This is a genomic window from Terrimonas sp. (genome assembly GCF_003075435.1).
Lineage (GTDB): Bacteria > Bacteroidota > Bacteroidia > Chitinophagales > Chitinophagaceae > Agriterribacter.
In genome coordinates this window covers 172,400-230,070 of the sequence record NZ_QCZJ01000007.1, presented here as the reverse complement: position 1 = coordinate 230,070, position 57,671 = coordinate 172,400, and the positions used below count along the sequence as shown (strand labels likewise).

The following is a 57,671-nucleotide window of genomic DNA, read 5'->3' as shown; positions in this document are numbered from 1 at the left end:
CAACTGATGATTCGGTTGCCTTTCTTAATCAATATTATCCCTCTGTAGCGCAAATACACAACCGCTCAAACGAGGGTTTTGCCAAAGGATACAATACTGCTTTAAAACAGGTAGAGGCCAAATATTATGTGCTGCTCAATTCAGATGTAGAAGTTACGCCCGGCTGGATTGAGCCGGTAATTGAACTGATGGAAAAAGACAGTTCCATTGCTGCCTGTCAGCCCAAAATTCTTTCTTATAGCAATAAAACCACTTTTGAGTATGCCGGCGCAGCTGGCGGCTGGATTGATGCTTACGGCTATGCTTTTTGTCGCGGCAGGCTATTTAATGATTGTGAGGAAGACAAAGGGCAGTATGATACTGCTGAGCCTATATTCTGGGCAAGTGGCTGTGCATTATTCATAAGATCAGCTATATATCATGCGGTAAACGGCATGGACGAATTATTTTTTGCCCACCAGGAAGAAATTGATATGTGCTGGCGCATACAGCTGGCAGGATATAAAATCATGGCTTGCCCTGCATCAGTTGTTTATCATGTTGGCGGCGGCACTTTACCACAAGGTAATCCCCGTAAAATATTTCTCAATTACCGCAATAACCTGATCATGATGTATAAGAATTACCCGTTTTTTGAACGACTATGGAAAATTCCTTTCAGGTTGATCCTGGATGGTATAAGTGTGATAGAAAAATTAAGTTCAGGAGACACCAGTTACCTGCCGCCTGTGCTTAAAGCACATTGGTCATTTTATAAATGGGTATTCAGCAGAAAGCAAAAGCAATATTTTCCTTCCGGTAAAACAGGAGTGCCGCAAGGCGTATATAAAGACAGCATCGTATGGCAGTATTTTGCAAAGGGCAGGAAAAAATTTTCAGAAATAATTGATAATAAAGCATGAATGTTTGTGACGTAACTGTTATTTTTGCACAGCAAACGCAAATAATACATGCAACAAGAAATCACAGAAAGTAATAAAAAAGATTTTGCCTGGAGTTGGGTTAAATCTTCCCGCTTTTTATTTTATATGCAGGTTGTAAGCATAGTAGCTTTTTTAATTGGCGGAAGCTGGGGTTTATATAAGCATCGCTATAAAGGCAAACCCAAAGTGGTAGTTCCTGAAAACACACTCTATACGCCTAAATACAAATAGGTTAGGGAATTGTTCAGAAAAATTTTGCTGTTTAAAATCAATCCTTAATTTTGCAACCCCTTCTGAGATGATCTGACGAAGGATTAGCAAACAGTTCTTTAAAAATACTTTATGCGGAAGTAGCTCATTTGGTAGAGCACGACCTTGCCAAGGTCGGGGTGGCCGGTTCGAGCCCGGTCTTCCGCTCTAAAAAAGTCCTCTTGCCCGGTAAGGCGGAGGATTTTTTTTGAAGCCCCGGTGGTGGAATTGGTAGACACGCAGGACTTAAAATCCTGTGACCCGCAACGGTCGTAACGGTTCAACTCCGTTCCGGGGCACTTGATAATCAATCAGGGTAGAAGAGGCTCACTTCTGTGAGCCTTTTGTATTTTTATGAAATTTGCCAGCAATTTACTTGTCTGTATAATCTCAATTGATTTTTTTGGAAATATCCTGGGGAAAGTCAAAGAACTTATCTACCTAAAATCAGAACGTTTTCCGGCTTTCTTCTCAAATTTTTATCAACGGAAAAGCTTGCCATTTTTATAAATAGCGCAGGCAGATAAATACATGAATATTTTTTATTTCCCGATTTCTGAAAACCGTCTACTGAATTTATACGGCGCGATCTTTTTCGTTTGATATACTCAATCACTTCCGGGCGAATAAAATAAAACCTGCCTCTTTGCTTATGAAAGGATAAGTATAACATCGTGAATTGCAGTTTTAACAGGTATAAAGAACCATGAAAACGGTGATCTTGCATGGTCCGGTCTTTTCAATATTTTGCCCTTTTGTTTCATCTTTCTAATTGTATTACAATCGTGTAGCGTTTATGAGGCATGCTAACACTACCTTTTTGCACTATGGGTACAACTGTTTGAACCATTCATTTTGTAATTGACATGATCACATTAAACAAATTAAGCAAGATGCGTTTGCCGGGGTATTATTTCAAGCCGGGGTCATGCATTCATTATATATACACCCTTTCGAAACACACGAGGCGCGCCTGTATACTATTATCAATGAAACGCCTTAATAATTGTGTTAGCACGGGTAGCCCCATACGGGGCAAATAAATAGCTTACATGTTACTACTACTACAAAAAGGTAGCCGCTATGCGGCATGTTGCAGTGTTTCAGGTTACAGGTCCGGATGCAGGTTTTACCGGTTCTCTGTGAAACTTTCCTGTCCTTTGTGGCTCCGTGGTCCAAATTGTATGTTCCATGTTTTGCAGGCGCCACTGCTGGGTTAATTATATATAAATGCAGTAAAAGTAGCCAGCATTGCTCCCTGCAGAAACCGTCATTTACAAAACACAGGCACTCTTACGTCATTTTGATCCCGCTACAGGTTGTATTGAATTAAATGTATGTTGCGTCGGGAGAGAAATCTGTTGGGCAGCGGTACAAGTGCTGAGCATTGCTACTAAAACCGGGCGGATCTCTCCCGCGCAAAAGAGCTACTCAATTATATTGTTCGTGCTGGCTTGGTCGAGATAACGGTAACAAACTGATGATTTTGTGATCCTTGTGATAATTCAGGGTTACAAACAAAACGATTCATCCTCCCGTCAAAGCTCATAGGTATATCCCTTGTTTTGCGGGCGCACCCGCTGGACCAATTTGAAATGCGCCCATTTCTTGTGCACATCATTATAATGAAGAATACCGGATCGTAAACCTATCAGCGTTAATTGTTGCTCATTTGATACGCTGGTAAAATGATCTCTATTTTTGTGCCCATGCCTATTTTACTTGCGATAGCTAATGTGCCGGCATTTCTCTCCAGCAATTCTTTACTCAGCAATAAGCCTATCCCGGTACCTTTTTCATTAAACGTACCCGGCGTAGTGAATGTTTTTCCCTTTAGCAGCATGGTTATTTTTGATTTGTCCATGCCAACTCCATAATCAATTACCGATATATGGATTGAATTATTCTTTTTTTCCGCAAAGATGGATACAGGATACCCGGGATTGGAAAATTTGATAGCATTTGCCAGGATATTACGCAATACAATTTCAATCATATTCCCGTCGGCAGTTGTAAAGAGATCTCTCTCTGCTTCTATACGTATTTTTATTTTTTTTTCGTCAGCCATTTTGCTTTTAAATGAAATAACTACATTAAGCAGGTGGTTAAGGTCTACTATAGTAAAAACAGGCTGGGTGAAATGCAGAAGTGTTTTACCCCAATTCAATACACTTTCCAGTAGTTTAATGGTATTAACAGAATTCTCTTTCAAAAGCGGTAAAGTTTCCTCAAAAAAAACATGCCCGTTTTCAGATCTTTCGACAATTTCGAGACAACGATGGAGACAATAAATATTATCCTTGAAATCATGCGACAAGGCAGAGAACATAACGATCCTGGACCTGTTTAACTCTGACAGCCTTTTCAACCTCGCTTCAAGTATTTCATTTTTTTGTTCAAGCTCTTTTTTTTGAACTTCGATTACTGATTTTTGCTTTTTCAGTGTTCGGATATTACGCTTTGCCTGCTGCCTGTACTTCAAAAACCGGAACCGGAAAATGTAAACGACAGAATATACTACCAGAGATATACCGGTAATGATCAGCAGGGATTCGAGGTAGTTAATGTCTGTGTTGCGTACGTACCAAAAATTGCCAGCGATAAGGCGGAATATGAAATAGGAGAAAAAACCAATAATAACTGAAACAACAAGAAAAAAAAGATTACCCCGGCTAAAAGCCCCTTTTTTTTGTACGGCGGAAGTATGCGTCCCCTTGTGCTTATCCAGGTTTGCTATCAATCTTGCCAAAATACCAATCATAATAACATTTTCTGTATTCAAATTTTGGCGAGCGTTATTCGTGGCGCAAAGGTATTACACAAGCTACCTTCGCATTTCGGCTGTTTGGGCAAATATTTCGGCTGATCAGCCAAAAATCGATGAAATAAATAACAGGGTAGGTCAATATTTTTCCTGGTGCTGCTGACTACTATTACCGAACCGGCGAACTTTCGTGGGTTGAATATTAAATCTTCTCTTGAAATTTCTTGTAAAATTTGTCATATCCTTAAACCCAAGTTCCTGAACTGTCTCGCTGACTGTATGCCCGTCTTGCAAAAATTGAAGGGCTTTTTCCATACGTGCCCTTTGATAATAATTATAAATGCTTGTGCCATGTATCGCCTTAAAAGTATATTTCAGCTTACTCAGGCTCATTTTAGCAAGGGTGGCAAGTTCTTCTTGTTTTGGAGGTAACTGATCAAGCTTGCTGGTAATAATGTTTTCAATTTCCCGTATCTGGTAAAAGTCGCTATTGGTGAGTATTTTGTTTTCGGACAATTGATAGTCTGATGAATGCATGCTTGCAAAAAAAACCTCTGTAATGAAAAGAGACCGGTTAAAAATTTTTAACTGACGGTATGGATCGTTTTCAGGAATACCAAGTATTTCCATTACCAGTTCCAGCATTTTTGCACTGACCGGGATGATCTTATTATGTTGTATGCTGTTTGTAACACAACAGGCTAATAATTTGTCTTCAGCCGTGCTTCCTATTATGGCTCCGATATTATGTTTGCTGAATCTGAGGTTTAAACTTTTGGCGATCATCCCTTTTTTCACTTTATAGGTAAGCGTGTACCGGGAACTATTCATAAATGCATATGCCTGCCGGGGTCTGTTTTCAATCACTTCATCATTTATCAGTACCTGTGATTGCTCCTTTTCCTGGATAATTTCAAACCGAAGGTTATAATATTCGCTATCTGTTTTCTGGCGGACGAAATAATAATCATCCCTGATCGAAAAATCACAAAGCAATGCCTGTATCCCCATAGGCAGGTTTACCAGTTCAAAATACCCTTGTCCAAACATTTCCGGAAAAACAAATTTGTTACCATCGGTGTTTGTCTCAAAGAACAAAGCCATTCTTTGCAACAGCACCTCATACGGCTCACCTGGATATGACAAAACAAGCATTTAGGGATGGTTCATTGATTCTTCAATCGAATATAATGCTTCTTTTCGACAAAAGCTTACTTGCCAACAGTATCCTTCCAGACGATTCAACAGGTCAATCGTATTATTTCCGCTAATGCCACTATTGATAGCAGGTAAGCTTTCTTTTCCGGCAAGTGTCTTCCTGTTATCTCCGGCTGTTTTGCCTGTGCCTGCAAACGGTTAGTAATAAAAAGCCCGGTCATACCGGGAATAGTTTGATTAAGAAAATTTCTTCTTGAACGCATTGCTATCAGTTTGTTCATTTTAATACCGGTACAAATAGTACAGCATCCGCCGCAACCGCACCGCTGGCGCCCTCATTGGAAATTTCAATAAATGCCTTCCGGCCTGCTGGTAATTTAAATGCTCAGAGATTTCCCACTCGCCTGAGGTTTGCCCGACTATTTTATATCCCTGCTTTGAATAATTTCTGATGTCTGCTTTCTTCCATTATACACTTTAATATACAATGCATCAGCTTCGTTTTGGATCCTGGGATAATAAAAATATACCTGGTACCTTCCTTTCTTTTTTATTTCAGGCTCAAAGCGGACGCCTGATGGTTGTTTGCTATTATTCAACAATAGAGTAGGCTCGTAACCACGTGTAGTTTCTTTTTTCCAATCCCCGGTAATGATTTTAATATCGGTATCATCTACAAGTATTTCTGCTGCGCTTCCGTTTGCCAGGGGATCATTCTTCAGTTTTTCCTGTAGTATCTTCACGTTTATTGTTTGAACAGAGCATAGCTGCCGACTGCGCCAAAACCATAAATACAGGTTCCATCCGGATGGAGCCATAAGCAATATGACTGGCTGATAAGCAAACCGGGACAAGCAGGTTGGTACATTCTTTTCTGTCCGGTGTAATGGCCCGGTAGGCAATGGTATAAGGTTGTATGCCTTTAATCTGCACATCTCCTTCATTCTTAACCGTATCATTCTATACAATCCGCTGTGTGTTATGAGCATCCATGTTATATGCAGCCAGCCATGCCGATACCATCTTTTACAATTTTCTTTGGCCTGGCAATTAACCTGTGTCATAACGTACTCTCCGATCATGCGTCTTGCTTCCCGAACATAAAGCTGGGGTGTCCAATGCGCTGTGTTGAGGTATTCATCTTTACCGGAACTGGTTTATTCTCTGTCTAAAGTCGTACTGTTATCATTTAGGTGAGTCTTGTAAATGCTTCTCTGTAAAATTCATATTCGTTAAGGTGTAGACAATCATGATTTGAATCATTAATCTTTTTCTTTAAAGGGAAAATTATTTCAAAAGATCATAGGCAGTTTTAAATACAGATTTAGTGGTGTCGGCCGCATCGGCATCCAGGTACCACCCATACATACCTTTGTAAGCACTGTTTTTAATATAAGCGGCTTTCTGCTCAATCAACGGCTGACCATTGTAGTAAATACCTTTCGCGGCATCCACAAATTCCTTTGTATTAGCAGCAGGATCAATTTCAAGAATTTGCCTGTAAGGAGTATAGTCATAAGAACCCCAGGAGAGATTATTCCCATCAGCATCAAGCTCCAGGTAACGTAAGCCGAATACCGGGAACCCTACTACTACTTTTTCAGCTCCGAGCTTGTTGGCCCAGATAGCTGCCGAATAGACCATATGGTCATAAGAGGATGCCTGACCTACCGGTGCGCCCGGGCCTACATGAATGCCGTCTTCATAAGCATGTACATTTACCCAGTCGAGCTTTGAGAGGTCGGCCGGGTACTCCCAGTGCTGCCATCCTGTTGTTACGGCCAGTGTAATGAGCGATCCCTCCGGCAGCGCTTCCCTGAGCTCATTGACAAATGGTTCCAATGCTGCAAGATTAGCGGAATAGTTGGGAGAACCATTAAAATCAGTCATCATGATATCCACACCATCCATTTTCGTTGCTGTTATATAATCACTTATCCGGGCTACAAGTGAGGCACGTGCTGAAGGATTCCGGATAGCAGCGCCCATATCATCACTTTCATAATATGCCCAGCCATCTACAGGCGTAAGCCTGCCGTAAATACCAAGCAATACAGGAATGCCCTGCGTATGTCCACGCGCTATAAGTTCATCGCTGAGCTGGTTGATATTCCCCTTTGTTATATCAAGAGAACCGTCTGAAGAAACCCTGCCTATCTGCGCAGCGAGATGAGTAATATAGTTCCATTTAACGCTGGCAGCCGTTCCATTTTCACTAAGATAACCCATTACTACTTTGTCATAAGGTTTAGGGGTATAGGAAGATGGCTTTACGATCACCTGCGATCTGCGCACAGATCTCAGTCCATTGTATTCTGCCTCCAGCACAATATTAAATATACCGCCTGCCTGAGGTACAAAATTAAAGGAGGTATCTGTTCCTGAAACGCCATCATTTACAAACCAGGTAATATTAACTTTACCGGCAGGAGAGAACTGGAGATTATTGTATTTGGCCGTATCTCCCTCATTGATCACCACTGCTGACGGGAACTGATCACCCAAATAAAAAATACGCGGATAATCTCCTTCGCCAAACTCGGGATCCGGTGCCAGGTCCTTCCGGCAACCCATGATGCTTATTGCTGACAGGATGAGCCAGAGTGAACAATGAAGTATTTTGTAATAAGGCCTGATAGATATCATAATGATTTTTTTAGTAGTTAGTTTATGAAATATTACTCAGCATCCCACCACATGCGGTCATTCCATGAATCTGTACCGGATGGATATCGCTTCATCGCTTCCTGTACATTGGATAAATTGAGCGCTTTTTCCAGTTGAGGATATTCCAGTCGCCTGGGCATGGTTTCTGAGTCGGAATAGCCATCAGGGCGAAAGCCTGAAGGAAGCCTTGGGAAACCTGTACGGCGGAGGCTTGCATACGCTTCCGGGCCATTCAGGAAGAAATTGATCCATAGTTGTGTGCCAATTTGTTCCAGTTCCTTGTCGGGTTGCAAGGGGTTATCAGCAACAAACTGGTTGATTGCTTCCTCGGTAATTACCGGCGCGTTTTTATACAAAGTGAGCTGCCGGCAGGCGGCCCTCAGTCCTTTGGTGTAATGTTCTGCAACGGTACCTCCCAGGTCAAGGTTAAAACGTTTGGTAGCTTCCGCCAGCAGGAACTCGGTTTCAGCATAAGTAAGGTGAAGGAACGGAGCGTCATTTTCCATCATATAGGCGGCAAGCTGCACCTTCTGTTCGTTGTTTCCAACCTGTATCGTTCCTGCTACCGGGTGAATGATCGTGATGGTGTTCATCCAGTCTTCCCAGATAAAGGAAGTAGGTCCCACGCCGACAGTCCCTACCTGTGCCCTCACCTCGTTTGTAATATCAATGCGGTTTTCAAAAGTGGCACCCGGGGCATTATCCCAATAATTTTTACCAAATACAAAAAGCCTGGGATCATTGGTAAGCTTAAGCTGGTTGATAAGCGAACTGTGTAACCGGTAACCGTTATTTACCGGTGATCCTGTTTGCCGGATAGCAGACGACAGGGCGTTGCCCGTATAGTTGGCATAGGTGTTAAAGTTATCGTCATGGAGTGTTACACAAATATCATCGTTGGAAAGCATCAACCCATCAGCGTAAGCTTTGATAATTTGTTCCCTGGCAAACGCTTCATTACGCTTACTCACCCTCATGGCTAACCGAAGCCTGAGCGAAGAACCAAACTTTTTCCATTTGTTTATATCGCCGCCGTAAAAAATATCGTTGGTTAAAGGATCTGTACCACCGGCAAACTGGCTGATGGCTGTATCAAGCTGGAGAAAAAAATCATGGTAGATATCTTCCTGCCTGTCGTAAACCGGGTGAGTGATGCCTCCGGCAGCAGCTTCCGTATAAGGGATATCCCCATACAGGTCAGTAAGCCGTGCAAATACATACACCTTCATTATTCTCGCGATCGCATTGAGATTTTTGCTGTCGGTACCGGCAGTTCTCAGCACCGCATCATTGATGTTTTTTACATCTGCCGTGTAGCTGTTCTGCCAAAGGGTGGACATATAGGCTTGTTGTTTCTGGTAAAACTGCCCGTATTGATTTGCCCATCCTCCTCCAAAATGCTGGGCAAGCGGCATACAAAGTATTAACCCTGTTACCTCCTGCACACTCATATCACCACTGAACTTTTGCTGGCAATAAGCCACTTCTATCGCCGGGTCAAGATTTGACGATTTTGTGGGATCAATATTCATATCGCCAAACTTATTGCAGGACGACAGTATCAAAACAGCAGCTATATATTTCAAAAAATTTTTCATACAGTAGTTTTTGGCTGTTAAAAACGAATGTTGACATTAGCGCCCCAGCTTCTTCTGCCCGGGAGAGATCCATATTCAAAACCCTGCCCGTTCCCGTTGTTGTAATTGGAATCGGGGTCAACATTAGGAACGCTTTTATAAATGATGAAAGGGTTCCGGCTGACGATCGATACACTGATGAACTGCGCTCTTATCCTCCGGGATGCACGTTGCGGTAATGTATAGGTAAGAGAGAGCTCGCGCATTTTTATATAGCTGGCATCGTAAATAAAAGGTACTGCAACACCCCTGTCATCGCCGTAAAACGAGGCGAAATATACATTGGGGTCCATGGGACGGGTGTTTTGTTCATATACTGGTTTACCATCTGCATCAACGCCGTTTTGAAAAACGCCTTTTGGCACATAGCCACGGGTATTCCCGGAGGCAAGCCATTCGGCCGCGGTCATACCGGCAGCCTGGCGTTCTTCTTCTGATGCCACCCATTCCTTACGCCCTTCAAGAGTAGACTTATCCTGCCCGCGGATCACCGCAAAAAGATTGGTCATGCTGAACAGGTCTGCTCCCTGTTTAAAATCAATTACAGCGTTAAGACTTATGCTCCTGTACCGGAATGTATTGATTACCCCTCCTGTCCAGTCCCAGGTACCCTTGCCAAGCACCTTTCGCTCATCGGTAGCCATGGGTGTAAGGTTCTCCTTATTCAATATTTTCTGCCCGTCCGGCGCATATAAATAATCATAGCCGATGATGCTGCCGTAAGGCATGCCCGGCTGTGCAATGACAGATAATCCAAGCCATCTTGCATCTGAAAGTGTGAGATAGGTAACGCCCGGCGCCAGCGACTCCACTACATTCCTGTTATGCGCTCCGTTCAGGATCAGATCCCACGAAAAATTTTTTCCTACAACCGGCTTGGTGCTGAGCATCATTTCAACGCCTTTGTTCGTCAGTGTTCCTGCATTGAGGATCTGGTTAGCGTAGCCTGCCGACATAGGCAGGTCGGTAAAGTTGATCTGGTCGCGGGATCTTTGCGTATAATACGTGAATTCAAATCCTATCCTGTTATTCAGGAAACCTATGTCCAGCCCTGTTTCAAAGCTCCTGGTACGGGTGGGGCGAATAGGATTGGGGAGGGTACGCGAAGCAATGCCCCCGATGGCGCCCCGGGAAGGCTGAAACTGTTCCAGCGCATAGATCAGCTTTAGCTGGTAAGGCTCCGTATCATTACCTACTTCAGCGGCAGATGCACGGATCTTGGCATAATTAAGCACCTTGCCTTTAATATTAAATGCATCTGAAAGCACCATGCTCATACCCAGCGAGGGATACCAGTAAGTATTGTTCTCCACAGGCAATGTGGAGCTGGCGTCGCGCCGGAGCGTGGCGTCCAGGAACAGGTAATTGTTCCAGGAAGCTCCCACCGAGCCATAAAATGAATTGATCTGCTTTTTATATGCGGAAGCCTGTACGGTTTGCTTTTTAAAGCTGTTAAAAGAGCGTGAATCTTCCAGCAGCATATCCTCACCGCGCATATAGGTGCTGGGGTTGCTGATATACAAAATGCTTCCTCCCACGCTTCCGTTCAGGTAGAAGTGCTTGTTAAACTGTTTGCGCGCAGTTACCAGGAAATCGCCGCTGTTGGTGCTGTACCTGGCTGTCCGCCCTTCCAATACGCCGGCTTCAGCGCCGGGCGTGGTGCGGGGGCTGAACTTCTGGTATTCCAGGTAGGTAACATCTGTATTTACGCGCCCCATAATATTTAACCAGGAGAGCGGATTGTAGTTAATCTGTAATGCCCCCATGAGGCGGTCTTTGGATGTCGTGTTTTTCATACGGTTAATGACCCAATAAGGGTTCAGCCGGTACTGACCGCCACCCCACTCAATATATCTTCCAAACTCATCCTGGTAATGTGTTTCAAAGGTCTTCTGATCCATATTGTTCGCCAATCCTACAAAGTTAAATCCAATGTTAGCAGCGTCATCCGCCAAAGCCGGCCGGTTGTTCACATCTTCCGTCATATAGTTGGCTCTGACATCAATGCTTAATGTAGAAGTGATCTCGGAGGAACCTCTGAGCATGAAATTTTGCCTGTTGAGGTATGTGCCGGGAACAATGTCGTTATAGCGGAGATTATTATAGGAAAAGCGGAAATTACTTTTTTCAGTACCGCCTGTTACAGCGATATTATTGTTGAAAGAAGACCCTGTACGAAAAAAATGCTCAATGTTATTTTTCACCAGGCCATAACTTGTTTGCCCGCCGTAAAAGGCCGGGATCATAAGACCCGGATCGAGCCTGGCGCCGAAGTTGTTGAAGAGTGTATTGCGTGCCATCGTCAAATCCCGGGGAATAGTTCCGCCTGTGCCCTGCCCGTATTCATACTGGAAACCGTCATAACGGGTAAGCAGTGTTTCGATGGTAGAAGTGCTGTTGATCTCCACTCCCAATGCTTTTTTATTTGCGCCTTTTTTGGTCGTGATCAGTATCACCCCGTGTCCCGCCCTGCTGCCATACAATGCTGAAGCGGCAGGCCCTTTCAAAACAGAAATTGTTTCAATATCATCAGGATTGATACCCGAAATAGCATCTCCCAGGTCCTGTCCGCTCGCATATTTGTCATTACCCGTCATGCCATAGTTGGAATTATCTATAGGCACGCCATCCACAACGTACAGGGGTTGGTTATTTCCGGTAATATCGGTACTGCCGCGTATTACCACCTTGGAAGACCCCATAGGACCACCGGCGGTATTGCTGACAATTAAGCCGGCAACACGCCCGGCAAGGCTGTTTACAACATTCACTTCCTTGGCCTTATTGATCTCGTTGCCTTTTACTTCTCCTATCGCGTAGCTCAAAGCTTTCTTTTCACGCTTTACTCCTAGCGATGTTACTACTACTTCACTAAGCGTTTGTGTATTATCTCCCAGCGTAACGGTCATCTGTTCGGTCAGGGAGTTCACAAAAAAAGTTTTTGATTCAAAACTTACGTGCGAAAAAACAAGCTCATCTTTGAGATTAGCCTGTATTGAAAAAATACCGTTGCCATCAGATGTGGTTGTTACGTGTAAATTCCTGTTCTCTATGGAAACATCAGGTATAGCATTCCCTTTGCTGTCTGTTATCTTACCCGTTACTGACGCGTACATTGCAGCATTGGGCTTCGCCCTCACTATGATCATGTTGTTCACGATCCTGTAATCGAGAGCAGCCTGGTCGCAAACTTTGTCAACCAGTTCCTTCACTTTGTATTCCTTTTGAGGCAGGGAGATAAGATAATTCAGGTTGATCTTTGATTCGTCGTACGAGAACTCCATGCCAGCTATACGGGAAATACTTTTGAAAACCTGGGCTAACGGTGTACGTGAGAACCCTATCCGTATAGGGGTATCCTGGGCCCGTACGTTTGCCAGCAATGTCAGCATAGAAAACATGATGATCATTGTGAAAAAGATACGCGCAAACACTTTTGTGAAAAGACATTTAAGCGCCATAAGCGATGTAGTTTTAGTGGTTCTGGTATACCTATTTGGTTTGTATAATGAGCTGGTCTTTGCGGCGGTCGTACTTTAATCCGTAGGTAAATGCCAAAGATTCCAGCAATTCTTCAGGGTGGTTCACATCAAATGAACCGGTGAATTTCATTTTGCCCGGGTAGCTGGTTGTTTCTACATTGAGGTTATAGTACATCCGCAATACACCGATGATCTCCGCAAAGTCTGCCTGTTTTAAAACGATCTTCCCCGCAGTCCACTGCTGCAACTGCTCCTGCAGGAATTCTGCTTTTTGTATGGGGGATGTGTTACTGCATATTGCTTTTTGCCCTGGTATCAGTTGAGCGGTATTCCGGCTGTTGGCTACCGCTACGCTTCCTTCGAGAAGAGAGATGGTCACAGCCCGGGTCTGCAGGTCTTCATGCACATAGAAAGCGGTTCCCAATGCTGTGGTAGTCACCTGCTGCACGGCTACGGTAAATGGTCTTGCAGGATCTTTCGCTACTTTAAAAAATGCGGAACCTTTAAGAAGGATCCGCCGGTTATCCATATTATACTTTTCATCTATTGCAACAGATGCGTTCCTGTTCAGCAATACTGTTGTTCCGTCAGGAAGATCAATACTGGTTATTACACTGTCGGCTTTTGCATACCATTCATACTGAATCGCTCCGTATTCATTTTTATTAAACCACCAGACACTTACCATAACCAGGAGAACGGACGCCGCAACAGAACAGGCTATAATCATTCTGCGCAGGGAACCAACCTTAGCCCCGGGTTCTTCTTTCATTAGTTTCTTAAGCCGGTTCAGGTCTTCCAATGCCATTGCGATGGTATTTTCTCCGGGAACACGATATATCTCAGCCAGCGCAAAATGCGTATTCCTGGCTTCATCCACCACGTGCATATACCGGGGGTTGTTTTCTATCCACTCTTTCCAATAGTGCATATCCCGGGTATTTGCCGCGTTGAGATAGTTAACAAAAGTACTGTCAGCAAGCAGGGAACTCACACTGATGTCGTCGTTGGGATTCATACTATATAGATTACCCCGATCCGGGTTTTTTTACCGTGATTTTTTCAAAAAATTAAATGGAATTTTTGCCGGTGTTTTTGTTGTCCTTCGCATCGCCGCGCAGTTGCTTCAGACTTTCATGTATACTGTTATATATGGTGCGCACTGATACATCCAGTTTTTTTGCAATGGTCTCAAATGCCATTTCATCAAAATACCGCATTTTGAGAATTGTCCGCTGCCGTTCGGTCAGGAAATTCAGCGCCTGCTGCAAACGGGATTTGAGTTGCTCAAATTCCTGCAGCTCTATAATTACTTCTTCATACGATTGCTCTGAAATGTGACCGGAAATATGCTCCGGGTCCACATACACGAGGTTCAATGCTCCCTTCCTTTTTTTACGGTAAAAAAGCTTGTTCTTATAACAGGCAATAATGTATGCTTTGGGATAATCCACATCAGGGAGCACCATTCTCTTGTTCCACAAATCAAGAAAGACCCTGTTGATATACTCTCTTGCGATTTCCGGGTCAGGTGTAAATCCCAAGCCGTACCGCAGCAGATCGCCATAATATTTTTCATAAAGAGAGAACAGGCTTTTCTCTTTACCTTTTCTGAACTCCTGCCAACATTGTATATCGTCAGAACAACGCATGTAGCTTACACTATTAAAAATTATTACTTCCTGATCAGGGATATACCGTTTTGTGAATAACAGATAACAGGGAATAAGCGTCCTTATGATCCTGAAATACCTGCCAAAACATAACACCTGAACAATCTTTCAATGAAAGTTCGGTTTTTTTACGAATGGTTTTAATACCGTTATAATAAATGGTGTTCCCGTTTTCCAGCTTCCATTCATCTGCCTGTTCCGCACCGGCTCCCAACGTAGCGATGGTTGAAAAAGGCATGGAACCCGCTCCTGCCGGCCCAAAACTATAGCCATAAAAAGGCATACCCAGTACCAGGCGGTCTTTTTTTATTTTCCGGATACTATGCCAGTAATACAGGTCATCGATTGCCATAGCGTACGGCGCATGCGGACCTGAACGCCCAGGGCTCCATGGCCCTGTTTTGTCGTAAGACATAATATTGATATAATCAAACGTCGAGAGTGCCTTATCGGTCACGGCATCTCCCGCATAAGTTGCCAACGCTGCAGTAAAGTTCCTCTTTCCTTCCGGCAGTGCCGATCTCAGCTCCTTTACAAAATCTTCATAGTGTTCCGTAATAAAGCTTCCTTCAAGATCCATATCAATACCATCAGCGCCGGTTTGCTCCAGCAACTGAACAAGCGAGCTGATCAATAACGGCCTTCCCTGCGGTACAAGCAAGGCAGTAAAATAAGGTGGTGGATTTCCTCCGCCCACCGATAGCAATACTTTTACCTGGTGTTGATGCGCTCTTGCTACCAGGCTGTCCAGAAAAAGAGTGGTACGGAATATTCCATCGGTACCCGGATTAACAAAAGCATAATTGATATGGGTAATAAGATGATAAGGGATACTATCCAGTTGCTCCATCCCGGCCTCCGGCACATAAGCTATAATACGAAAAGATGAGGGCAGCTTTTGCTGGGACTTAAGACACCCGCCTGTCAGTAACAGTAAGCTGATAAACAGAATCTTTTTTAGAGTCATATGTATGGATGCATTTGATGCCCTTTACCGGCGCCACATTTATTAAGATGCCCCTGTTCACCCGGTTTTTACTGCCTTCTGATGAAATATTTTCTGGAAAGGAGACCTGATTATTTTAAAAGAGCTTGTTTTATAAAAATTTCCGGTCGCACAGATTAAAGGGCTTTACAGCCTGACCTTATATGATAGGGTTGGTTACCAGCTTTCGCTCTCTATCAATCGCCTGTTGTGGCGCAATCCGTTCATCGTTCATACTACTATTTGAGCATTTATCTTTTGATTTTACGGGCAGGCACAGTTCTTCATATGGACGATTCGTAAAGTATGGATAATCAATTTTATAATAGAAAATTAGTAAGTATACATTAAATGAAGATTTTGTTTATTCAGGGATCGTGTGGACTTAATTTCAAGTAAAGAACTGAATTCCTGAAAAATTCCGGATATAGTAAAAATTATTTCCGGAACACGTAAGCTTAAACAGACTTTGTAAAATATCATTGCACCCATTTTAATTTTTTACATGGTCAAACAATTACGCACTTTAGTAATTTTATCTTGTTTTTTTATTCCGTTAACTCCATTTGCACAATCAGCTAATATCAAAGGCACTATTTCTACTTCAGATGGTTCCCCTGTTGCCAATGTTTCTGTTGGTATTGATGGCACATCGCACGGTGCTATAAGTAAAGCTGATGGCAGCTATATTATTAATAATATTAAGCCGGGCACCTGGGTGCTGCAGGTATCTTCGGATGGAATTATCACGCAAAAAAAGGAAATCACTGTTGGTTCAGGAGAAACGTTAACTATAGACTTCAGCATTTCTGAAACAGCTAAAGAGTTACAGGAAATATTGATCAGTTCGCGCAAAAATACAGAACATGCATCGGTTAGCTTACGCTTAAAAACACCTCTGCTTGAAACGCCTCAAAACATACAGGTTGTAGATGACAAGGATTTGAAAGCGCAACAGGTGATCAGTATGAGTGATGGTTTAATAAGGAACGTAAGCGGCGCCGCCCGCCTTGAGCATTGGGGCGATCTGTATACCAATATTGTGGCCAGGGGATCGCAAATACAGGCTTTCCGCAATGGATTTAACGTAGTAGCTTCTTACTGGGGGCCTTTAACAGAGGATATGAGTTTTGTAGACAGGATTGAATTTGTAAAAGGACCTGCAGGATTTATGCTGTCTAACGGCGATCCAAGCGGGTTATATAATGTGGTTACTAAAAAGCCCACGGGTGTTACAAAAGGGGAAGTGAATTTTACACTCGGAAGTTTTGACCTCTACAGGGCGAGCATGGATCTGGATGGTGCATTAAGTAAAGACAAAAAGTTGTTATATCGTTTAAATGTAGCTGTGCAGGCAAAAGGTTCGCACCGCGACTATGAATATAATAACCGCTATGTTATAGCGCCTGTAGTTTCTTATCGTCTTGATGATAAAACAAAGATCACACTGGAATACAATGGTCAGTTTGCCAATATGACTGAAGTAGGTTCATATTATGTGTTTTCCAAAGATGGATATGGCACTTACGACAGGAACCTGACGTTCACAAATCCTGGCTTGCCGCCCACTAAAATAAATGATCACAGTGGGTATGTAGTATTTGAACATGCTTTTGATAAAGACTGGAAACTTACCGCACAGGGTGCATTTTTTAATTACAAACAAACAGGCATGAGCTCATGGCCTTCCTATATGGATTCTGTAACAGGCCAGGTAATGAGGAATGTGGGCGTGTGGGATGCCAAAAGCACTATGGAGCTTGCTCAGGCATTTTTAAACGGAGAATTTTATACCGGTAAACTACGCCACAGGTTGCTTGCCGGTGTTGATGCCGCTAATAAAACCTATTATGCTGATTGGGGTCAATCACATGATCTTGATACACCAGATGCCTTGTTTGATCAGAATAATCCAACCTATGGTGTACCTGCAAACGGATACCCTGTATTTGACCGCAGTACTCCTATTGAAGAGCGGGCTGCTTTAGGCTGGGGCGTTATTAAACAAAGATATTCCAGCTTATATGTTCAGGACGAAATAGCATTTCTTGATGATAAATTACGGTTGACATTGGCAGGCAGGTATACCGATGTAAAGCAGGTATATGGTGTTGATGTTCCGTATGATGCAGCCAAACATATTACTCCACGGGTTGGGCTGAGTTTTTCTATTGATAAAAATACCTCATTGTACGGATTGTACGACCAGGCTTTTATCCCGCAATCAGGAGTATTAACGGGCGGCGGAAAAGTACAACCTGTTACCGGCAGCAATATGGAGTTAGGTATCAAGAAAAACTGGTTCAACAGTAAATGGTATACCACATTGTCTGTATACCGGATATTAAAACAAAATGAACTTACGGCAGATCCTGCATCCAATCCCAATGCTCCAACCAGCATTGTACTGGGCGAAAAAGTAGCTAAAGGAATTGAATTGGATGTAAGAGGTACAGTATTGCCTGGTTTAACAGTTATTGCCAATTATGCGCTAACCGATGCACGGGTAACAAAAGTAGCTAAAGATGTAACTGCTTATAAAGTAGATGATATTATTCCCGGCTATGCAAAGCATACTGCTAACGCCTGGGTATCTTATGAATTACAGCATACAGTGCTGAAAGGACTGGGTATTTCCGGTGGCTTTACCATGCTTAACGGCAGGTATACTGCCTGGAGCCTTGAAGGAAAAATGTTGCCCGACTATTTCAAATTGGATGGGGGCATATTTTACGCGAAAGACAAATACCGCATCACACTAAATGTATTTAATATCCTGGATGAATACCTCTACAGCGGCTCTTACTATGCTTTACCATCTGTAGCAAACGATTGGAATTCTGTAAAACCTGCTTATTACTACCAAACTGAGCCTCCGCGTAATGTGAGGTTAAGCATCAGCTATCGTTTCTGATAATTATTATTAAAATTTATATGTAATGCAGGATACATGATGTATGCTGCATTTTTTGTTTTCAGAATGTAAATTGAAGTTCTCAGCGGAGATTTTAATGAGTCCAGCAAGAATGGTCATTTTATGTTAATATCTTTTTTGCGGATTTTTGCGGTTTTTTGCAGGAATTGTACTAATTTTCTATCCGCAACCAACTAACGACATGCTTAAATCTGAAAGGCAGGCTTATATCCTCCATCAATTAAATATCCATAACCGGGTTTCTTCTTCCTGGCTTAGCGAAACTATCAAAGTTTCAGAAGATACCATCCGCAGGGATTTGCAGGAACTTGCAGAAACCGGCAAAGCCATTAAAGTACATGGTGGTGCGCTATCATTGTCTTTTTCTGAGTTTAACCTTAGCAGCAATCATGTGTATGGAAAAAACGAAAAGCAGCTTATCGCCCGTAAAGCCATCAGCCTTATTAAGAATAATATGGTGGTGCTTACCAGTGGCGGTACTACCATTATAGAGCTTGCAAGAAGTTTACCTCATACTTTAAAGGCAACATTTATTTCCGGCAGCATACCTGCTGTACTGGAATATAGTAACCATCCGAATATAGATGTAATAGCTATTGGCGATAAGGTTTCCAAAAATTCTAAAATTACCATCGGCGCAGACGCTATTGCAAAAATTAAATCACTCAAGGTTGATATCTGTTTTCTCGGTATTAATGCAATTGATGTTAAACACGGGATTAGCGACGATGACTGGGATGTGGCACAATTGAAAAAAGTAATGACAGAATCTTCGCAAAAAGTTGTTGCACTCGCCATATCAGAAAAAATTGACACGTTTCAACCTATAAGCATCTGCCCTTTAAAAAGTATTGATTATCTCATTACGGAATTAGATCCGGGAAACCCACGCTTTGATCCGTACAAAAAAAATGGCATTACATTAATTTAATCAATAACAAAAACAAACGCTATGAGAAGATTTCTGCGATCTGGCTTCATATTATTATTGTTGGCTTCGCTGCCGGCAGTAATGTATGCACAGGCTAAAACCATTACCGGCACGGTGTATGGTGATGACAATACTCCTCTTGCAGGAGTAACAGTAAGTATTAAAGGTACTACACGCAGTACGCTTACAAACACAGAAGGTGTGTTCAGTATTGCTGCATCTGCCGGAGAAACGCTCGAAGTTTCTTATGTAGGCTACCAAACCTCCACTTTTAAGATCGGGAGAGATGATGTAGGCGCTATCATACTGCAAAAAGGAGAAGGTGCATTAAGAGAGGTTGTGGTTGTAGGATATGGTACTCAGAAAAGAGGGAATCTTACAGGCGCTGTAACAACCATTGATGTTCAGAAATCTGTGCAGAACAGGCCAATAGCAGATGTAGGCCGGGCTATGCAGGGCGGGGCGGCAGGGTTAAGTATTACTGTGCCCAGCGGTGAGGTTGGTTCTGATCCTATTATTAAAATCCGTGGGCAACTGGGATCATTCCAGGGCGGCGCTTCTCCGCTTATACTGCTCGATAATGTGGAAATACCCAGCATACAACTGGTAAATCCAAATGATATAGCAAGTATAACCATTCTGAAAGATGCGGCTGCAGCTTCAATCTATGGTTCAAAAGCATCTTTTGGTGTAATATTAATTACAACAAAAAAAGGCGCTTCAGGCGATAAGCCTCAAATAAACTATACCAATAATTTCTCCTGGCAAAATGTGTGGAAAGACCTGGCAATGGCGCGTGTGAACGGGCTGAAATATACAGTTGACGCCGCGGAGCGTGTGGGCACTTTTACACCTACAGGCGCTTTTTATTATGTAGACAGGGCAAGCTATGAAAAGGCTGTAGCCTGGGATGAAAAATACGGCAGCACCATTGGAAAAAATGACCCCACCGTTTTTGGCAGAGACTGGTTTGTGCAGGGCTCCAACCAGAAAATGGGTGTAAGAACTTACGATCCTTATGATTATATGATCAATGAATGGGCGCCTACCCAGCAGCATAGTCTTTCAGTGGGTTTAACCACCGGAAAAACTTCTTATAATCTTGGGCTGGGATTGCTGGATCAGAGTGGTATGACAAAGCCTGCTAAGAAAGACGAGTTTTCCAGGTATAATGCTTCATTAAAGATATCAAGCGATATCAATAAATACCTTACCATCCGTGGTGGCGCATTATACTCAAGAAGAAATAAAGAATATCCCTATGTTACGAATTCAACTACCGCAGATCCCTGGTTATATCTTTACCGCTGGGGACCTTTATACCCGTTTGGCAATGATGAAAACGGCGATCCCATCCGCAGCCCGGTAAGTGAAATGGCTGCCGCCAATACTGCCAACATCTTACAGAATTATGCAAATATCAGTTTAGGGGCTACTGTAAACATACAAAGCAACTGGAAGGTTGATTTTGATTATACCTATACCAACCAGGAAGAAATGTGGAAACGGCCAGGTACAAGGTATACCGCAAGAAACTCATGGGTAGCACCAAAGTTAAGAAGTGATGCCGATGGTAACCAGGTATACGTAAATGATGCCGGGCAGGTAGTATCGTCAACAGATCCTGGTGCGATACCGGCTTACGACCTGTCTTATGATATGTATACTTCGTATGGCGCGAACCCTGACCACTTCGCCAGAACCGCTACCAATTTTTTCAGTAATACCATCAATGCATATACTACCTATAACCTTGATTTAGGCAGCGATCATAAGTTTAAATTTATTGCAGGTATAAACCGTGTTACTGCTACTACAGAATGGCAGTCATCGCAGATCACGAATCTTTCTGATATAACCAATCCACAATTTAATTTCGGAACAGGAACGCAAACTGTTGCAGGTGATAAATTCTGGGAATCTCAGTTAGGTTATTTTGGACGCATAAACTATGCATACAAAGAAAGATATTTGCTTGAAGGTAACCTGCGTTATGATGGTTCTTCAAAATTTCCAACAGCTTTAAAATGGCGTTGGTTCCCTTCTTTTTCTGCAGGTTGGATAGCCAGCGAAGAGGCATTTATGCAATGGAGCAAGCCTGTATTAAACTTTCTTAAATTCAGGGGCTCATGGGGTTCTATTGGCGACCAGAGCGTGCCCAATAATCTTTATATAGAGATTATGCCCAGCGGATTATCTACCTGGATAGGTGGAAACGGGGCAAGAGTGAATTATGTGGGTTCTCCGGCGGCAGTTGCAGCAAGCATCAAATGGCAGGATATAGTAACTACCAATTTTGGTGTGGATGCCGGGTTTCTTAACGGCAGGCTGAATGTGAACTTTGACATCTTCCAGAGAAATACCAATAATATGATCGTACCGGCAGAAGGTATTCCCTTAACCTTTGGCGCCGGCGCTCCACAGAGCAACTACGGATCTTTAAAAACCAAAGGATGGGATCTTGCTTTGTCTTTTAATCACAGGTTTGAAAATGGTATTGGTATAAATATCAGTGGTAATCTTTCTGATTCAAAAACAATTCTAACTGCATACGGCTCAGGAACCCAGGTTACCGGTAACTACAATGGTAAGGTGATTGGTGAAATTTGGGGATATCGTACAGACAGGTTATACCAGGCTGATGATTTTGTGATGGGAACAGATGGTAAACCTGTTTTAATTACATTAACCAATGCAGAAACGAGCTTATATGCAGGTAAGCAGGTGTACCAGTTGAATGCTGGCGCAGATGGAAAGAAACCGGTTTACCAGGCATTTTTACAAAACTCTGCCAACTTCAGGTTTGGCCCCGGCGATGTGAAGTTTAAAGATATAAATGGAGATGGAGAACTGAACAATGGTAAAGGCACGCTTGAAGATCATGGCGATCTTGAAGTAATAGGTAACTCCAACCCGAGATATGAATATGGGTTCAGGTTAGGTGCCGATTACAAAGGTTTTGATATCAGTGTATTCTTCCAGGGTGTTGCCAGCCGCAAAATCTGGGGACAGGGCTTTTTAAGTATCCCAGGTTTTAATTCCGCTGATGGTGCTATGCCGGAAGCTATTGCAGGCAATTACTGGACAACGGAAACCCCCAATGCTTTTTATCCCGCAGCATATAACAATGCAGGAAGCAACAGTGCCAATAATATGCAGGTGCAGGACAGGTACCTGTTGAATATGGCTTATATGCGTTTGAAAAACTTAACAGTTGGTTATTCTCTGCCACAGCCATTGCTCAACAAAGTGCATGTAACAACTTTAAGAGTGTATGTGGCACTGGAGAATTTCATTACCTGGGATAAATTAAATGGCCTGCCTATTGATCCGGAAAATATAAGTGGTTATTCTATGTGGAATACATCCAATTATAATTCAGGTCGTACAGGTACAGGCGTGCCGGCTTTCAAAAGCTTTTCTGCAGGCCTTCAATTGAACTTTTAAACTTGAGCATGATGAAGAACGTAAAATTAATATATAGTCTGACGGCAGTTATTTTATTAGCAAGCTGCAATAAAAATGTACTCGACCGTCCTCCTTTAACAAGCTATGTTGACGGGCAATACTGGCGGAATGAAGATGATATCCGCATGTATGCCAACAGCTATTATCCTTATTATTTCAGTGGGTATAATACTTCTTTCACTACAGATTATACTCCTGTAAGAGGCTACACATTTTCAGATGACCTCACAGGAAAAAACGTACAGGCAAATTTTGAAAGCAATATACCTACGTCAAGGGGCTCTGTATCTGAGTCTGCAGAATGGCTGCAAACATATGCCGGTCCTACATGGGATTTTGCGTGGGTAAGAAAATCGAATATTTTATTAGATCGCCTGGATAATGTGGCTAAGTCAAATATTACTGAAGATGCCTATAAGCACTGGACAGGTGTTGCACGCTTTTTCCGTGGGTTTGAATACAGCCGCCTGGTTAGCGTTTTCGGTAATGTGCCTTATTTTGATAAAGTGGTAACAGATGATGATCTGCCAACATTATACAAAGACAGGGATGACAGGGGCGTGGTAATGGATAAGGTATACGATGATTTTAAATATGCTTTGCAAAACATACGGGAAAATGACGGAACACTCACGCTGAATAAATTCATAGCAGCAGCTTTTGTATCAAGGTTCATGTTGTTTGAAGGTACTTACCAACACTACCACAGCTTAGATGCTGCAAGAGCAAAAAAATACCTGGAGTTTGCGGTAGAAGCAGCGGAAATTGTAATGAGCAGCAACAAGTATAATTTCAGTAAAGATTTCAAGTCTTTATTTTCTTCAGAAAGTCTTGCAGGGCATCCTGAAGTATTGCTGTACAGGGTGTATGATGCGGCATTGACCGTAACACATTGTATCGGCTCTTATCAAAACGGTACAGAAGTAGTTGGGGTAGATGCCAACCTTGTGCTGATCAAATCATTTCTTGCAAATGATGGAAAAGTATGGCAAAATTCAGGTGTGGCCGATGCGGAAAGTTTTAAAATAGCAGATCTGGTAAAAACAAGAGATCCGCGTTTTGAAGCTTCGTTTGTTGATAAAGCGCTTACATCATCAGCAACACTTTTGTATGGTTATAAGTTCGCGTCAAGAGATGCGATAACTTATATAGGCAAAACATATCCTGCGGCATGGGGCAGCAATACCAACACAAGTGATGCGCCGGTAATGCGTCTTGCAGAAGTGGTATTAAACTGGATAGAAGCAAAAGCGGTATTGGCAGAATACCTGGGCGGCAGCCCTGTTACACAGGATGATATTGATAAATCTATTAACGCTATCCGTCTTCGCCCGCTTGACGCAGCCGCTATCGCCAAGGGCGTGCAGCAAACCGCGCCTTTAGTGCTGGGTGCATTGCCTGATGATCCTGACAGGGATACGGATATTCCATCTTTAATATGGGAAATACGCAGGGAAAGAAGAATGGAATTTGTATTTGAGCATACCCGGCTTTTGGATTTGAAGAGATGGAAGAAACTGAATTATATGGATTTCAGCAGCAATCCTGATTACTTTCTCGGTCCTTGGGTAAATGTGCAGGCAGAAGCCCCTGCTTACCTTACAAGCACTTACCAGGGCAGAACAAAAGTTAAGCTTGAAGACGGAACCATTATTACCTATGATGGAACTAACGCTGCTTCACTGGTTGGTTTCTGGATGGTTGATAATGCGCAAAACAGGAATGCATTTACAGATAATGTTTACCTGGCACCTGTGGGTCAGTCCCAGATCATTCAGTATGAAGAAAAGGGATATACACTTACGCAAACCCAGGGTTGGTAAACTCATTTCTTACTCTCTGCAACTATCATTTAAAAAAGTACGGACTGAAAAATGTCCGTGCTTTTTTTATGCATTTAATTGTAATGATCAGCAGCTACGAGCGGTATGTTTTCCTGCCTGAAATAATATTGTACCGCTTCCTGCACTGCCTGCAGCGAGCTGTAAAGGGGTGCATAATGCAACAGGCGTTTTGCTTTTTCTATACTTCCAACAGGGCTGTGTGCAATATGATCCCACGTTAGTTCAGCATCTTTGCCGGCAACTGTTTTTTTCCATTCTTCCCAGGGCAAAAAGCCCAGGTTTGCATTTTTCCCAAACCATTCGGCCATTGCTGTAGCATATCCTCTCAAAGTAATGGCTTGTTCCGATACAACGTGAAAACTTTCTCCAATAGCGGACTGGCGATATGTAATCGCTTTTTCAAAAGCCTGTGCCACATCATCCGCATGCACGTGATGGAGCGTTTCCATCCCTATATCAGGTAAGATAACTCCTTCGCCCTTCGCAAGTTTAATAAACACATCAGGGTCAAGATGACCGGCAGGATTTATAGGAAGCCAGCCGGGCCCGGTAATATGCCCGGGATGCAATATGGTAACCGGGAACCTGTTTTTTGCATAAAGCGACAGCAGGTATGCTTCAATTTTTGCTTTATTAATGCCGTATTCTCCAAATGGCTTTCTTTTTTGTGTTTCAACGGTTGGCACCTGTTCGCTGTAACCGTGCACCCACATTGTGCCGCAATGTATAAAATGCTGCACGCAACCTGTTAAAGCTTCTGCAAGCCCGGCAGCACTTTCAGGAGTAAAACAAATCAGATCTATTACCGCTTCCGCTTCCAGCATCCTGATTTCAGTACCGAAAGTTCCTTTTGCTTCAGCCGCTGCCCGGTCAATAGTAACCTGCTGAACAGCTTTCCATTCGGGTTGGGTATGATAAGGGTTACGTTGCCGGCGGCTTACACATATTATTTCATGCCCGGCTTTTACCAAACGTGGAATAAGGTATGTGCCTATATGCCCCGTTCCCCCAATAACAACTATTTTCATGATTAAATTTTCTGCTATTCGTTATTGAATTTACCTTAACAGTTTTCTTAGTCCCTGTAATTCAATGCAGGACTTCTGTCACCCAACAACGCTTCGTATTTATAATCGCCTTTGGCAGATTTAAATTCTTCAGTGGCTTTTGTGATGATGGCGGAATTGGTATATAAATCAATTGCCGTCATTGCTATTGTTTTTGCAGCCACTATCATTCCTTTAGCACCAATATCAGTACCGCCGGCGGCAACTGCCTGCCAGCTGTGTGCGGGTGTGCCGGGCACCCAGGTAGCGGCACTCATCCCCACAGTTGGTACAGCATAGCTTACATCTCCCACATCTGTGGAGCCGCCGCCGGCATCCGGCACTGATTTAAATGGCTTTACCTTAGCCGCATTTTCAATTGCCGGCGCTTTAAATGTAAAAGTGGATTGTATTTTTTTAGCGAATTCAATTTCTTCAGAAGTATAGTCAACGCCGCCTGCCTTATCAAGATTTTTCTGCATCACTTCGCCTAAAGTTTTGTTCAGCAGCATATCATGTGTGCCGCCGATAATTTCATATTCCATCGTTGTTTCGGTACCAAGTGCAGCGCCCTGCGCAGCTTTTACCACTCTTTCAAAAATGGCTTTTACTTCTTCTTTTTTGGGATGACGAACATAGTAATACACTTCAGCAAAATCCGGAACAATATTAGGGGCCTTCCCACCATTTGTAATCACATAATGCAGTCTCGCTTCCTGCGGCATGTGCTCACGCATCATATTTGCCATCATATCCATCGCTTCTACAGCATCTAATGATGAGCGCCCTTTTTCCGGCGCCCCTGACGCATGCGCTGCTATACCTTTAAAACGAAACTTGGCAGATTTGTTTGCCAGGGCGCTCGTCATGGTCACTTCATTGTCATCGCCGGGGTGCCAGTGAATAATGGCGTCTGCATCATTAAACAATCCTGCGCGTACCATATATACTTTGCCGCTTCCTCCTTCTTCAGCCGGGCAGCCAAATACTTTAACCGTACCTGTTATCTTTTTTTCAGCTATTAATTTTTTAATAGCAATGCCTGCTGCTACAGCGGCGGTGCCGAATAAATGATGCCCGCATGCATGTCCGGCGTTTTTACCATCAACAGCTTTTTTTTCAGGAACAGCTTCCTGCGACATACCGGGTAAAGCATCAAATTCCGCAAGGATACCAATAACCGGTTTGCCGCTGCCATAAGTTGCTACGAATGCTGTTGGTATACCTGCTACCCCTGCTTCAACCGTAAATCCATTATCTTTTAATGTTTGCTGATGCAGCGCCGAACTTTTCACTTCTTTATACCCCACTTCAGCAAAGCCCCATATCTCCATAGCGTTTTTCTTATATTCAGCGGCTTTGCTTTGTATGTCCTGTACCGCTTCGTCTTTTAGTTTAGCTGCAGGATCAGTTGGCTTCTTCTTTTGTGCAGATACTGTAAAAGCTATAAACAGTATACATAAAACTGAAATGGATCTGTGTATTGCGCTCATGTATTGTATTTATGATTACCCAATATACGGGATAAATATATGTTACTCTTTTTTGTTAAAGCGGAATATTAAAATGACTTGTATTTTTGATGATAAAGACAAAGCTTTCAAAATGAATAATATATTGTCACCCGGAATTATAGCATCTGCAAAAACGCTTTGGGATTATCACCACATGAACCACGAACTGAAAAAATCAGATTGCATACTTGCATTGGGTAGCCATGATATAAGAGTGGCTGACAGGGCTGCGGAATTATACCTGCAGGGGTTTGCACCACGGATTGTTTTTTCAGGAGGACTTGGAAATCTTACCAGCGATATATGGACGGTACCCGAGGCAGACCAGTTTGCTGCGATAGCTGTACAAAAAGGCGTTCCTGCAAAAGATATTCTTATTGAAAACAAATCAACCAATACAGGCGAGAATATCATCTTTTCACAAAAAATTTTAAAAGAAAACGGGCTGGACCCCCAGACTTTTATAGTAGTGCAAAAACCCTACATGGAAAGACGAAGCTATGCTACCTTCAAGCGGCATTGGCCTGATAAAGATTTACTGGTTACTTCTCCTCAATACTCTTTTGAAGCCTACCCAACAGAAGATATACCGGTAGAAAAAGTAATAAATATTATGGTAGGCGATTTGCAGCGTATTAAAATTTATCCGGCAAAAGGCTTTCAGATACCGATGGATATACCCGATGATGTATGGCAGGCTTATGAAAAACTGATTGCAGCAGGGTTTGATAAACATCTGGCGCGTTAAAGTACAAGACAGGGATGTGCAAAGTGTGATTTTTTATATGAAAAAAATAATGACAGAGTTATACTTTATCGTTGTGTTCAACCTGCTATTTCTAATTGGGGCAGTGGGACAGGTTAAAGATTCTATTTCATTATCTCAAAACATCCCTATTAAATCTGGCTTTATTATTGTGCCTTCGCCCTTGCAACATTATTACTCTGAAAGTAATGGATTATATATATACAACCACCTAGAAAGTGATTCAGTCTTTTCGATTATTGCCGGCACTGTAATTAATGTTTTAAAATTTGATGAAGATATTTTTTGTCTTGTACGTTCTGGCAGAAGAATCATTTCTTATGGCTCATTTAAGTTTTGCCCTCTTATAATCGGAAATCATGTTAAGAGAGGGGATTATATTGGTGCAATGAATGATGATGATTACGAAGATGGCAAATATTATCTTTTAATATTAATGAAGAAAGGAAAGAAGTATGTTTCTTTTAAAAAATATGTTTCATGGATAAATAAGCAATGATTAACGTATAATCAGGTGCTTTACTTTTAGAAAAATCTGAAGCAATTTCCATTTCCGAAGTTGTATGAGATTGTTCTCCGGCATGTACGGGCTCGCAGTGAGGCTAAGAGTATCGTCATATCGATCCCGCCTGTATGTTGTATTGAGCTACGACATCTTTTGGCGGGAGAGATATCCGCCTCGCTTTGGTACTATCGCAACTTTTGCGCTACTGCCCAACGGATTTACCTTCGGTGAGGAAAGTTCTCTCCCGCCGTGAAATACTTTTAATTTAATCTCCATGAAGGCGGTAGAAACGACGCAAGCTCGTTTGTATTTGCTGTTAGCACTGAATCAAAGTGTATTATTATTCAACCTCCTTTTCGTATTTCGAACCCGTACATGCAGGAAAAGCGATCTCAATACCGGGGAAGCTGTATCAGATCGCTTACCGTATAATCAATGCTCCATCCTCTCCTGTAATGGAAAGGAGTAAACCAGGAGATATCGTAATCGTTCTGTTCCCTGTTTCTCTTGTTAAACTAAAAACGATTTTATTCAGCCGGTGAGTTGGCTTTTCCTCCAATTGAATATCTATTTCAATATCTTTTTTAAAATGCCGGTTGCCCGTTTCCGTATAGCCCATTGCCAGTAAGGCAATTTTATGCCTGCGGTATTCATGAGGTGTGAGGGTGATAAATACTTTTTCAACTTTTTTAAAAAGTATTGGCTTCCTATCATTAGCATGTGACCGTTGATTGATCAGCTTTTGATCAATCCCAGCCTGTATATTTTCTTCCGTAAATTTCATTTTTCTTAAAATACCCGGATGATAGTATAAAGTAAAAAAGCTTGATGGTCCGCCGGTCAGCATTGAGTCCCTGTAATTCATTGTTTCAACCATAATCGTGTCCTTGCCTGCATTGCTGGTAAATGCATCGGACTGTATACTGTCACTGCTTAAATTTTGCCATTGCTGTTGAAATATTTTTGCTTCATAAGGCTGATGTAGCATAAATCCCAGTCCAATATCACCCACAGACATTTTTGATACCGCATCCGGTTGAAAAACCTCCCAGTAATCTGCTTCTCCTTCAAAATACTGCCCGTCCCAACTTCCCTGGTCGGTGTTTACTGCTCCTTTTGAATAATAGAATAATGTATCTGTACAAAACTTGTTTTGAGATAAGGCATTATAAGTTGCACTGTCAATTACAAAATATATATGACTGAAAGAAGTAGCAGGGATATTTGTTTGTTGCGCCTGTAAAATATTCCAGGTAAAACAAGCAAACATTAAAACAAGTTTTTTGAAATATAGCATACCTGAATTTTTTATAAAAATACTATAAGCGCATTTAAAATTGTCGCACCGATTTCCCTCGCTGCTGCGCGGATAGGGAATAAAAAGACTGCCGGCAGGCAGGGGTAAGGCAACTAAATAAAATATGCAGCGATAATTTTAAATACACCCAAATACTATTGTGAATGTTTATATGCAATAGTACCTTTATATGCCTGATGAATATCATCCGTGCAGATGATATTATTATGCCGGTGCTACCACAAACATCTTTAGCTTGCAATCTTTAAAATAATTGTTATGAAAGATATAAAAAACAAAACCGCATTGGTTACAGGCGCAGGTTCAGGTATTGGAAAAGCTGTTGCTGAACTATATGCCGAACTTGGTGCAAAAGTAGTAGTGAGTGATGTGAACGAAGCGCATGGGCAGGAAGTAGTTTCGCAAATTAAATCTGCCGGGGGCGAAGCTGTATTTATTAAAGCTGATGTAAGCGATGCTGCTGCCTGTGAAGCTCTGATAGCAGGCACGGTAAAGCAATACGGTAGCCTGGATATTGCATGTAACAATGCCGGCATTGGCGGTGAAGCAAACTTTATTGCAGATATGAGTATTGAAGGATGGAACAAGGTTATTGCTGTTAATCTCAACAGTGTATTTTATTGTATGAAATATGAGTTGCAGCAAATGCTGAAACAAGGAAAAGGAGCAATAGTGAATATGGCTTCTATTTTAGGCCAGGTTGGTTTTGCTACTGCGTCAGGCTATGTTGCTGCAAAGCATGGCGTAGTAGGTTTAACGCAAAATGCGGCAATAGAATACGCGGCAAAGGGAATACGTACCAATGCTGTTGGACCCGCATTTATTAATACGCCATTACTGGATAATATGGATGCGGCTGCAAAGCAAATGCTTGTTTCTTTACATCCCATCGGTCGTTTAGGAGAAGCAAACGAAGTTGCTGAACTGGTAGCATGGCTGAGCTCTGATAAAGCATCCTTTGTTAATGGAAGCTATTATGCTGTTGATGGCGGATATCTTTCTAAGTAAATTATAGAAAATACAGAGCATGAATTATAGTTATGTAAGCGCGGAAGATGCAGTAAAAATTATAAAATCGGGAGACCGCGTTTTTATACATGGTAGTGCCGCAACGCCGGTGCCATTGGTGCAGGCTATGCAAAAAAGGCATTCGGAATTAAGGGAAGTAGAGCTGGTAAGCATTACCAATATCGGCCCGCTCGATTTTAACCATCCTGATTACAGGAAAAGCTTTTTCTTTAATTCCTTATTTGTTTCAGCCAATACCCGCGCTGTTGCCAACAGCGAAGCCGGTGATTATGTACCTATTTTTCTAAGCCAGATACCACAGTTGTTCAGGAAAAATATATTGCCTGTTGATGTAGCGCTCATACAGGTTTCTCCTCCTGATAAACATGGGTATTGTTCGCTCGGAACCTCAGTGGATATTGCAGCAGCGGCAGTTGAAACAGCCAAGCATGTAATAGCACAGGTTAATCCGAATATGCCGCGTACTTTGGGAGATGGCATTGTACATGTAAATGAAATTGACACACTGGTATTTTGTGATACACTGTTGCCGGAGGTTAATTATGCTTCCGGGTCCTCGCCCATAAGTGAGCAGATTGGCCGTAATGTTGCCTCGCTTATTGAAGACGGCGCCACCCTGCAAATGGGTATCGGCACTATTCCCGACCAGGTATTGAAAAACCTGCATGGACATAAAAATCTGGGGCTCCATACCGAAATGTTTTCAGATGGCGTTATGCCGCTGCTGGAGAAAGGTATTATTAATAACAGTAAAAAGAAAATCAATACCGGGCTATCCGTTACCAGTTTTTTGCTCGGTACAAAAAAGCTGTACAATTTTGCAGATAATAACCCATCATTACTGGTGTTGGATATCGGCTATGTAAATGACACCCGCAGTATCAGGCAAAACCCTAAAGCCACAGCTATAAACAGCGCGATAGAAATTGATCTGACCGGGCAGGTTTGTGCTGATTCAATCGGGACCTATCAATACTCCGGTATTGGCGGACAAATGGATTTTATGCATGGCGCCTCATTATCTGATGAAGGGAAACCTATTATCGCAATGCCATCTGTTACTTCAAAAGGCATATCGCGTATTGTTCCTTTTTTAAAAGAAGGCGCCGGTGTGGTTACCACCCGTGGGCATATACACTGGGTAGTTACGGAATATGGTATTGTAAATCTATTTGGGAAAAATCTGCGGCAAAGGGCTAAAGCGCTTATCAGCATTGCGCATCCTGAACATCGTGAATCACTGGAAAAAGCAATGCATGCAAGATTCCATACTTCAGGCTGATAATATTCATAATTTGTATTGATGCAGATCATTTATACTCATGGTAACAGCGAATAATTTTGTGTATTATGGTAGGTAAGTTAACAGAAATACAGATTGACGAATTGCTGGAAAGGCAAATAGTCGGTCGGATCGGTTGCTCCATCAACAACAAAATATATGTTGTGCCGATCAGTTATGCGTATGAAGGCAACAGTATATACGCACATACATACGAAGGAATGAAAATTGATGCTATGCGTGCAAATCCCGAAGTTTGTTTTGAGGTAGACGATTATGGGGATATGGCAAACTGGCAAAGTGTGATTGCCTGGGGCAGGTATGAGGAAATTACTGATCCTGCAGACCGCGTTGCTGCCATACAAATCTTATTGCACCGGAATTTGCCAATGAGATCGAGTGAAACCACTCATATTGGTAAACATTGGCCTTTTTATGCTGATAACGAAACTATAGATGGGATAGTTTTTCGTATTGTGATTACAGAAAAAAATGGCAGGTACGAAAGCTATAGCAATTCAGCTAAGATAAGCGGTTAAGTAATTTTGTTTCCTGCTGTATTACAATAACTATTATCCGGGAACACTATTAGTTTTTATAATTAACCATTAAGACATTAAGAAAATTAAGTAAAAAGTCTTAATGACCCTTAACTTCTTAATGGTTTTCAAAATATATATTGTTTTTACGAACTAAATATGGTTTCTGTTAACATGTATCTCTGGCTTTTAACCTGCCTGACTCAGGAAACAGATGAGAGAAAAAATATTAATATGCTACTACAGCATACATCTTTCCTCCAAACGCGGAATTAAATTGGCCTAATTTCTCTACTTTTCTGTAACCTGTTTCCATTAATAAGGTTTTAAGGCTGCTGAAATTTATGGGAAAAGGAACCCATTGATTGGAAGCGTTGGTATCGTATTCCACAATCAACAGTTTTTTATTACCTGAAAAATACTGTGCTGCTTTTTCCAGGAAAATATTTTGCTCTTTTACATAATGTAGCGCGTTCGCCATTAATATGCCATCCAGTAAGGGTAGTTGCAGCACATCCTTCTCAAAATTTGCTTTTTCAAAATTGATTTTAATATTGTTCCGGTATACTGCTAAATTTTGCTGAACAGCATCTATGGCATAAATAATACTACCGGCTGGCAGGCATCCTGCCAGCGCATAGGTAAATGTTCCTGCTCCGCAGCCAAAATCGGCCCAGGTTTGAGCAATGGTTGAATCTATCCCATTCTTTATAAGTGCTATAGCTTGAGCAATTTCCATCAGGCAATATAGGTGAATAGCTGGTGCTGGCGCAAAATAAGTGATGAAATATAAATAAGCCAAAGCTGCCGGATGATTTGTATTACAGTTGATTTTTCCCGTATGTATTTATAATTGGTATATTCCTTCCTTTTTATGCATCTTATCAGAAAAACTGCCAGGTATGGACTGAAAATTTGCCTTATATTCAGTAAAAATTTTTGAATATGCTTGTCACTTTTTCTGCAAATCTCCGTCGTTTATTCCTGATTTGCTTTTCATTTGTCGCTATTCTTATAGCTGGTGCCCAGCCTGCCGGGCAGCTAATAAAAGTTATTGTAGCCCCGGATCATACTGACTGGGTATATAAACCCGGCGAAAAAGTAAAATTCACCATTACTGTTTTGCAAAATGGTAACATACTAAAAAATGCCATCGTAAAATATGAAGTTGGTCCGGAGAAAATGAACCCGGAAAAAACAGATTCACTTACTGTATCTGCAGGTACACTTACTGTTGATGGAGGAACAATGAAGGTCCCCGGATTTCTGCGCTGTATAGCAACAGTATTTGTGAATGGTAAGTCATATAGGGGCCTGGCAACGGCAGCATTTAATCCTGCACAGATAGCGCCCACCATTGCTAATCCTGCAGATTTCAGCAGTTATTGGGAGCAGGCAAAAGCAGAGCTTGCTAAAATGGCTGTTGACGCAAGAATGACGTTAATGCCTGAACGTTGCACAGAAAACGTAAATGTATATCATGTAAATCTGCAGAATTACCGTGGGGCAAGATTATATGGTATTTTATGTGTACCTAAAAAAGAAGGTAAATATCCCGCAATATTGCAGGTGCCGGGGGCGGGTATACGCCCTTATAATGGTGATATAGCAAATGCCGAAAAAGGGTTTATTACTTTCCAGATCGGCATTCATGGCATACCGGTAAATCTTGACGCATCAGTGTACAATAATCTTGCTGCCGGAGCGCTTGCAGGATACTGGAATATCAATCTTGATGATAAAGACCGCTATTATTACAAAAGGGTATACCTGGGCTGTGTAAGAGCAAACGATTTTCTGGTAAGCCTTCCGCAATATGATGGTGTGAACCTTGCTGTGATGGGAGGAAGCCAGGGAGGTGCTTTGTCAATTATTACAGCGGCGCTTGATGCAAGAGTAAAATGCCTCGCTTCTTATTATCCTGCATTAAGCGATGTTACAGGCTACCTTAAAGGAAGGGCAGGGGGGTGGCCGCATTTATTTGATAAGAATAATCTTGCTTTTAATAATACCAAGGAAAAAATCAATACTGCCTCTTATTATGATGTAGTGAATTTTGCACGCCTGCTGAAAGTACCGGGCATCTATACCCTGGGGTTTAATGATGAAACCTGCCCGCCCACATCCATGTACTCGGCATATAATGTAATTACTGCACCCAAAGAGTTATACGTGGTTCCGGAAACCGGGCACTGGACTTTTCCTGAGCAGGGAGAAAAGCTGACGAACTGGGTGACAGGAAAATTGAAGGGAAGTTTTTAGTTTATGGTTTTTAGTTTATGGTTCCCAACCCGTAACTTGTAACCGGAAGCCGCCATAATTTGTACCTTTTTCAACGCATCCACAGGTCTGGCATTGCCGACAGCATTATGAAAGAAAACTTTAATTGCTTATAAACACTAAAAAAACACAAACATGGGAAAATTTGAAATCACTAAAAGAAGTAATGGGGAATTTCAGTTTAACCTTAAAGCCGGAAACGGGCAGGTTATTTTAACAAGCGAAGGATATACTTCGAAAGCCGGTTGTGAAAACGGTATTGAATCCATTAAAAAAAATGCCCGGGATGACAGTAAGTATGAGTTAAAATCTGCTTCCAACGGGAAATATTTTTTTAATCTTAAAGCTTCTAACGGACAGGTTATCGGCACAAGCCAGATGTACGAGTCAGAAAGCAGCAGGAGTACAGGCATAGCTTCCGTAAAGTCAAATGCTGCTGATGCAACCGTGGATGACCAGGCTGTATAGTTGCATGAATCAATACACAGATTGCAGATAACGCTATAACAAAAAACCTTCCGCTCCGGAAGGTTTTTTGTATACATGGTGATATATTATCAATCTGTTCAAATCATGCATCCGCCATTGCCGGTATTTCCGTAACCTTGTATGCACCCGCATCTAATTTCTTTTTTGTTTCATCAAACGCAGTGAGGGTTCTTTCAATATCTTCCTGTGTATGCGATGCGGTTGGAATGAGCCTGTAAATAATATGCCCTTTGGGAATTACAGGATATACAACAATAGAACAGAAAATACCATAGTTTTCGCGCAGATCCATTACCATTGCTGTAGCTTCTTCCACGCCGCCTTTCATATATACCGGCGTAACAACAGTGTCTGTTTTGCCAATATCAAATCCTTTTTTCTTCAGACCCTCCTGCAGTGCCAGTGCATTTTTCCAGAGCTGTTCTTTATATTCAGGATGATTGCGTAATAATTCAAGCCGCTTAAGGTTGCCCAATACCAATGGCATCGGTAAACTTTTAGCGAATATCTGGCTGCGGATATTATAGCGTATATAATCAATAATGGTTTTATCGCCGGCAACAAACGCGCCAATAGAAGCCATTGATTTTGCGAAAGTGGAAAAATACAGATCAATCCGATCCTGCACACCCTGCTCTTCGCCTGCACCTGCACCGGTTTTCCCGAGTGTGCCAAAACCGTGAGCATCATCAACCAGTAAACGAAACTGATATTTATTTTTCAGTGCAACTATTTCTTTCAGCTTACCCTGGTCGCCGGCCATACCAAAAACACCTTCTGTAATTACCAGTATACCGCCTGTATTTTGTTTTTCAATAAGTGCTTTAGCCCTTTGCAATTGTTTTTCAAAATCAGCAATATCATTATGTTTAAAAACAAAACGCTGACCTGCATGCAAACGAACACCATCAATAATACATGCATGACTTTCCGCATCGTATATAACCACATCATGCCTGCTGCACAAAACATCTATAATGCTCACCATACCCTGGTAACCATAGTTCAGCAGAATGGCATCTTCCTTATGTTCAAATGCTGCAAGCTCACTTTCCAGTTGCTCATGATAATTGCTGTTGCCGCTCATCATACGTGCACCCATAGGCAGGGCTAATCCAAATTGAGAGGCTGCATCAGCATCTGTTTTGCGTACTTCAGGGTGATTAGCTAAACCGAGGTAGTTATTCAAGCTCCATACAATCACATCCTTACCACGAAATTTCATGTGACTGCCAATCTCTCCTTCCAATTTAGGGAATGCAAAATATCCATGTGCTCTTTCACGGTGCTGACCAAGCGGGCCATAGTTTTTCACCAATCTTTCAAAAATATCGGCCATATAATTATAAGTATGTTATTAGAAAATAATAATATGCCAGATGGCGCGCAAAGTTAACCATTTTCTATACAGCAGCAGAACAAAAAACTAACAGAGGGTGATAAGACAGCGCAAATTAAAGGCTTTATTTGTTAAGGTACTCCAAAAGCAGATCATACGGATTTTGTGCTACATTGTAACATAATTACCCGGTTATTGTAATGGAAAACATACATATACGCTGCCCGAAATGCAGCTGGAGACCAGACGGCTGTGCACATTGGCAATGCACCTGCGGCACGGTTTGGGATACTTTTTCAACCGGCGCACGCTGCCCCGGCTGCGGCAGGGTTTGGGAGTATACACAATGTGTTGATCGTGTTATCGGCGGCTGTTCGCAAATAAGTCTGCACCTCGACTGGTATGAAGGTCTGGATGATGTAGTGAATAAACTAAAAAAAGAAATCAGTGAAAGCTGGCATGTAAGCACCCATTCCTGATGTAATAATAGACTATTTGTACTTAGAGCTATAGCTACCTAAGCCCAGGGATTTTGCTTTTAGCAAAAAAAGCCATTAAGGTGATGGTACTATTCTTTATGGATACCAAGAGGATGAAGTTTCTCATAAAGCTTCAATTACCACACCGGAGGTTCATTTATGCTTATATAAATTCACTCAACATTATTAAACAGCCAATGTTGTATGTTGCCATTCATCACCATGCTAGCAAGGCAAGCTCCGGATAACGTAGAAAGGCTTCATCCTCTTTAAACATTTTTCCGCCGTCTGCATATTGAATGTCTTGTCGTTGAGGTATGTACAGTCCCGTCTTTTGTTGATAGGCTTCATAAGCACAATATGCAATTCCTTCGTAATGCTCAATTAACTCTTTCACACCTACAAAAAATAATAGCCGGGGGTATTTTATAGTCCAATAAAATTTGTTTTTTCCCTGGGCTATTAGCCACGAACGAAAATATTCAAAGGCATCGTCTGAACAGCCCCCATTTAGTGAATATGCTGGCTCCCATAGTCTAAAACTGTATGACCTTGCCATGAGGACGCTAAAAGCTCTGTCAAACTGAATAATTTCCTGTCCGCTCAAATTACTTAAGTATTCCGTCAATAACTGACATTGTATTTGATAATGCCTTTTACTGTTGTCCCTTGTGATTTTTATTATTTTCCAGAATTTATCCTCTTCCATGAGATTGTCAACACCAGCGTTGTCTGTCAATAGCTTACCAGAATAGGCCGGCAGGTCTAATACCTTTCGGAATAAAAGTCTGATGAGCACCGCAAGAATTAAAACTGTAAGAATTAAACAGAGTACTTGCATTTGAGGTCATGGTTATATACAACTGAATAATAAGCGTAGCTTTATAATAATAGCATGAATCTCTTCTTCATGTATGTTTTCTTCTGGTATTTTATAATTGTATAAAAAGGTTTTGCATGCGCAACCCCGTTTTTATTTCTCCAATGGATGTTCCTGCAACAGTTTTTCAGGCGAATAAAAGTCTTTCTTGTTTTGCGTTTCAGCCCGTACTTTCTTCACCTGGTCTGCCTGTATTGGTGTTGCCTGGTTTCCAAACGAATTGCGTACATAGGTTAATACGGCAGCCACTTCTTCATCATTCAATAATCCTTCAAAAGGTGTCATCGGTACCTGTCCCGGATATTTGGTGCCATTAACTTCTATTGGACCAAGCATACCTTTTAAAGCAATTTTTATTAAGCGTTCTTCACTGCCTGTTACCCATTTTGAATTTCTTAAAGGAGGAAAACCTGAGGCCTGCAAACCCTTTCCATCTGGTTGGTGACAGGTAGCACAGAATCCTTCCCTTGCATAAATTTCTTTTCCTTTTTTAAACATTTCAAGATCATTTCCTTTTAAAGATGATATAACATCTTCCTGCTTCTTTTCTTCTACTAATTGACCCTTTAAATGAGCCACGGCAGCGTCATAAGCATGTATCATCCATTCATCCAATGGTTTTTTGGCTGCTTCGGCTAAAACCGGTAACCCTTTATCTTTACCTATCCACGATGCAGCAACAATAGCCATTAATCTTACCCTGCTGTTTTCGTCCTGTACGGCCTGCATTAATAAATCTGCCTGGTCTTTTACCTGGTGACCGGTATAACGTATAACCATAACCGCGGCAGATCTTACCCGGTAGTCTTTTGCTTTCAGCAGTTGGCGCAATAAAGTTTGATCTACTTTATTCGCCCCCCAGCTAACCCAGAGCGCTTCAAGCATATGATGTTCATAGCGTGGATCATTTTTATCAAGCGCATTTACCCATTTGGTCAATTTGGGTAAAACCTCATCCGCATCTCTGCCTCTTAACTCTCTTCGTGTTCTGTACCGCGTACGGTATTCAGGCAACCTGAGGTTATCCAGCAGTTCTTCAACACTTGCTCCTGCAACTCTTGCAGGTGTAACCAATGGTCTGGAAGGATAGGTAATGCGGTATACTCTTCCGTGCATATGATCACGCAATGGGTCTCTTGCATTGTGCTGCATGTGCCCGATCAATATATTATGCCAGTCAATTACATATAGTGAGCCATCAGGCGCAAATTCCATATCAACCGGGCGGAAATTCCTGTCTTCACTAACGACCAGGTCTACGCGATGATGACTTTTATAGCCTGTGCCGCTATCTTCAATTACATGTTCTTTTGTGCCTAAAAATCCTATAGTATTGTTTATAAGCAAATCGCCCTGCACTTCCTCCGGGAAATGACGGCTTGATACAAATTCTAACCCGGATGTAGGACGAACCCTGTGCGCTTCCTCTATCAGGTTAAATGATTTGTGTGTAGCTTCTCCATATCTCGGCAATACCGTACCCGGCAACATCCAGCGTACATCAGGCCCTGATGTTTCGGCAAAAAATGGCTGCCCCCATTCATCAAACGCAATACCCCATGGGTTAGGAATAGAAAGTTGAGCGGTGCGTTCCAGTTTATGCAACTGCGGCGCATACCGGTAAAAGCCTCCGTTGGTTCCACGCACAGGCCCATACGAAGTTTCTACATTGGTGTGAAGGAATACACCTTCTCCCATATATATTGCACCTGATGGATCTGTGGTAAAAGCATGTATATTGTGATGTGTATCATGATCGTCAAATCCACTCAGCAATATTTCAATTTCATCGGCTTTATCATCTCCGTTTGTATCTTTCAGCAGTTTAAAATTTGTTCCCTGCGATACATATACACCTTCGGGAGCAATTTCAAAGCCCACAGGCAAATGAAGATGATCTGCAAAAACCTTTAATGTATCAGCTTTCCCATCGTTGTCAGTATCTTCCAGTATAACAATTTTGTCGTTAGGCCTGGCGTCTCCTGGTTTATAATGAGGGTAACTTGGCATGGTTGCTACCCAAAGCCTGCCTTTATTATCAAACGACATTTGCATGGGTTTGGCCAGTTCAGGAAATTTTTCTTCTGATGCGAACAGCTCAATCTTATAACCTGGTGGGACTTTTAATTTTTTTACTGCTTCTTCTCCGGATAAATAAGTAAGGCTTCCATTTTGTTCAGGATTATAATTGGTAGTTACCGGCGGTAATACCCTTGTGTTTTTATCTGCAGCAGCTACATCCATTTTTTCACCTTTCAATGCTTTCCATATCGCGGTATCACGGATGGCAGTCATCTGCCGTATTTTTTCAATTTCAGCAGGATAATTATCAGGGCCAAAAGGATTGTAACGACGACCATAAACATGAACGCCATTGGGAATTTTATAGTCATTGTGCCACATCCAGTTTTTTTCCATCACAGCATCATATACTAATTTCTTGTTTGCTTCAGCTACAGGCTTGGTTTTACCAAAAATTTCATCAGCCAGCAGCACACCGAATTTTTTATATCCTTCTTCATTCAACTGGGAGCCATCTATTGTTAAATACGCTTTTGCATCATCAAACCATTTTTTTGTTGGGGTAAAAACATCAATGAACAACACGCCGTTTGCCTCAGCCACCTGATTCATTCCTTCAGCATACATTTTAAGATTTTCATTTTCTTTTTTCCCGTCAGGAAGATCATATGTAGCCGTAAGATTTTCAAAAGCAATGGGTGAAACAATTACTAACTGGGTCCCGGAAGAATCTTCTTTGTAATGCTGACTTAATGTGTGTTTAATAAAAGCATCTAATTCAGCTTTGTAATTATCCAAACCCTCTTTTCCCTGAAAGGATTCATTGTATCCAAAAAATGCAATAATGATATCCGGTTTGTGGCGTGTAAGCCATTGGTCTGGTGAGTCAAAAAAACCTTCGCTTGCTGAATTTTTTGCCAGCTCTGTCTGAAACTTTTCTGCGCCGGGAAAAGCCCATGGATCATTCCTGGCTGCATGTGGTCTGAAACCTGGTGTATTACCTCCATCACAAAAATTGCGGATATACAACATGCTATCCGGGTAGCGTAGCTGCATTTCCGTTTCGAAATAATCGTAATTGATCATCCGCGAGCCAAGATTGTTGCCAACCAAAGCTATATGCGCTCCTTTTTTGATTTTTAGAGTATCTTTTGAAACGCATGACGAAAACAATGCGGTTATGGATAAAATCAAAACAAAACACTGTATTGAATTTTTAGTGTCTGAGATATTCATGTGTGCAATCCTTTTGTAGGCTATAAATATATGTTTAAACTAATTAAGTATTGTTTTCTTTTTAAACAGTTGTCTGTTTTTTTTCATGGGATATTTATTAAAGAGAAAGAAGTAATTATTATTTACTCAATCCGGATACTGTGTTTTGAAAGTTCCTGCTAATTACAAAAGGCATCTGCATTCTCTTTTTGATTTAATAAACAAGATTCAACTATCCTGTACTATCCTGTATTGTTGTTGCGTTACTAATATTTACATTACAGAAGGGGTGCATTTCAGATTTTCGCGAATTGGGCAATCATATGCAGATGCCTCGTGCCCCGGTATGACAGCAGCGGTGCATTGTTCAGCATTGATACAAGTGCCTGGCAATAGTAAAATAGCGCGGCATTGCACCGTAACCTGTCACCCCGGGGCACGAGGGGGCTGCTGTAACAGTAATACCTATATGCAAAAATTTGAAATACACGCTTGCAGAAGCCCCTCAAAATCAGCACTTCAAAAATGCGTACATTCATCATTGTTAATCATAATACTTTTATCTGATGGCTCAAACTTTTGTTGTAGGCGACATTCATGGTGCACTCAAAGCATTACAACAGGTGATTACAGTAATTGATTTCAGGAAAGATGATCTGCTGATCTTTCTTGGTGATTACGTAGATGGGTGGTCTGAATCACCGGGTGTTATAACATACCTTGATGAATTGGGCACAATATGTAATTGTATTTTTCTTCGTGGGAACCATGATGTATGGTGTGAATCCTGGCTGAAAGGTGAATACCCCAACCCATACTGGCTGCAGCATGGGGGAAAGTCTACCGTAGAGGCTTACAGAAATATAGGTGTTCATGAAAAGCAACGTCATCTTGCTTTTTTTAGCCGGATGCAGAATTACTATATAGATGATAAGAACAGGCTCTTTGTACATGCAGGGTTTTCATCCATGCATGGCCCGGAGACGGAGAGTTATGAAAGCAATTTTTATTGGGACAGAACATTGTGGGAAGTGGCTGTAACAATAATGGATAGCAGGATACAGGAGGATTCAGTATGGTATCCCAAACGGCTTAAACTTTTTGAAGAAATATTTATAGGGCATACGCCTACTATTAATTTCAACAGCTATATGCCGATGCATGCCGCTAATGTCTGGAATGTAGATACCGGGGCAGCATTCACAGGCAGATTATCTGTTATAAACGCTGAAACAAAAAAAGTGTGGCAGAGTGATATTGTTCAACAGTTGTATCCTGGTGAGAAGGGAAGAAATAAAGATTAATAATAAGCCATAATATATCTTCTCTTTGCACATATCCTGTTATTTTCGTTTACAAAGCATATCTTAGTAACCCTATTCATTTAAAAATTTATTTATGCCTGCACAAAAAAATAAATTGTTTAATGCTTCACGTCGTTCATTTTTATTGAATGGCTCAATGGCTTCCCTGGGGTTGCTTACTTCAGGATCTGTTTTTTCAAAAGGATTATTCCTGCCTGGTAAACCTAATTCAAAATTTTCGGGCGTGCAGGTGGGCGTAATAACTTATTCTTACCGCAGTATGCCGCATGATATTCATCAGTTGCTTCAGTTTATTATTGATAGTGGTGTGAGCGCGGTAGAACTAATGGGAGAAGCGCCGGAAAAATATGCCGGTATCCCGGAAGATAAAGCAAAGGTTGCTGAATGGCGGGCCTCGGCATCAATGGAAAAATTTAAGGAGATCCGTAAAATGTTTGAAAAAGCCGGGGTTAGCATTTACGCTTTTAAACCCAGCGCTTTAAATCCTAATAATACCGATGCGGAAATTGAATATGCATTAAAAGCAGCAAAAGCGTTGGGTGCAAATTCCGTTACCGTTGAGCTGCCTAAAGATCCGGCACATTCCCAACGGTTAGGCACACTCGCAGCTAAGCATAAAGTCTATATCGGTTATCATGCACATACACAGGCAACCGATACCGCATGGGATACTGCATTAAGCCAATCTCCGTACAATTCTATGAATCTTGATTGCGGGCATTATATTGCTGCCGGCGGAAATAATACTGCAGAAACCTTGCTGGCACTTATACAGGCAAAACACGATCGCATCACTTCCATGCATTTAAAAGATCGTAAAACAAAAGAAAATGGTGGTGAAAATCTTGCCTGGGGAGAAGGCAATACGCCCATACCTGCCATACTTAATTTGCTGAAGGAAAAGAAATATAAAATACCTGTTTCTATAGAACTGGAATATAAAATACCCGAAGGCTCAGATGCTGTGAAGGAAGTTGGAAAATGTGTGCTTTTTGCAAAGCAGGCTTTGGGAGTATAAAATAGCATTTCTTCACCGGAATAATAAAAGCTTCACTTGGTGTGAAGCTTTTTTGTTTGCCTAAATTATATTAATTGTTTTTGAGATGGTTATTGCTGCTTTTTGGTATGGTTTTGCCATTAACACTTATAAATATTATTTTATGGCACTCAATCTTATACAAACATTAGCGCAGCGGGATGGCATACCATCTCTGCCTAAAATTGACCCTAATACACAGGAAATTGTTGCTGCTGCGGAAGTATATGCAGATAAACTTTCCCAGGCAGCTATTCCTGCTACTTTAATTGGACTATATAAATATTCACGAGATGAACAAAAAGCCGATAATATACTCGGCAATAGCTTTTCTAACAGATGGCGGGAAGAAGTATTTGGTGCCGGCAGTGAAGAAATGACTGCTAAAATAGCGGATTATGCAGGCGTAACAAATGATGAGGTAAAGAAAAGGCTTGATCATGTTTTTGCTGGTGCAACGCAGGTTATAAGAGAGCATCTGAATGAAATCACGGGAATTTCCGTGAAAAATTTGTTTACTGAACAAAGAACAAATATTCTCTCTCATTTGCCTGCGGCTATCGGGGCAGGGGAGATGTTAGATGATAACAGTCTTGATGACCGTACGAATAAAATGCAGGGACCTGTGTCAAATCTTATGCATAAGATAGAGAAAGCTTTTGCCGGAACAGAAGGGCCGGAAGGTAAGGAGGGCATGTAACCGGGGAAAATTGTTGCATTTATTACCCAATAATAATATTAAAGAAAGATAGCTCCGGTTACTGTTACCGGTAAGTGGCCGGAGTTTCTTTAATTACGGGTTTTGAAGTGTTAAAAAAATCACTTGCAGAAAATCCGTTATTGTATAAGTAAAGAAATATTAAAAGCAGCGCGATTGCCCCAAGTACAATTGCACCTATCCACCATTTCCTGTTTTTTCCTGTAGTTATTGTTTCAGCTTCCTCCTGCCTGAAAAAACTTTCACTAACCTCAGTATCTCCCCGAAGTATGGTATGATTAACATTGTTCCTTATTACTCTTATGGCAGGTACAGGTTCCATAAAATCGTATTCGATTTTAGCAGACTCCAGCGTGGTAATGCCATTGTCTTCCATACTGAATTCGCCTACCTTTTTCCAGGTGATTTTTTTTCCTTCCTTTAAGCCGATTTTTATGTTGAAGGAAAAATCGTTCAATTGTTTGATAGCTTCCCACTCGGTTAAACCTGTTTGTGAGGTAATATACTGAAACAGGTTTTTTGAAGGAGTATCCTGTGTGTCGTCAAATATTATTTTGTAAGAAGGTGGTAGAATAACATGGGATGAAAAATTGCTGATAGAAGGAATTTTCTGCAATTCAAGCGTCCCTAACCCGGGTAATGCAACAGACCTGTTCTGAATCAAATATTTGTATAGAATATCAAACATAAAATCGGGACTAAGGTAGTATTTAATTACAGATTGCCGATACTTCTTAATAAATAAAAGGCTGCAATATATGCAGCCCATATGTAAGTTATTGGGGTTTATATTACTGTTTGGTCAATGGCTTTGTAAAGCTATCAAAATTGAATACTATTCCACCCATGATATTAAAGCCGTATATTTCATATTGGTTCCAGCGCTGGTAAGTGTTATTGAATATATTATTTGCCTGCAACCACAGATTGAATTGCTTTGTTACACGAAATTCAAGACCTGCATTCAGATCAACCGGGCTTCTCGCGGTTTCAGATCCTAAGCTCCTGTTCATATATTTTGCTCCTTCAAAAAAGAAGAGGTCAGATTTAAACCAAAGATCTTTTAAAATTTTCCAGCGGAGCGCAGCACTGAGCTCTCTTGGTATAATTCCCCAGGGTTGCTGCTGTGTTTTTTGTTTGCCAAACATCAGCCAGTTGAATTTTGCTGACAGCGAAAAATCTTCTGCCTGCACCACACCTGCTTCGCCATGAATCTGGAAGGCGTTTAATTTATCCTCTTTTAATGCTACAAATGTTTTTCCATCATTCAAAATATTGGTTGCATAGTCATTCACAAAAAGCGGCATATTGTAAAACTGTACCAATCCTACTTTTGCGTTATAGAAGAATTTTTCAAGAAAAGTACCCCTTAAACCACCATAGGTTTCATTTATTCTTGTGTTAAATAATGTGGTTGGCAGAGCCAGGTAAGGATTTAAAGATGCCCAGCGTTGGTAAGAGCCTTTATCGTAATGCATTAACCAGCCAAATTGAAGGATGGCTTCTTCGCCGCTGAGTTTTACATCCGCCATCAGATCAGGCAAGAGCTTGAAGTTTGAATTATCCCAGGATGGAATAGCCCCTCCATGTATGCTAAGTGACTCATTCTTGAACTTAATGGCAATGGGAACAGTAAAAATAAAATTATTGATGGATGGTGAGGACTTAGGTGAAAATTGCGTGTAATCGGCATTAATACCCAGTTTAATGCTTAATTCGTCGCTGATCTTTTTTTCAAGAGGCACATCGCCTACCACATTAAATTCCCTGTTGCTGTGGTTGTCGTTAAAAAAAGAAACCTTTATATCCGGGTGATATAATAATCCAAAACCGGTAGGGTCAATATTCCGGAAACCTATATTTGCATCGATGCCTAAAAAACGCTGTAATAATTCATTCTTGCTGTGTGTATAAGCCGTTTGATCATATCCATACAGGTAATACGCTTTGTTGCTTAAACCTAACTTGCCATACAGTTCCTGGTTGTTGGCATTAATAGTACTGCCATAAGCACTGGCGCCTGCATCAGCATACTGCTGCCTTGGAACCGCACTGCCTTTTGATGAAATATAATGCCCGAGTATATTAAGAGACGAGTTAGGCTTATTATCAAGCGTTAATCCTGCCTGTGCATATGGTGTTTGAAAATTACCATAACCAAGTTTTATAAAATTGGTTGCAGACCAGCTACCGGTTGAATCAATATGTAGAGCTGCCGGAGTAACAGCAGCCGGCTGATAAGCCAGGGCAAGGCTATTTACAGGTATGGTGTATTTGAATTTTGGCCTGGCTGAATCCGGCACAGGCGGGGCAGCATTGAAATTGATTTTTGCGGCATCCTTTAAAGTAGGCTTAAAAGATGAAGTGATTTCAATAGTTTGTTTTTTTGAAGGCTCCTGCGCCTTTGCGGACGTATATAAAAATAAAATACCGCTTATGATTATGGATAACCTGGTAATATATATTCTTGTTTGCATTTTGATCATTTTTTTGATAAGCATTAAACGTGGTGGGTTTATTATCAGCCGCCGATCTTGCTGTCTGTCTTTTCTTCAGTAATTACCTTTTTTAATTTGTCGCTGGCTTCATTCTTCAATTCTGTTATTTTGCTGTTGTCAACCACGCTCTGCAATGTTGCTTTTGCATTGAAATAATCTTTTTCTTTTAAATAAATATCACCCAGTAAAATATATGCTTTGGTAATCCAGAAGTCGTACGAACCGGATTTATTAATGGTTTCAAATGCCGCTTTATCGGCATTCTTCAAATCATTAAGCTGCAGGTATGCATTGGCTATTTCATACCTTGCTTCAGCTGCAAACGAAGCCTTATTAATATTTACCACATTCCTGAAGTTTTGTATTGCTTCAGAGAATTGGCCTTTATCCTGCAGACTTCTTGCCGTTACCATATATGCCAGCACCTTATCATCTACACTTATATTTTTTTCTTTCAACAATTCCTGCGCATTAGGCACCGCATCCAACCATTTTTTCTGCTGATACTGGCTGCGCAATAATCCCCTCATTGCCTCAAGGCGGTTTTCGCCACCTGCTGCCAGTTCTTTAAGCTTTGTGAAATATTGTTCGGCTTTAGGATAGTCCTGCAGCTCAAAATAATATATCCTTCCGGCAGTAGAGGCAGCCATTTCCGCATACCTGCTTGGTCCACGGTCCGCTACTTCCCCATAACCTGCCGAAGCATTTTTCCAGTCTTTACGCTGGTTATAAATTTCGCTTCTTAAAAACCATGCATCTATTGCATGCGTTCCGTCAGGGAATTTGGTAAGATAATTATTGAGCGCTGTAAAAGCTGCATTATAATCCCTGTCTATATATTTGTTTTCCGCTGCCTTATAAGTAAGATTTTCTTCTTCATTCACCGTTACAGACCTGCCTACACTTTTCATGAAATTTACATATTCCTCTGTTCTTCCTTCCGCGGTGTAAATAGCTTTTGCATTTTCAATTGCCTCTTCAGCTTCGGGTGAGTTGGGAAATTGTGATACCAGTTTTTTAAACTGGTTAAGCGCTTCATTATTGTTATCAAGATTATAATAACTCAAACCGAGTTTCAGTTGCGCTTCCGGTTTCAAATTGCCTGCAACCGGTGCATTAATAACATTGTTTAAATAGGGCACTGCATCCCGGTATTTTTCATCTGCAAGATATGTTTTGGCAATTTCAAGATTAGCATCCGGTATCAGCATAGAAGTCGGGAATTTCTTATCAAAGCTTTTTAGAAGATTGATTTTCCCGCCCGAGCTGTTTACGCCTGCCACCATTGCTGTTTGAAAAGTTGCATAATCTGCAGATGCCCACGAGTTGCTGATCACCGTACCATACATTGATCTTGCTTTCGCAAATTCCTTATTCATGTAATAACAGTCGGCGGCACGGATATAGGCATCCTGCTCAACCGGTTTTGCATTTAACGCGGAATTTCTGATCTGGTCAAAAAAGTTTACAGCCTGCCTGTAGTTCTCTTTGCGGTAATAACAATATCCAAGGTTATATTTTGCATTCGTTGCACTCACTTCTCCGGATGGTGTGCCGGGATTGCTGAGGTAATCATTATAAAAGCGAATAGCATCATCCAGCCGGTTCTGACGATAAGCGATCTCTCCCTGCCAGAAGTTTACATAAGAGATAACCGGTGCATTGTTTGGATCTTTCAATGCTTTATCCAATAATGTTTTTGCGCCGTTCAGATCCTGGTCGTTTATCAGTTCCATTGCCCTGCCGTATAGTACCCTGGGATACATTTTCCTGATGGCATCAGAAGGCGATTGTATTTTTTCCAGTATGTTCAGCGCTTCGCGGTAATTATTGGTGTTGGCAAGAAGCCCTGCTGCTATTTCCGCGGCTTCTTTCTGATATGCAGAATTGGGGTATTCATCAAGAAATTTTCTGAATTCATTTAGCGCTATATCCTGGTAGCCTAATTCGTACGAAAGCTTTGCATAGTTGAATTTTGAAACCTCGCGTTGGGAAAGGTTTACATTATTGGTAGCGCCGAAAGAAAACGCGTTTCTTGCATTGGCTTTATCTCCCAGTTTAAGGTAAGCGTCTCCCAATATATACATGGCATTCTGGCTAAGAGAATCTTCACCACCGCTGAGCTGCTTTAATCCTTCAACTGCCTTTTGTAAGTTATTTGCCTTATAGTAGCAATAACTTAATTCATATAATGTTTCGCGACTTACTTTTTTTGATTTGTTTACATAAGATTCAAGATGCGGTAATGCTTTTGCATAATCTCCTTTTTCAAAAAGACCGTGCCCTACCAGTTCTTCCATTGAAGCATCTTTTTTGTTCTGTGGCTTATTCAGGGCATCTTCTCCATAGCTCAGCGCTTTATCTTTTTGCCCCTGCATATAGTATATATTGGCAATATATACCGGTACGATATTCCTGTAATAGGCATCATTTTCAATTTTCTGAAATGCAGCCTGTGCTTCTTTATAATTTTTTTTAGAATAAGCTACCATGCCATAATAATAATTGGCATCCTTATAATTGGGGTCTGAAGCATTTTTAGCTATTGCTTCCAGCAGGGGAGCAGCTTTTTCATACTGGTTCATGGAAAAATAAGCGTAGCCCTGGTGAAATTTCATATCAGCCACCTGGCGGTTGCTTAAATTGCCGGTACCGGTTTGTTCGTAATATGCAAGCGCATTGCGCAGATCGTTTTTTCTGAAATAATACTCTGCAAGGTAAAAACTCATTCTTTCCTTTAGTGAAGGATTGTGGTTTACCTGCATAAAGTTTATAGCAGCATCAGCGGCAACACTTTCATTTTGCAGCAGGCGGCAGGCAATAGTATAAAAGTGTATATCATCGTATACAATCCCATTATTGCTTTTATCAGCAGAGCGTGTAGCCAGGCTTAACTCCCTGAAAACCGGGTAAGCCAGGCTGAATTGTTCTTTCTGAAAATATTCTTTTGCTTGTTTGTATGCCGCGTCCGGGTCGGTATGGATGGCGCTTTGCTGTGCATTTGCTCCTGCAAAAAAAGATGCCAAAGCAATGCCGGTCAAAATAAAACGTTTTTGCATAATTGTGTAATGGGTTATATGGCAAACGCAAATATCAAACCATGCGTTGCACGAAGTTCCTCTCTCTTTTGTTACAATTTTCTTAAAGTAAAACCGTGCTAAGATACTACTAACAATTTTTTTGTGAAGATCAGTTTTATAATGGTGTGGATAAAAGGTTTGTATCGCCTATTTTTGCGAAAAAATAAAAATGAAACGGCTTTTATCTACCAGCTATACCGACTGGGCTTTTAACATTGCTTTATTTGTATTACGCGTTACCGCGGGACTGATGATGATACCACATGGCTATGATAAGCTTGTTCATTTTGCTGAGAAGAAAAATAATTTCATGAATTTCCTGGGATTGGGGAGCACCACCTCTCTTGCAATGGTAATTTTCGCGGAGTTCTTTTGTGCTATTTTTGTTATGATTGGATTGTTTACACGGTTTACTGTAATACCGCTGGTAATTGCCATGGCGGTTGCTTTATTTAAAGCACATGGTAATGCTATTTTTACACAAGGCGAAAAAGCAGCCTTGTTTCTTGCAATATTTCTCGGAATATTACTGGTAGGTCCAGGCAAGGCAAGCGTGGATGGGGTAATGGGGAAATAGAGGATTTGTGGTTTATTGTTTATGGTTTTGAGTTATTCCATAAACTACAAACCACAAACTACTTCACCCTATCCAACACCTTATACATCTTCTTCACCAGCGCGGTTGCTGATCCGTTATAATTATTAACCAGGAAAGAAAATATATATGTTTTGCCGGAGGCGGAAGTATGATAGCCGGTAAATCCTTTTACGTTGGTGATGGTTCCGCTTTTCATTTTCATTCCGTTATATAAGGGCAGCGATTCATAAAACGAAGTGAACCAGGGTTGCTGTTTTGCATATTTCAATAACTGTACCTGTGCGTGGGTGGTAGTTCTGTTTAAAGGAGAAAGCCCCGATCCGTCAAACATATTCAATTCTGTTGGGCTAATGCCCTTTTCTTTCCAGTAATCTTTTAAAACATTAATTCCGTTATCTGTGCTGCTATAACCTTTTTTAATTAAACCAATTGTTTTGATCAACGCTTCTGCATAAAGATTTACACTCTTCCTGTTTAGCCAGAAAATGATAGAATCGAGCGGGGGAGAGGTTTCTGTATGAGCAGGAGCGATATTTTGAGGAGGTATTGCAAATGAGTTTTTGTTGGGCAGAGGAGCAGGCAATATATTCAGTTTAGATAAAGTGTCCTCTAATTCAAATACAAATTGCGCAGCGCCTGAAGGGAAAGCCCCTGAAATAGAAAACCTTTTTTCATTAACAGGTATCGTGCCTTTTATGATGCCTTCATTGTTATTAGCAGGTAAATAAATATAGGCATTGTCGCCTGTGCCGGTGCGTGCAGAACTAACAAAAGATTGCAGCTTATATTGATAAAGTATGGCGGGCACTGTGGCTGCAATGCTGACCGGATCTCCAATTTTATTGCCTGATCGTAAAAGAATATCAAATTGATTTTCCCGCCAGGTAAGCTTTTCTGAACCTGCGCCATAATAATTGCCAATGTCCTGCCACATCCAGCCATCGGGTATATTTCCCGGTTCATAGCCGCTGCTGTCAATATAAATGTTTGTGATTTTTTTTTGTTGCAAAGCTGTAGCTATTCTTTGCAACACATTTACCGGTTTGGTATTTTCCCAGCGGAAGCTACCTAAGGTTGGATCGCCTGAAGGAACTATATAAAGATTACCGCCGTCGGTATAGAAAGAGGTGAAATAGCTGAAGGTTTTACCCAGCAATTCATACGCGCTTATACTGGTAATGGTTTTTTGGGTTGATGCCGGCGCTAAACCAATCCTGCTGTTCCGGTCGAATATAACTGCACCGGTCTTATCTTCAATAACATATAATGAGCTGATGGCGTTGGCCAGTTGCGGGTCTTTTTCAAACTGCGCAAAAGCCGCTTCTATTTTTTTTGAAACAATTTGAGCTGATACATCTGCAGGTGCATGCACAATATATAATAAACATGCAATAACTGAAACCTTTAATCTCATTACAAATAATATTTAACGACTGACTACAAACGATTAATTTTATTCTTAAATAAATGAAGGTAATAAAGGAATATTAAAATGTTAAGTAATAAAAAGAGGTCTACAAAGGAATTGAGATTGCTTCTCCCGCATATCAACCTGATATTTATAAATGGTTGGGGCGGGATCGCAATGACGCGAGAGGTTGACCAATTATAAACCTTGCCGCAGTGCTGACAGTAAAATCAAAATACGCTATGCCGTCCTTGCGAGCCCGCCGGCACGAAGATTTGAGTTAAAGGCATATTACGGCGGGCGAAGCAATCTCCTGTAGCTGCTGCAATTTGCCTTAGGGTTTTTCTAAACTAATACCAATGATCTAAATATTAAAATGGCCATGGCCGATAGCCCAAAGCAAAATAAAAAAAATGAATCGAGATATAAAATCAAACAACATTCCGGCAATTTATGCCTCCATTATAACCATAGGAGATGAATTATTGATAGGCCAGGTAGTAGATACCAACAGTGCATGGATAGCGCAGGAGCTGAATAAAGCAGGTATCTGGCTGCGGAGAAGAATATCTGTTGGAGATAGTAAAGAAGAAATTGTAAATGCATTGAATACAGAAATGAAAGCTGCCACTATTGTTTTAATTACCGGTGGACTTGGCCCCACGGCAGACGATATTACCAAACCTGTGCTGGCGGAATATTTTGGTGGTAAGCTGGTGATGGACAAAGGCGCTTTGGAAAATGTGCAACAGATATTCGCCAGGCTTAACCGCCCGATGATAGAGCGGAATATGAAGCAGGCGGAAGTGCCTGATGTTTGCACTGTAATACCCAATAAAAGAGGCACAGCCCCGGGAATGTGGTTTGAAAAAGATGGAAATATAATCGTGAGCATGCCCGGCGTGCCGCATGAAATGAAAGGTATGATGACAGATTATGTAATTCCCAGGCTACAGCAATATTTTACATTTCCATTTATTGATCACCGCACCTTACTTACAGCAGGCATTGGTGAATCTTTTATAGCGGAAAAAATACAGGATTGGGAAAACACACTGCCTTCAAATTTCAAGCTTGCTTATTTACCCAACTATGGCATGGTGCGTTTACGCATTACCGGTAGCGACAGCAATAATGAAAGACTGCAACAGCAACTGAATGCATCTTTTAATGCATTAAAAACATACGTAAAGGAGTGGCTGGTAGTAGATGAAGATATACCCCTGGCTAAGGTTATAGGCAAACTTTTGAAAGAAAAGAAGGCTACGGTTTCAACGGCAGAAAGTTGTACCGGTGGTTATATAGCGCACCTGATCACTTCTTTTGCCGGTTCATCTGATTACTTTAAAGGCAGTGTGGTGAGCTACGCCAATGAAGTAAAGGAAAATGTGCTACACGTAAAACAAGAAATTTTGCTTACAGACGGCGCGGTGAGTGAAGCAACGGTGCGGCAAATGGTTACCGGTGTGATGGCGGCAATGCATACGGATTATGCCGTGGCAACTTCAGGCATTATGGGCCCGGGCGGCGGCACCTCTGATAAACCGGTTGGCACGGTTTGGATAGCGGCGGGTAGCCGTAACCGTATAATAACGGAGAAATTTCATTTCCGTTATGACAGGGAAAGGAATATTGAAATGGCGGCGATATATGCGTTGAATATGTTGAGGAAGTGTATTTTAGAAGAATAAACCGGTGGAATTTTATGAGTGAAAAAATCGCGGTGCTTGTAGGAGGATCTGACCTGTTTTCAGGTATGCGGGGAATATCAAAAGGCACAAAGCATATTTATAAAGCAATACATGAAAGCTTTGATGAAGTGGTTATTATTAATTACAACTACTTTCTTGATTTTGGGAGCTCGTTAAAGAAGTTGTTTAACTACTTATCCTCTAAAAGCAATACCCCATATGTTATACTGTATGGTTACAGTAAAGGAGGAGATGTAGTACTGCAATTGTCGAGAATGCTGCAGTCTGCACTGAATATAAACCTGTTGATTACTATAGATGTTGCTAACGGACCCTGGTCGCATAAGATTGACCGTACAATTCCACACAACGTCAAAAAGAATATCAATGTTTATCAAAGCATTCCTAATTTCCCGTTACGCTCATATGGAATGCAAACTGTTGCAGTTTCTGCTGATACTATAATTGAAAATATTGATTTAACCAGGCAAAATATACAGGAGACTGCCGTAACACATAGTACCATTGAGAACCTGATGGTGGATAAAGTTATTACCTGGATAAACACTAATGTCGAATAAATACGATGCTATATTAGTTGTCTATTGCTCCTTTATAACTACCACATCAACAATAAAACGCATCCAAACAAAGTGTTTAATATTCATCACACTTTTAGATTTTCAACCTCCCCCTCTCGCTATATTATTAACCTGGTTTGAATTTGGGCTCCCCTTTCCGCCGTGCGGAGAGGGCCGGGGGTGAGGGAACTACCCCCTCAACACCTCCTTCAATATATCCATCGAATACAACCTTGCTTTCTCATCATATATATTTGTTGTGGTCATCAGTTCATCTATCTCTGTTTCTTCAACAAATGCAAGAAGTTCCTCTTTTACTTTTTCTTTTCCACCAATAAAGGTGCAGGCCAGCATTTGCGATAGCGCGGCTTTTATTTCATCGTTCCAGTATGGTTCCATTGAGGCAACAGGCGGCTGCATTGGTTTGCGCATATTGGTAACAATGCCTGTGAACATCCTGAAAAGACTGGTGGCAAGAAAATGCGCTTCCTTATCCGTATCTGCCGCTATAACGTTTACACATGCCAGTACATAAGGCTGCTGCAATTGCGCAGAAGGTTTAAAATGATTCCGGTAAATATTAATCGCTGTTCTGAATTGTGCCGGTGCAAAGTGCGCGGCAAAAGCATAAGGCAATCCCATGTCGGCAGCAAGGTATGCACTATCGGTACTGGATCCTAAAATCCAGATAGGGATATCTGAGCCTTCCCCCGGAAAAGCGCGTACGCGTGACTGTTGATTTTCTTTACTGAAATAGGTTTGCAACTGGCGGATCTCTGCGGGGAAATTGTATACCGCGTCATTGCTTCTTCTCAATGCCATTGCGGTTAGCTGATCTGTGCCGGGCGCCCTTCCCAACCCCAGGTCAATCCTGCCGGGATATAAGCTTTCAAGCGTGCCGAACTGTTCGGCAATGGCAAGCGGCGAATGATTAGGCAGCATAATACCGCCAGAGCCAACACGTATATGATTTGTTTTGCCTGCCACATGACCGATCAAAACTGATGTAGCCGAACTGGCAATATTTTCCATGTTGTGATGTTCTGCCAGCCAGATACGTTTAAAACCCAGTTGCTCTGCATGCCGGGCTGCTTCCACTGTTCTTTGTATGGCTGAATTTGCATTTCCTCCTTCAATAACTATTGCCAGGTCAAGTATAGATAATTGTAACTGCTTCATTTGGTTTAATCTTTGCAAGCAGTCGTTATGGATTGGTTTATAAAATAATCTGCAAAGCTACAATAATACCAGATTAAAATATACCCGTATAGCGGACGGGCGCAATTCAAATTTTCGTGTATATGACGATATAGTGCAGAGCCTCGTGCCCCGGCATTACAGCAGAAGAATGTATATTGAACAATAGTACCAATGTTCAACAATAGCACTGACGCCCAACACAGCACTACGGATTGTCATGCCGGGGCACGAGGCATCTACCATAGCTGTAGTACCTGCATACGAAAATTTGAATGCACCCTGGGGGCGGAATAATTTCTTTAAAAGCAAACCAATATATTTGAAGAATACAAGCCCGTAGCAACAGGAATTTTGATTAAAGCTATTTTAATGAAACCCGAAGAAGATATCAGCGTACAACAACATTTTTTATCCGGTGGCGGCGAGATGGGGAAGCTCATCCGGGAAAAAAACTGGGAAGAAACTCCTGTGGGTAATCCGCAACAATGGCCGCAAAGTTTGCGCACAACGTTGAATAATTTACTCAACTCTAAATTCCCCATGTTTTTGTGGTGGGGTAAAGAACTGATCTGTTTTTATAATGATGCATACCGTCCCAGTCTTGGTATAAATGGCAAGCATCCCGGAATATTAGGCAAACCGGCGGAAGATGCCTGGGCAGAAATATGGGATATCATTAAACCGCTTATTGACCAGGTATTAAATGAAGGAGATGCTACCTGGAGTGAAAACCAGTTAATTCCTATATATAGGAATGGTAAGATAGAAGATGTATACTGGACTTTCAGTTACAGCCCTGTATATGATGAGATGCTGAAGCCTGCGGGCGTTTTGGTTACCTGTTATGAAACTACAAAAGAAGTTGAAGCATTTCGCCAGGTTAACAACAGCCGGGATGAATTGTCATTTGCCATTGATGCCGGCGACCTGGGCACATGGGATTTGAACCCGGCAACCGGTAAATTAGTTTGTAATGATCTTCTGAGAGCATGGGCAGGATTTCCATCCAAAAATGAAATTGATTTTGAATTTGCATTAAAAAGAATAATTGAAGATGACAGGGAGCGTGTGATCAATTCCATTCAACAGGCATTGAATGGTGTTTCAGGCGGTAGTTTTGAAACGGAATGTGCAATAATAGAACCTCAGTCTGGTGTTTTAAGACATTTACTTGCAAAGGGAAGAGCTTTTTTTGATGATAAAGGAATAGCCTGCAGGTTTAGCGGGATAATACAGGATATTACCGGGAAAGTAGTGGCTAACAGAAAGCTGGAAGAAATCGGAAGAGATTTCCGGGAGTTGGCCGATCTTCTGCCTGCATTGGTGTGGACAACGGATAGAAATGGCAATCAAACTTTTGCTTCAAAACGATGGAAGGCATTTACTGGGCTTGATCCATATGATGAAAAGACCTTTACCAGGATGGTACATCCGGAAGATATCAATCATGTTCTTGAAACCTGGAGTGCATCGCTTAAAACAGGTGATATATATAAAACGGAAGTGAGGCTTAAAAATAAGAATGGGGAATATGAATGGTTTTTCGCGAATGGTTTGCCAACACGTAATGAGAGAGGACAGATAGAGAAATGGATAGGTACATTCACCAATATAAATGAACAAAAAAAAGCTGAAGCAACCCTGTTGCGTTTATTTCATGAAGTAGATGACCGGGAAAAGAAATTTCGCAACACCGTAAAACAGGCGCCTGTTGGAATAACCATATTACGTGGTGAAAATTTTGTGGTAGAACTTGCTAATGACAAGTACATGGAACTGGTAGACAGGAAAGCAGCTGATTTTATTGACAAGCCATTATTTGATTCTTTGCCGGAAGTTAAAGCCTCGGTGGGTGGATTATTGACACAGGTACTAAAAAATGGTATTCCTTATTATGGTAATGAATTTCCTGTAACCATAAACCGTTATGGCAAATCAGAACTGGCGTATTTTAATTTTGTTTACCAGCCTTTACGTGAGGAAAGTGATACTATAACCGGGATTATTGTTATTGCCACAGATGTTACCTCTTCTGTAAAAGCGCAGCACGCGCTTGCTGAAAGTGAGAAACAGTTCAGGAATTTTATTATGCAATCTCCCATACCCATGACAATATT

General features: G+C 41.5%; 44 protein-coding genes and 2 tRNA genes (2 of these 46 running past the window's edge). 23 read left to right on the top strand and 23 right to left on the bottom strand.

The annotated features are described in order from the left end of the window. The 4 genes from DC498_RS10415 to DC498_RS10400 form a co-directional block, all read left to right on the top strand. Window positions 1–902: the 3' portion of a glycosyltransferase family 2 protein gene (locus tag DC498_RS10415; RefSeq protein WP_116874078.1), read on the top strand. Its footprint begins 166 nt before the window's first position; 902 of the gene's 1,068 nt are visible here — the last part of the coding sequence; its start codon lies beyond the left edge, outside the window; the stop codon is at window positions 900–902. Between the two features lie 48 nt (window positions 903–950). Beyond that, window positions 951–1,154: a hypothetical protein gene (locus tag DC498_RS10410; protein WP_116874077.1), complete on the top strand. Its 204-nt coding sequence runs from the start codon at window positions 951–953 to the stop codon at window positions 1,152–1,154. Between the two features lie 113 nt (window positions 1,155–1,267). Then, window positions 1,268–1,340: transfer RNA gene (locus tag DC498_RS10405), tRNA-Gly, on the top strand. Window positions 1,341–1,385: 45 nt separating this feature from the next. Next, a tRNA-Leu gene (locus DC498_RS10400) sits at window positions 1,386–1,471 on the top strand. Between the two features lie 1,358 nt (window positions 1,472–2,829). Here DC498_RS10400 and DC498_RS10390 read toward each other — a convergent pair. From DC498_RS10390 to DC498_RS10345, 11 genes are all read right to left on the bottom strand, one after another. Further along, entirely contained in the window at window positions 2,830–3,954 is a 1,125-nt protein-coding gene (locus DC498_RS10390; protein WP_116874075.1) for a sensor histidine kinase, read from the bottom strand. Between the two features lie 120 nt (window positions 3,955–4,074). Further along, complete coding sequence (locus DC498_RS10385; protein ID WP_165813810.1) at window positions 4,075–5,082, bottom strand: helix-turn-helix domain-containing protein; 1,008 nt, start codon at window positions 5,080–5,082, stop codon at window positions 4,075–4,077. A gap of 95 nt (window positions 5,083–5,177) precedes the next feature. After that, entirely contained in the window at window positions 5,178–5,357 is a 180-nt protein-coding gene (locus tag DC498_RS10380; protein ID WP_133176823.1) for a hypothetical protein, read from the bottom strand. 156 nt (window positions 5,358–5,513) lie between these two features. Then, on the bottom strand, window positions 5,514–5,837 hold the full coding sequence (locus tag DC498_RS26545; protein WP_240627952.1) for a hypothetical protein: 324 nt from the start codon (window positions 5,835–5,837) through the stop codon (window positions 5,514–5,516). Next, the gene (locus tag DC498_RS26635) at window positions 5,806–6,027 is read right to left on the bottom strand and encodes an FAD-dependent oxidoreductase (protein WP_255415842.1); all 222 of its coding nucleotides are present in this window, start codon (window positions 6,025–6,027) and stop codon (window positions 5,806–5,808) included. Before DC498_RS26635 ends, DC498_RS26545 begins: the two co-directional genes overlap by 32 nt. A 354-nt stretch (window positions 6,028–6,381) precedes the next feature. Next, on the bottom strand, window positions 6,382–7,740 hold the full coding sequence (locus tag DC498_RS10370; protein WP_116874072.1) for a glycosyl hydrolase family 18 protein: 1,359 nt from the start codon (window positions 7,738–7,740) through the stop codon (window positions 6,382–6,384). 32 nt (window positions 7,741–7,772) lie between these two features. Beyond that, the gene (locus tag DC498_RS10365; protein ID WP_116874071.1) at window positions 7,773–9,359 is read right to left on the bottom strand and encodes a SusD/RagB family nutrient-binding outer membrane lipoprotein; all 1,587 of its coding nucleotides are present in this window, start codon (window positions 9,357–9,359) and stop codon (window positions 7,773–7,775) included. Window positions 9,360–9,376: 17 nt separating this feature from the next. Further along, the gene (locus tag DC498_RS10360; protein ID WP_116874070.1) at window positions 9,377–12,859 is read right to left on the bottom strand and encodes a SusC/RagA family TonB-linked outer membrane protein; all 3,483 of its coding nucleotides are present in this window, start codon (window positions 12,857–12,859) and stop codon (window positions 9,377–9,379) included. Between the two features lie 31 nt (window positions 12,860–12,890). Next, window positions 12,891–13,898 (bottom strand): FecR family protein, encoded by a 1,008-nt coding sequence (locus DC498_RS10355; RefSeq protein WP_116874069.1) that lies wholly within the window; start codon window positions 13,896–13,898, stop codon window positions 12,891–12,893. Between the two features lie 52 nt (window positions 13,899–13,950). Then, window positions 13,951–14,532 (bottom strand): RNA polymerase sigma factor, encoded by a 582-nt coding sequence (locus DC498_RS10350; protein WP_116874068.1) that lies wholly within the window; start codon window positions 14,530–14,532, stop codon window positions 13,951–13,953. 34 nt (window positions 14,533–14,566) lie between these two features. Next, entirely contained in the window at window positions 14,567–15,520 is a 954-nt protein-coding gene (locus tag DC498_RS10345) for a glycosyl hydrolase family 18 protein (RefSeq protein ID WP_116874067.1), read from the bottom strand. Window positions 15,521–16,043: 523 nt separating this feature from the next. On the opposite strand from DC498_RS10345, the gene DC498_RS10340 reads away from it, so the two are divergent. The 4 genes from DC498_RS10340 to DC498_RS10325 all read left to right on the top strand — a co-directional run bounded on the left by DC498_RS10340 (window position 16,044) and on the right by DC498_RS10325 (window position 24,695). Beyond that, complete coding sequence (locus tag DC498_RS10340) at window positions 16,044–18,452, top strand: TonB-dependent receptor (RefSeq protein WP_116874066.1); 2,409 nt, start codon at window positions 16,044–16,046, stop codon at window positions 18,450–18,452. A gap of 202 nt (window positions 18,453–18,654) precedes the next feature. After that, window positions 18,655–19,404, top strand: coding sequence for a DeoR/GlpR family DNA-binding transcription regulator (locus tag DC498_RS10335; RefSeq protein WP_116874065.1), 750 nt, complete (start codon window positions 18,655–18,657; stop codon window positions 19,402–19,404). Between the two features lie 21 nt (window positions 19,405–19,425). After that, the gene (locus DC498_RS10330) at window positions 19,426–22,851 is read left to right on the top strand and encodes a SusC/RagA family TonB-linked outer membrane protein (protein ID WP_116874064.1); all 3,426 of its coding nucleotides are present in this window, start codon (window positions 19,426–19,428) and stop codon (window positions 22,849–22,851) included. An 8-nt stretch (window positions 22,852–22,859) separates the two neighbouring features. Further along, the gene (locus DC498_RS10325) at window positions 22,860–24,695 is read left to right on the top strand and encodes a RagB/SusD family nutrient uptake outer membrane protein (protein ID WP_116874063.1); all 1,836 of its coding nucleotides are present in this window, start codon (window positions 22,860–22,862) and stop codon (window positions 24,693–24,695) included. A 74-nt stretch (window positions 24,696–24,769) separates the two neighbouring features. Here DC498_RS10325 and DC498_RS10320 read toward each other — a convergent pair whose 3' ends face one another. Together DC498_RS10320 and DC498_RS10315 are read right to left on the bottom strand one after the other, a co-directional pair. Then, window positions 24,770–25,744, bottom strand: coding sequence for an NAD-dependent epimerase/dehydratase family protein (locus DC498_RS10320; RefSeq protein ID WP_116874062.1), 975 nt, complete (start codon window positions 25,742–25,744; stop codon window positions 24,770–24,772). A 47-nt stretch (window positions 25,745–25,791) separates the two neighbouring features. Next, window positions 25,792–27,255, bottom strand: a complete 1,464-nt coding sequence (locus tag DC498_RS10315) for an amidohydrolase (protein ID WP_116874061.1) — start codon at window positions 27,253–27,255, stop codon at window positions 25,792–25,794. Between the two features lie 112 nt (window positions 27,256–27,367). Between DC498_RS10315 and DC498_RS10310 the strand changes: the two genes are divergently transcribed. Beyond that, the gene (locus DC498_RS10310) at window positions 27,368–28,024 is read left to right on the top strand and encodes a YdcF family protein (protein ID WP_116874100.1); all 657 of its coding nucleotides are present in this window, start codon (window positions 27,368–27,370) and stop codon (window positions 28,022–28,024) included. Window positions 28,025–28,061: 37 nt separating this feature from the next. Then, complete coding sequence (locus tag DC498_RS10305) at window positions 28,062–28,541, top strand: hypothetical protein (RefSeq protein WP_133176822.1); 480 nt, start codon at window positions 28,062–28,064, stop codon at window positions 28,539–28,541. Window positions 28,542–28,968: 427 nt separating this feature from the next. Here DC498_RS10305 and DC498_RS10300 read toward each other — a convergent pair whose 3' ends face one another. Next, the gene (locus DC498_RS10300) at window positions 28,969–29,817 is read right to left on the bottom strand and encodes a DUF5829 family protein (protein WP_133176821.1); all 849 of its coding nucleotides are present in this window, start codon (window positions 29,815–29,817) and stop codon (window positions 28,969–28,971) included. Between the two features lie 306 nt (window positions 29,818–30,123). Between DC498_RS10300 and DC498_RS10295 the strand changes: the two genes are divergently transcribed. From DC498_RS10295 to DC498_RS10285, 3 genes are all read left to right on the top strand, one after another. Continuing rightward, window positions 30,124–30,873 (top strand): SDR family NAD(P)-dependent oxidoreductase, encoded by a 750-nt coding sequence (locus DC498_RS10295; RefSeq protein WP_116874058.1) that lies wholly within the window; start codon window positions 30,124–30,126, stop codon window positions 30,871–30,873. 19 nt (window positions 30,874–30,892) lie between these two features. Further along, window positions 30,893–32,176, top strand: coding sequence for an acetyl-CoA hydrolase/transferase family protein (locus tag DC498_RS10290; RefSeq protein WP_116874057.1), 1,284 nt, complete (start codon window positions 30,893–30,895; stop codon window positions 32,174–32,176). A 68-nt stretch (window positions 32,177–32,244) separates the two neighbouring features. Next, on the top strand, window positions 32,245–32,715 hold the full coding sequence (locus DC498_RS10285) for a pyridoxamine 5'-phosphate oxidase family protein (RefSeq protein WP_116874056.1): 471 nt from the start codon (window positions 32,245–32,247) through the stop codon (window positions 32,713–32,715). Between the two features lie 229 nt (window positions 32,716–32,944). Here the strand turns inward: DC498_RS10285 and DC498_RS10280 are convergent, their stop codons facing one another. Further along, entirely contained in the window at window positions 32,945–33,454 is a 510-nt protein-coding gene (locus tag DC498_RS10280) for a class I SAM-dependent methyltransferase (RefSeq protein WP_116874055.1), read from the bottom strand. Window positions 33,455–33,660: 206 nt separating this feature from the next. On the opposite strand from DC498_RS10280, the gene DC498_RS10275 reads away from it, so the two are divergent. Together DC498_RS10275 and DC498_RS10270 are read left to right on the top strand one after the other, a co-directional pair. Beyond that, window positions 33,661–34,977 carry an acetylxylan esterase gene (locus DC498_RS10275; protein WP_116874054.1) on the top strand — a complete coding sequence of 439 codons (1,317 nt, stop codon included), beginning with the start codon at window positions 33,661–33,663 and terminating at the stop codon, window positions 34,975–34,977. 153 nt (window positions 34,978–35,130) lie between these two features. Beyond that, the gene (locus tag DC498_RS10270) at window positions 35,131–35,463 is read left to right on the top strand and encodes a YegP family protein (RefSeq protein WP_116874053.1); all 333 of its coding nucleotides are present in this window, start codon (window positions 35,131–35,133) and stop codon (window positions 35,461–35,463) included. A 103-nt stretch (window positions 35,464–35,566) separates the two neighbouring features. Here DC498_RS10270 and DC498_RS10265 read toward each other — a convergent pair whose 3' ends face one another. After that, window positions 35,567–36,823, bottom strand: coding sequence for an aminotransferase class I/II-fold pyridoxal phosphate-dependent enzyme (locus DC498_RS10265; RefSeq protein WP_116874052.1), 1,257 nt, complete (start codon window positions 36,821–36,823; stop codon window positions 35,567–35,569). Window positions 36,824–37,023: 200 nt separating this feature from the next. Between DC498_RS10265 and DC498_RS10260 the strand changes: the two genes are divergently transcribed. Continuing rightward, window positions 37,024–37,302, top strand: coding sequence for a hypothetical protein (locus DC498_RS10260; RefSeq protein WP_116874051.1), 279 nt, complete (start codon window positions 37,024–37,026; stop codon window positions 37,300–37,302). A 217-nt stretch (window positions 37,303–37,519) separates the two neighbouring features. Here DC498_RS10260 and DC498_RS10255 read toward each other — a convergent pair whose 3' ends face one another. Next, window positions 37,520–38,143, bottom strand: coding sequence for a DUF4240 domain-containing protein (locus tag DC498_RS10255; protein ID WP_116874050.1), 624 nt, complete (start codon window positions 38,141–38,143; stop codon window positions 37,520–37,522). A gap of 132 nt (window positions 38,144–38,275) precedes the next feature. Next, window positions 38,276–41,440, bottom strand: a complete 3,165-nt coding sequence (locus DC498_RS10250; RefSeq protein WP_116874049.1) for a PVC-type heme-binding CxxCH protein — start codon at window positions 41,438–41,440, stop codon at window positions 38,276–38,278. Between the two features lie 545 nt (window positions 41,441–41,985). Here DC498_RS10250 and DC498_RS10240 point away from each other — a divergent pair. The 3 genes from DC498_RS10240 to DC498_RS10230 all read left to right on the top strand — a co-directional run bounded on the left by DC498_RS10240 (window position 41,986) and on the right by DC498_RS10230 (window position 44,480). Further along, the gene (locus tag DC498_RS10240; protein WP_116874047.1) at window positions 41,986–42,723 is read left to right on the top strand and encodes a metallophosphoesterase family protein; all 738 of its coding nucleotides are present in this window, start codon (window positions 41,986–41,988) and stop codon (window positions 42,721–42,723) included. A gap of 94 nt (window positions 42,724–42,817) precedes the next feature. Beyond that, window positions 42,818–43,762 carry a sugar phosphate isomerase/epimerase family protein gene (locus tag DC498_RS10235; RefSeq protein ID WP_116874046.1) on the top strand — a complete coding sequence of 315 codons (945 nt, stop codon included), beginning with the start codon at window positions 42,818–42,820 and terminating at the stop codon, window positions 43,760–43,762. A 142-nt stretch (window positions 43,763–43,904) separates the two neighbouring features. Then, a complete protein-coding gene (locus DC498_RS10230) occupies window positions 43,905–44,480 on the top strand; it encodes a hypothetical protein (RefSeq protein ID WP_133176820.1) in 576 nt (191 codons plus the stop codon). Between the two features lie 64 nt (window positions 44,481–44,544). Here DC498_RS10230 and DC498_RS10225 read toward each other — a convergent pair whose 3' ends face one another. The 3 genes from DC498_RS10225 to DC498_RS10215 all read right to left on the bottom strand — a co-directional run bounded on the left by DC498_RS10225 (window position 44,545) and on the right by DC498_RS10215 (window position 50,055). Continuing rightward, window positions 44,545–45,186: a hypothetical protein gene (locus tag DC498_RS10225; protein ID WP_133176819.1), complete on the bottom strand. Its 642-nt coding sequence runs from the start codon at window positions 45,184–45,186 to the stop codon at window positions 44,545–44,547. A gap of 103 nt (window positions 45,187–45,289) precedes the next feature. Further along, complete coding sequence (locus DC498_RS10220; RefSeq protein ID WP_133176818.1) at window positions 45,290–46,975, bottom strand: hypothetical protein; 1,686 nt, start codon at window positions 46,973–46,975, stop codon at window positions 45,290–45,292. 44 nt (window positions 46,976–47,019) lie between these two features. After that, window positions 47,020–50,055 (bottom strand): tetratricopeptide repeat protein, encoded by a 3,036-nt coding sequence (locus DC498_RS10215; RefSeq protein ID WP_116874042.1) that lies wholly within the window; start codon window positions 50,053–50,055, stop codon window positions 47,020–47,022. Window positions 50,056–50,245: 190 nt separating this feature from the next. On the opposite strand from DC498_RS10215, the gene DC498_RS10210 reads away from it, so the two are divergent. Further along, complete coding sequence (locus DC498_RS10210) at window positions 50,246–50,653, top strand: DoxX family protein (RefSeq protein ID WP_116874041.1); 408 nt, start codon at window positions 50,246–50,248, stop codon at window positions 50,651–50,653. A 58-nt stretch (window positions 50,654–50,711) separates the two neighbouring features. Here DC498_RS10210 and dacB read toward each other — a convergent pair whose 3' ends face one another. Next, complete coding sequence (gene dacB / locus DC498_RS10205; protein ID WP_116874040.1) at window positions 50,712–52,088, bottom strand: D-alanyl-D-alanine carboxypeptidase/D-alanyl-D-alanine endopeptidase; 1,377 nt, start codon at window positions 52,086–52,088, stop codon at window positions 50,712–50,714. Window positions 52,089–52,495: 407 nt separating this feature from the next. Between dacB and DC498_RS10200 the strand changes: the two genes are divergently transcribed. Continuing rightward, entirely contained in the window at window positions 52,496–53,773 is a 1,278-nt protein-coding gene (locus tag DC498_RS10200) for a competence/damage-inducible protein A (RefSeq protein WP_116874039.1), read from the top strand. Between the two features lie 14 nt (window positions 53,774–53,787). Then, window positions 53,788–54,354 (top strand): hypothetical protein, encoded by a 567-nt coding sequence (locus DC498_RS10195; RefSeq protein WP_116874038.1) that lies wholly within the window; start codon window positions 53,788–53,790, stop codon window positions 54,352–54,354. A 189-nt stretch (window positions 54,355–54,543) separates the two neighbouring features. On the opposite strand, the gene DC498_RS10190 is transcribed toward DC498_RS10195, so the two are convergent. Continuing rightward, window positions 54,544–55,533: an LLM class flavin-dependent oxidoreductase gene (locus tag DC498_RS10190; protein WP_116874037.1), complete on the bottom strand. Its 990-nt coding sequence runs from the start codon at window positions 55,531–55,533 to the stop codon at window positions 54,544–54,546. 390 nt (window positions 55,534–55,923) lie between these two features. Here DC498_RS10190 and DC498_RS10185 point away from each other — a divergent pair, with 390 nt between their 5' ends. Beyond that, on the top strand, window positions 55,924–57,671 hold the 5' portion of the coding sequence (locus DC498_RS10185; protein ID WP_116874036.1) for a PAS domain S-box protein. It continues 1,759 nt past the right edge of the window; 1,748 of the gene's 3,507 nt are visible here — the first part of the coding sequence; it begins with the start codon at window positions 55,924–55,926; its stop codon lies beyond the right edge, outside the window.

Coding starts and splice junctions, on each gene's coding strand:
- DC498_RS10215 (WP_116874042.1), bottom strand. CDS start 50,055: ATGCAAAAACGTTTTATTTTGACCGGCATTGCTTTGGCATCTTTTTTT.
- DC498_RS10255 (WP_116874050.1), bottom strand. CDS start 38,143: ATGCAAGTACTCTGTTTAATTCTTACAGTTTTAATTCTTGCGGTGCTC.
- DC498_RS10340 (WP_116874066.1), top strand. CDS start 16,044: ATGGTCAAACAATTACGCACTTTAGTAATTTTATCTTGTTTTTTTATT.
- DC498_RS10295 (WP_116874058.1), top strand. CDS start 30,124: ATGAAAGATATAAAAAACAAAACCGCATTGGTTACAGGCGCAGGTTCA.
- DC498_RS10365 (WP_116874071.1), bottom strand. CDS start 9,359: ATGAAAAATTTTTTGAAATATATAGCTGCTGTTTTGATACTGTCGTCC.
- DC498_RS10345 (WP_116874067.1), bottom strand. CDS start 15,520: ATGACTCTAAAAAAGATTCTGTTTATCAGCTTACTGTTACTGACAGGC.
- DC498_RS10260 (WP_116874051.1), top strand. CDS start 37,024: ATGGAAAACATACATATACGCTGCCCGAAATGCAGCTGGAGACCAGAC.
- DC498_RS10290 (WP_116874057.1), top strand. CDS start 30,893: ATGAATTATAGTTATGTAAGCGCGGAAGATGCAGTAAAAATTATAAAA.
- DC498_RS10200 (WP_116874039.1), top strand. CDS start 52,496: ATGAATCGAGATATAAAATCAAACAACATTCCGGCAATTTATGCCTCC.
- DC498_RS10235 (WP_116874046.1), top strand. CDS start 42,818: ATGCCTGCACAAAAAAATAAATTGTTTAATGCTTCACGTCGTTCATTT.
- DC498_RS10285 (WP_116874056.1), top strand. CDS start 32,245: ATGGTAGGTAAGTTAACAGAAATACAGATTGACGAATTGCTGGAAAGG.
- DC498_RS10230 (WP_133176820.1), top strand. CDS start 43,905: ATGGCACTCAATCTTATACAAACATTAGCGCAGCGGGATGGCATACCA.
- DC498_RS10190 (WP_116874037.1), bottom strand. CDS start 55,533: ATGAAGCAGTTACAATTATCTATACTTGACCTGGCAATAGTTATTGAA.
- DC498_RS10305 (WP_133176822.1), top strand. CDS start 28,062: ATGAAAAAAATAATGACAGAGTTATACTTTATCGTTGTGTTCAACCTG.
- DC498_RS10240 (WP_116874047.1), top strand. CDS start 41,986: ATGGCTCAAACTTTTGTTGTAGGCGACATTCATGGTGCACTCAAAGCA.
- DC498_RS10335 (WP_116874065.1), top strand. CDS start 18,655: ATGCTTAAATCTGAAAGGCAGGCTTATATCCTCCATCAATTAAATATC.
- DC498_RS10250 (WP_116874049.1), bottom strand. CDS start 41,440: ATGAATATCTCAGACACTAAAAATTCAATACAGTGTTTTGTTTTGATT.
- DC498_RS10210 (WP_116874041.1), top strand. CDS start 50,246: ATGAAACGGCTTTTATCTACCAGCTATACCGACTGGGCTTTTAACATT.
- DC498_RS10410 (WP_116874077.1), top strand. CDS start 951: ATGCAACAAGAAATCACAGAAAGTAATAAAAAAGATTTTGCCTGGAGT.
- DC498_RS10325 (WP_116874063.1), top strand. CDS start 22,860: ATGATGAAGAACGTAAAATTAATATATAGTCTGACGGCAGTTATTTTA.
- DC498_RS10315 (WP_116874061.1), bottom strand. CDS start 27,255: ATGAGCGCAATACACAGATCCATTTCAGTTTTATGTATACTGTTTATA.
- DC498_RS10310 (WP_116874100.1), top strand. CDS start 27,368: ATGAATAATATATTGTCACCCGGAATTATAGCATCTGCAAAAACGCTT.
- DC498_RS10195 (WP_116874038.1), top strand. CDS start 53,788: ATGAGTGAAAAAATCGCGGTGCTTGTAGGAGGATCTGACCTGTTTTCA.
- DC498_RS10360 (WP_116874070.1), bottom strand. CDS start 12,859: ATGGCGCTTAAATGTCTTTTCACAAAAGTGTTTGCGCGTATCTTTTTC.
- DC498_RS10320 (WP_116874062.1), bottom strand. CDS start 25,744: ATGAAAATAGTTGTTATTGGGGGAACGGGGCATATAGGCACATACCTT.
- DC498_RS10300 (WP_133176821.1), bottom strand. CDS start 29,817: ATGTTTGCTTGTTTTACCTGGAATATTTTACAGGCGCAACAAACAAAT.
- DC498_RS10275 (WP_116874054.1), top strand. CDS start 33,661: ATGCTTGTCACTTTTTCTGCAAATCTCCGTCGTTTATTCCTGATTTGC.
- DC498_RS10355 (WP_116874069.1), bottom strand. CDS start 13,898: ATGAATCCCAACGACGACATCAGTGTGAGTTCCCTGCTTGCTGACAGT.
- DC498_RS10220 (WP_133176818.1), bottom strand. CDS start 46,975: ATGCAAACAAGAATATATATTACCAGGTTATCCATAATCATAAGCGGT.
- DC498_RS10330 (WP_116874064.1), top strand. CDS start 19,426: ATGAGAAGATTTCTGCGATCTGGCTTCATATTATTATTGTTGGCTTCG.
- DC498_RS10380 (WP_133176823.1), bottom strand. CDS start 5,357: ATGCGTTCAAGAAGAAATTTTCTTAATCAAACTATTCCCGGTATGACC.
- DC498_RS10225 (WP_133176819.1), bottom strand. CDS start 45,186: ATGTTTGATATTCTATACAAATATTTGATTCAGAACAGGTCTGTTGCA.
- DC498_RS10370 (WP_116874072.1), bottom strand. CDS start 7,740: ATGATATCTATCAGGCCTTATTACAAAATACTTCATTGTTCACTCTGG.
- DC498_RS10280 (WP_116874055.1), bottom strand. CDS start 33,454: ATGGAAATTGCTCAAGCTATAGCACTTATAAAGAATGGGATAGATTCA.
- DC498_RS10350 (WP_116874068.1), bottom strand. CDS start 14,532: ATGCGTTGTTCTGACGATATACAATGTTGGCAGGAGTTCAGAAAAGGT.
- DC498_RS10270 (WP_116874053.1), top strand. CDS start 35,131: ATGGGAAAATTTGAAATCACTAAAAGAAGTAATGGGGAATTTCAGTTT.
- DC498_RS10265 (WP_116874052.1), bottom strand. CDS start 36,823: ATGGCCGATATTTTTGAAAGATTGGTGAAAAACTATGGCCCGCTTGGT.
- dacB (WP_116874040.1), bottom strand. CDS start 52,088: ATGAGATTAAAGGTTTCAGTTATTGCATGTTTATTATATATTGTGCAT.